Below are 43790 nucleotides of genomic sequence, written 5' to 3'. Positions count from 1 at the left end.
GCCATAAAGCGAGCCATGCCCTCCTGCTCTTTTAGATAATCCCAGGGCAGCACCAGACTCAGGTAGGAGCTACTGTTGTCACCACTTATTTCCCGGGAATCCAGATAATGCATCAGATAGCGGGGGGCTTCATAGATATTTTTTGCGTCACTAATATCCCAAGTAGAAGGCTGATTCTTTTTCTGATTAAGAATACCTTCTTCCACTTTGGCAATATTTTCGGGTGAATACTTTTTTAGCCCTTTCAGTGCATGACGGTGAAAACGCAGGTAAGTGCTGAACTCTTCGCGAAAGCGGCAATAACAGGCCAGAATGCGTTGCTTTTTCTCCGGGGTGTAACCCTGTTTAAAAAACAGGGTTATCGAGATACCCAGACGGGAAACAGTCAGCCCATCGCCATTGAGGAAAGTAAACGCAGCCAGTTGTGATCTTAACTGGGCAAAATAATCCAAAGTTTTCATATTTCTCTCCTTTCATTATGAAGCACTGGCGAATGTCACACTCGCCAATATTGCCAGGACAGCGGCTAATGCGGCGGCGCTGATCGCTGCGGCAGCAGTTAAAATTTCCACCAGTGCAATCAGCGCAGCAGCGACGGCGAGGGTGACGAGAATAACAACGGCAACACCGGCAATAATTACCACGACTTCCAACATGTCTTCACCGACCGCTTTAAATATTTGCATCCAGCTAATACTTTTTAGCTCTTCCAGGGTGATATCCGAACCCTGTTGCACGGTCTGCCATTGGGCTTTTATCTCACTCTCCGTCCAGGTCACAATTTTCCCCGTCTGTTCACTGATCCAGGAAAACGCGTAACTGGCCTGATGGTTTATCGGGTCAATAATTTCTTCACACACCCACTTGCCCGCTTGATTGAACCAGAGACCAAACTGAGCAAGGCGCTCCCGGGTACTGTCGCGGACATAATGCAACCCATTTTCGGCCAGACCAGCCACCTCCTGCCCGAGGACAACCCAGTCTTCATAGCTGGGTAAAAAAGACCAGGGGGAGGTACTGATAAGTGGGAGTTTTTTGGTCAGGGGTTGCGGAATAGTCCCCGGTACGCCTTCTTCGGGAGGTGTGGGGGGAGGTAATGCATTATCGTCAGGCGGCGAACCGGGTGGTAGCGGGGCCAACGGTATCGGATTTTTATAGTGCTGGGAACCGGGTTGGTAATGTTTTCGCCACGCTTCATCATACTGTTTTTGCTCTTCTGTGCGGCTATCGATGACACGCAGCACCCCAAAGCGAGAACGGGTAGCAATCTGGATATAATCTTGTTCTTGATCTCTACTTAGATCATCCCCCGGAAATTTCACCTCAATCAACATTTTTAGATTATCAGGGTGCACAGAACCATCAAAGTAGGTGGCATTTCTGCCCGGCCAGCGGAGATCCTCATCTTTAACCAGAATAATATCGGGGCGGCGAATACCAACAATTCCAAATTTCTCTGCGTCTTCCGCAGAAGGCCGGGCAAACGGATTACTGGATTGCGGTAAGTTATCACCATAACGCTGCTTAGAGTCTTGGCTGGTCGCCAGCATGGGCAGAGGAACATCTTGAGCTCCTCGGATAGCAAACACCACTTCTGCTTTATAAGGCCACAGGAAATCGTGCTTATACTCTTCAACTTTGATTAATCCGCTCATGACAATCTGTTTAAGAAAGCGAATCGCCCCCAGTTTAGTGATAATCATTGCCGGCAGTCGCTGGGCATATTCAGCTTTTTTCGCCAGGTAGCAGGGATCTTCATCGGCGGGAAAAACCCCTATTTCCATGGTGCAGGTGATTGAGGTGACGGCTGGACACATCTTGCCGCTGTTGGGTATAGCCATACTTATTTCTCCTTAAATTCCATAACATACTCTACGAGCGTGTTATCACTGACCTCGTATACGGTTTTCTTCGGCTTGGGTGTTGCTTGCGGTGAATTCAGTTGCAGATTTTCCTCAGCCGCACTCTGCACGGTCAGGGTTCTGCCCAGTGCGTCAGTTTTACCCGGGATGACCTGACCATCGCCAGTGGTGATGATGTAGGGGGCATTCACCAGCGGCTTATCGCTCTGCTCACTGAGCAGGGTATAGCGGGCAGAATAGTCAAACAGGGCACCGGCGGATTTCTTTCCAGTAATATGGTCAGTCATGGTGATGCTGACCCCCTCAAGACGAATATTTCCCATCGGGTCAATCACTATCTGGCCGCCAGCGTTCCCAATAGTGATTTGTCCGCTGTCAGAGTGCACAGTGATATGTTTACCCACGGTAATTTGCTGATTATCGGCGACGTTCAATTGATGGCTTTTACCAATTGAAATGGCTTGCTGACCTTTAATCGTCACCGTTTGGTTTTGACCAACTTCCCGCGTCTGGAAGCCCTGCACGGCTTCGTCATCATCGTGTTTAATTATCGCCGTGCGGTTATGCGCAACGTCTGTTTTCTGGTCATTGCCTATCTGCGTGGTTTTATCCCGGAGGATCTGAGTTTTCATATCCCGTTGAGCATGAATAAACACTTCCTCTCTGTCTTTGGCATCCTCAAAGCGCAGCTCATTAAATCCCTGTCCTCTGTGAGTGCGGGTTTTAAATGTGGTATAGGTTTTCTCTGCCGGTAAATCAAGGGGCGGGCGGTTGAGGCCGTTGTAGGTACAACCTGTGACAATCGGGCGGTCAATATCGCCGTTGAGATAGCTGACTATCACCTCCTGTCCGACGCGAGGTATCGCCATAAATCCGTAACCGCTGCCGCTCCAGCCTTGTGCTACCCGAACCCAACAGGAAGCGAGGTCGTCCGCTTCATCGTAACGGTTCCAATGGAAGTGGATACGTATCTCGCCGTGTTTATTCACATAAATCTCTTCGTTTCCCGCCCCGACCACCGTGGCGATTTCATCACCGTCCGCCAGGGGTTTATAGCGGTAAGGGGGCCGCCAGTCCTGGTGTCCTGGAATAAAGGTGACATCGTTTGTCAGTGTGGTTCCTTCACCCTCGTCGTTTGATGCGATAGGTTGCCGTCCATAATGAGTGACAGACAGCACCTGCCAGTGGGTATTCATCGCTGCTATTGGGTGGGATTGCAGCGTAAAAATTTTGCCCGGATGAAGCCGGATACAGTGGGTTTGGGCCGTGCCGACTTTGCTGTAGTTTTGTAACTGCTCTAGCCGCAATTGGGTAAACGGTTTTCCTTGCTCATCCCACTGGAAACGCCCGTAGCTTTCAAATACCGAACGGTGTCCACTTTTGCCAGCTGTCTTCCGGTGTTCGAGCGGATATTTGGGGTTCATAAAGTTATAGTCTTTCTGGACAGTGCCATTCGGGCACAGGTATTCGCCATAATGCCATTGGTACACAGTGGTATCGGTATCGTCCGGTTCAGGGTGCGTATTGTAAGTCAGATCGATATCCGCCCGCATACCCAGGTGGCAATCACAGAACAACAGATGTTTTTCCTCAAACCAGAAGATAATGCCCTCTTCTGCCGCCAGCCGGCACCAAAAATCATAGGCTGATTCGCGTTTTTGCGTGGTGTATTCCCGTTCCGCATGGCGTTTATAGAGCGTATCGCGGACAAATAAGATACGGTGCTCTTTAAGTAATTGCGCCAGGATCTCCGGAACAGACTGCCGATGGAAGATACGGCTGTCCTGATTCAGCGTCATCAGCCACAGGGTGGGGCGGATAGTGAAGGTATAAAAAGTGCGACGCCCGTCGGTATTACCCTGTTCAGCACCAGCTATCAAACCATGAATGGTGCGTTCGGTGACGCCATTACGGGTAATGGTCAGGGAGGCGAGGTCCCCCAGTTGTTCATTTAAGGGAATATCATCACGTGCGCTAACCACCGTTAACGTCAGGCTATAAAGCTGTGACAACTCTTCCTGCAAGGTAAATTGCGATACCTGAAAAGTTGTTTGAGATAGTGCGCCAATGTGGCAGGTGAAAACTAATCCATCCATATTTGAAACCTTATATCATTGAACCTTAATCGGGAAACCCAGATAACACCGGAGGCCATTAAACGCATCATTCGCTTCTGCCCTTTTAAATAGCGCCGTGCAGCGTTTTTTCATATTACCGAGCCGCTGTTTCAACTTGATGGCCCTGAATACAAAAATAGTTCCGGCCTGTTCCGCAGTAAAAAATGAAAGCGGGAAATATCCGTCACTGAATATGTGGCGTTTGAGAGCACACTAAAACAGTTTCCAGCTGAGTCGCGTGGAAATAAATAACAGGGAATTTCGTCCTCTGAGTTTTATGACCATAAGATTACAATATTTATCCTATGAACATAACAAAAATGTGACATGCGTCACAAAAATAGCCTGTTAATTACTCCCCGTTGTATGGAATGAATAAACATCGTCGGATGTTTTCGCCTAATTCGGGCGGCAAAAAGCGTCAGGATATTAATCCGGTGTGTTAGAGCTGATGATATATAGTTTTGAGTGTTTCTATTTGAATTCGTTGACCATTTTAACGTAAGCCACGTAGAGATTAATAATATTTTATTCAGTTCTCCACAATAGACGATTTCCATAATTTCAGCCCTTAAACTGCCTGGCTCAATAACAGAAAAAGCCGTATTCATTATTTCCTCACTGGGCTATCAATATCAGTTCTTTGTTAATTACCCAGTGAAGAAAAATAGATAACCAATTACAAAGGACAATTATTCATGCTATTTCGGAAAAAACATTTAGCAATGTTATCTCTCACATTATCACCCGCTGCCGCTAATACTGTTAGTTCCACCAATTCCGGCGATCTTTGAACGATAACCCCGTTTTTTTTCAGAAAGAATAGAGCTGTTGTTAAAGCGGTACGTTTATTTCCATCAGCGAAAACACGACCTCTGGCAATGGCGACAAAATAATAGCCAGCTATCTCAAACAAGTCGGTCAACGCTTCATATTCACACAATGCTTGAATACGATACAAAACAGCATCAACTCGACCAATATCCACAACACCACGCAGGCCACCGTATCGATCAATTAACTCTTCTCTGATATAACAAATCTCATCAAGAGAAATATGGAAAATCATAGGTCACTCAATTCCCTAAGTTCAGCATCAAATTCGTCAAATATTGCCGTCACGTCCTGCTTTAATTTATTGGCCGCAAACTCACGATATTCAGCCTCCGAAATGAGTACCGCCTTACCAAATGACTTATGGAGAATGATCACTGGCTCACCGCCAACTGCGGTTTTGTAAACATCGGATAGTTTTGCCCTAGCATCCGTGAAGTTGATAATTTTCATAGAATCACCTGTACAGTTGAAATGTACACACTATAGCACAAGCAACAATAAACTGAATGCACTCAATGCAAACACGACAGTGACCATGAACAGGAAATTCAATAGCATACTCAACAACAACTTATTTCTGTTGTTTCAACAATATGGTTGTTCTTTAAGTATGCTATTTACTTTTACAAAAACTTTTTTACTTACTTATAGCAAATTAATCAGGCAAATTTCCCTTTTCCCATCGTGGTATCTATCCACGCCGTCGTAATGGCGGCTTTGGCTTTACTGTCCAGGCTGTCAATAAAACCATTATCACCCACTGTCGGGGAAAAACCGCTCATGGCCTGAATCAAGGAATCAACCGCGTTGTCTGAAAGTGCAGTAAATTCACGCTCTCCTGTTCCGTCCTTACGCCCCATCTGAGTCACCAATTTGGCGCGATTGCCATTAAAGTAATTATTAAAGGTGACGGAACCCACTGACTCAAATATGCCCTGCTCTGTTCCATCCTGAGTATGACGATTCACTGATAATACCAAATCATATCCGCTACGCTGGAACCACAAGTTTTGCCAGTCAACATCGTTAAAGACAATCATGTCTTCTGCGCTGATATCATTAACCCGACTCTCTATCACTTTACCACTGACCACAAAGCTGTCTACGCCCGCGCCACCCCAGAAATGGTTTTGATACCCCCCCAGCGCCAGCAGATCTTGCCCCTCCCCACCATCAAACTGACTGAATTTCGAAATAGCAGCGGCTATCAGGTGGTCATCACCGTCTCCGCCATTGATCACCGCATGGTAACCCATCAGCTTAATCACATCGTTGCCGGTGTTACCATCAATGCGGTTGTCATTACCAAATACTCTGGCAAAGTCATTACCTTCACCTAACTCTACCCGGTTATTATTGCCGATGGTCACGGCATAATCCTGATCTTCCCCAGTATCCACCCGGTTGTAGTTGCCGGAAGTCACAACGTAGTCCCGGCCTTTACCCGCATCAATAAAACCACCTTCGCCAAAAACAAATGTCTGGTCATTCCCCTCCCCCATAAATACATGGTTAATGCGTCCGGCCACCACTGCGGTGTCATCGCCATGACCGCCAAACATCCAGTTTTCACGTCCCATCAGGACACCCAGATCATTACCTTCACCGCCCGTAAAGATGTTAGATGTGCCAATTGAGTAATAAACGTCATCACCACGGCCTCCCCAGAAGTTATTGTTGTCTCCCAGATAAGCGCCGAGATCTTTACCGTCACCACCCCAGTTGAAGTTATAGTTCCCCAACGAGACATGGACATCGCCATCCCCTTGCAAGTGACCACTATTACGCAGGAAATCAAAGGTTTTCTGCTCCATATTGAGCAGATCTGCGGTCAGATTCTTTTTCAAATTGGTGACTAATGATTTCATCTCTTCTTGTTTATGTTCGCTGAATATCGTCGCAAACAGGTTAGGCAGATTTAACGAATTAAAGCCAAATGCACGCTCTGATTTGTCATCAACCGGTGTCTTCCCGCCGTTAATGGCCACCCGCGATCTTTTTTCCTGATGTTCATTAGGCGCTTTCTCTTTTAGTCCATGACTGACAAAAAAGGCTTCCATACCATCAGCATGCATCTTGATGTTCTGTTTTAAACCATCATTTAATTTATCCGGATCAGTGAAGGCTCGCAGTTGATCACCACTGAATTGCCCAATAGTTGACAACATCTCTTGCAAAATAGCCTTGCCATCAACCAGTTCACCAGTGCGAGAAACAATCCGCCCCTCTGCGGTGTAATCCACACCAAAGATATCCGCTAAGGTGGTGTCCGCTTTAACACTCGCTAATCGGCCAAGCAGTTTGTTCTTAAGCTGACGCGGTAAATCCCGTGGATTATAGGTAAATGTTGTTCGCGCCATACCGGTTGTCGAGTATTGCTGCGTCATTAAACCAAACAGTGAACCCAGGTTGGTATCCAGAATCGATTGTATATGGTCACCAAACATAAAGTTCCAGCTACCGGTTGTGACCTGAATATCCGCCCCCTGACCACCAATCGCAAAATTAAAGGCCAGCTTTTCATTGGCTTGACGGAATTTATCTGCACGGCTCATTTTGCCCGGATCAATATGGTTGCCGTTACCACTTAACCATTGGTTGTATTGTTTGTTCAGTGCAGCTTCCGTGTCACTTTTTAAGCCACGGCTACTGCGTTCATGTTGCGAATTCAGATCAACCAACGTTTGGTAGTCCACACTGCTGGTTTGGTCCAGACCAGACATATCGTGCACAAATTTCTTCGCACCAGATAGCGTCCACTGCCGATTCTGTGCCGCCAACCAATTCCGCTCTTTGCCAGAATGAGCTATAGCTTTCAGTACACCCGTAATACGAGCAGCACCATCAAATGGATTAACCAACGGTGGCGTTGGGATTGATTTGTCCATCATCACTATCAGGTCATTACTGCGGCCCTGATTGAAGCTGACGTTGCGGTTACCAATAAACATCTGAGCCCCTTCAAGTGCTTGATAGCCACCGATATTGACACTGTGCTTACTGTCGCCATCACCGATGTGAACCATCACATTGTTGTCACCGAAGGCCAGTGATTTAAATCCACCGATCCCGATTTTGACACCCACGTTTGATGTTCCCCAGTTGATCGCCGTAAATTCACCGTTACCCACGTTCACCTGAATGTTACCGGAGTAAGTCAGCGATTTATCCGGTCGATGGTTTGAGCTGACTTCAATCCTGTTTTTTCTCTTCCCCGGTGCAGTGAAAATATTAACGTTATCCGCAATTATCCCTCTGCTCACCGCATCAGCCTCTCTGTACCCCACACTAGCAAGGTTGATATCACTCTCTGCTATGCCACGACGCACTTTTTCTGTTCTGGTCGCCGGTTCACCCTGTTCATTCCAGCGTAATACCCGTTTGTTATCGTCCAGTTTGTTAACCCACTGATGATTTTTATCGCGGGTAAATTTACGGCCAGTTGCATCAACCGCAACTTCACTGCGACGCGCAGAAACCTCACTGCGGATACCTTGTTCATTTAAGGCAACAATAAAACGATAGGCAAAACCATCCCGTTTATCATCACTAATCAGTGAGCAACCCACTATACTAATTCGTTCAGGTTCCCCCGCCTGGCGAAAGTTTTGTCTGAACTGTTTCAGTTTTATCGCCAGTTCGTCGGCACTGTAGCCACTCAGACGTGTGTTATTTTGAGCTGATTCTTCCCGGCCATGACCAACAATCTGCCAGCGTAATTTGCCTGATAATTCGTCGGGATCGCCATAAACGACATGATATTTCCCGTCAGGTTCAAGTTTAACGACGACGCTGGATCTCGGGTGTTTCCCCGCCAGGTTGATCGCGGCTTTCGCTACAACTGGATCATTTTCCATTTGAATAATGAGCTGACCATCAAAGCGGGTTCCACGGGCTTCACGCTTTTGCGCAAGGTTCTTTACCACAGCACGATGTTTATTTTGAGCATCAGAGAAAGTCGAGACTATTCTGTCTGCATATTGACTCATCAAGGCGCTACTTTCTTCATGACCGTGGAAGGTTTGTTCACCCGATACGTGGTAACCGGAGGAGATTAGCCTCGCACGTAGCTTTTCCCCCTGATGACCAAGATTTTGATTGTCAGTCAACAACATGATTGGCGTATTGATCGGCAAACCTTTAAGGTTTTTTTCTACTGAAAATTGCCCATTCATCACTTTTGCCAATGCCTCTGTGATGCCGCCAGGGTTTGGTATTTCATGCTCGGTTATGGCTTCAACCATACTCGGCATTGGCCTGTCGAGTAACAAACCGGACACGGCTTGATTATTTTGTGCTGCATAGCGGGCAAGATCAGCCGCAACTGGCCCTCCAATGGAATAACCATGAAGGATGATGTTACCCGGATCAATACCACGATCTTTCACCAAATACCGGAACATTGTCCGGGCATCTTGATAAAGCCCTTTCTCACTTGGCCCACCATCACTGCCACCATATCCACGCATGTTGATGGCAAGCATATCAATACCTTGTTTTTGATAATGACTTTGGATAGCGCTGGCTTGTTCCTCTGCGGATAATCCTGAACCATGAATAAACAGCACCACTTTTTTCGTTGCCGTTGTTGAAGGGCTGCCAGATCCCACGTCCCCCAGATGATAATATCCGGTTAAACGCCCCAGCCCACCTTTTAGGGTGATTTTGCTTGATTTGCCATGATTAACAGCCTCGTTCAAGTCCACCTGAGTCTCATCACTGATATAACGGCGATCTTCTTTAAGACCATAAAGTTCGTTGTTAAAGAATTGAGTCAGCGGATTTAAAGATCCATGATCGCGCGGCGGAGTGTCGTCATTCCTGATTATCACTGACTCTGAAACGTTATTTTTGTCAGATAACGCGTGTAACGTTTCCACAGGAGAACCACCCTGTTTTTTCTCCAAATCATATTGCCGATAGAGGTGCTGAGTTTTCTCAAAAGCACTATTTAATGCCTGACTTATCCATAGCTTCCCTTTATCTCCGGCGATATCCATCAGGTCCATATAACTGGCTGTGTAGTTTTGCAGTACCTGCCTGCGTCCATCGCCCGTCGCTTGTAACGCTTTGTAAACGACCAGACTTTCATTAACGGAATGACCGCCATCAAACACCAGGAACACCAATGTATTCAGATATCCCTGATCCGCCGGGAAAGTGGGATCTTGACTGGCGATATAGTTATTGAGGTGAACCATGATATTGGTCGAGCCAGAGGCCCCCGTCACTACGGAATGCCCTTGCGCCAGCGCGTTACGTTCAAGCGCTGTTTCATGTCCGGGCGTCAGAATTCTGCCGGCGGCAACCTTCCTGCCAGACAGAAAGTCTTCGTACCGCTCACCCGATGGCTGGTAAGGCAGCGCAATACCGTAATCATTGGTTTGCTGCTCCGTTATCTTCACTTTGTGTGTTACATCAGCCCATTTGGCTAACTGACTGCTGGTCGAACGGCTCTTGTAGATTTCTTCCCGATAGAAAGTATCCCCTTGCGCCTTCCATTGAGATGAAATCAACCCCATGCCATCCACGTTCGACATTTTTACCGCCAGAAACGGTATTTTGATCATTTCAAAACCGTTATCCACCTTGGTCATCATGGTTCTAAAGTTATCAAAGGTCGGCTGTTGCAGGAACGTGGTCAGTTCAGGTACCCGGCTGAACCAAGGGCGAATATCCTTCTTAATGGTATTGGCAAAGGCTTGCATTCTGAGGTCAATATCACGCACGGGTGCACTAGAGGTATTCTGCATCCATTGTTCAAACTCCCGCACCAGGAATTGACCTGTCCGCCTGGCTGCTGCTATCGCATCCGGTGACACGGTTTTCACCAACTCATGAGCCAATTCTGAATCAAAACGGCGGCCAAATAAGTTATCAATATATTGGGTGGTTGCCTTTTTTCTGCGAGCATCAGTCTGTAATGAAAGCACCAAAGCGTGCAACTCAGGGTATGCCTGTAACTGAGTGGCGGCGTCATTAAATAACTTGATGGTTTTTTTGGGTGTCACCTGCCCGGTGAGCCAGAGTTCCCTGGCCCGTTCAACCAAAGATGTAGTTTCTGGGATACCCACCTCTTCCAGTCGGCTCATGAAAGCAATGAGGCTTTCACTTTCGGTCCTGGGTACTTCCCGTTCAGTCATTGAGTTTGTTCGGGTCAACGGTGTCATTTGCCATTCAATAAGGCGATCAATGTCGTCTTTGGTTACACCACCACCTTTCAGACCTACAACACGTCCAATTCCATCAAGTATTATTTGCGGATTAAGTTGTTCAGCATGTTGAGGCACCACCGTAATCCCAAGGATCCCAACTGATTCGGCTCTCTGGGCTTGCAAGTGCTCAATCATCCTGCCCGTCTTAAAGCGTACTAAGTCCACTTGACTGCTACGCCGGGCAAATTCCGCTGGGTTATGTTGTTGCCAATGAGAAAGTGCCTGTTCAAATTGCAATACATGCTCTTCATCAAAATGGGGCATCATTTTTTTGTTGAAAATTTCATGTACAGCGTTCAACACCTTACTCAGCTGTTTTTTCTGGCCTAATGTTCCCTCATCGGAATGGATAAACAGCTTGTTTCCTTCTTTCAATAAATTAAATTTTAGCTTGTCAAAAATAACGGAATTATGCTGCTCTCCTTGCGGATCATTCCCCAACGATTGCAAATCAACGCCTGAAATTCGCAGGGATCTTCTGACAAATTCACCGGAGCTGTTTAAGGTTGGAGCCGCCAGGTTGTCAGATTGTGTTTTGGCAAACGTTGATGTATCCAAAACACCTGTCCTTGCTGCGCGAATGCCTGCATTTATCTGTAAACGATTAATCGCTTGTTTAGCGCCCGCCAGCGCCTGTAGCTCTTTTTCGGCCAAGCCCTTGTAGAATTTGCCTTTAACTGCCGGCATAGATTCAGGATCTATATGGCTACCGGTTTCCCCTGCCCCTGTTGATTCGTAGGCTTTACCAGATAAACCACTACCACCAGCCCCAACGCGATCAGGTCTGGCGTCGCTCTGTTTAGCGCCTTTAGCATCTGCTTGTACTTGAGTAACTTTATTTTCAGCCGTAGCCGTATCGCGCTCACCCTGCTTTTTAGCATCCTGATACGCAATATTAGCGTTATTTTTAGCTTTTTCGGCCCGCTGTTGCTGCGATAACGCTTCTTCTTTTCTTAACCCAGCTTTTTTCTTAGCGTCGGCAATATCTTGTTTTGCACTGGCATGATGCTGCTCACTTTTTGCTACACCCGCTTCTGATTTCGCTACCGTTTTTTCTATTTGTTGTTGGTTATCAGTAATATATTGTTGAGCAGCCGCTAATTTTCTCTGTGCAATCAATTTGGTGTAATCCAACTCATACTGAACACTCCCCAAAAACTCGGCAGCAAATTGATCGCGCCACGGGTCACTTGCTTCACCGTCGTAATTGGCATAATCATCCAGCACCTCCAAGCCCTGAGTCATGGAAATCAGTTTGTCAGTCTCCATTTGCGCTTCTGCTTCTATCGCATTGCGCTGCATCAATCCATTTTGGTTAAGGGCTTTGTTATCCGTTAATTCCAATTGGAGTTGCGATTTTTCAATAGCAGCCAGTTGCTTATCTTTTTCCTGCTCCAACAGCAGGCGATCTTTTTCGACTTTTTCTTTATCGTTTAGCGCATTTTGCGCCGCTTTATCCTGTTTCGCATGTTCGGTAACCGCATTGGTTTGTCGTTGATGCTCAGATTGCGCAACGATATTGTCCAAGATATAGCCCAATCCATCATCCTGGCCTGTACCTTTAAATTCAATCCGGTTAGTCCCCGCTTTTGCCATTAAATCAAGTTTTTGGCTGTGCCAGATAGCCCGCTCCCCAGAAGCTGAGAATACTGATTCACCATTCCACAACACCATGATTCCATTGTCACTGAGATCATGACCTATCTCATTTAAACGACTCGCAAAATCAAAAGTCAGCGAAATCACTTCTCCCTCAGACAGATTTTGCAACTCCTGCGAAATCGTCGTGTTTTTATCAACATCAAGTTCACTGACCCGTTTGCCATAACCGGTATTATCAAGACCATAAGCACTCGCTGGGTTATATGCCTCAATATCATTGGTTGATTGCCAACCCAAGCCACCTTGCTCAAAGTTACCATTGACGATCAGGTTTCCATTCTGGTTCGGTATAGATCTTGTTTTTCGATGCAAAGCGCTTTCTATCGAGTCAATATCAGGCCTTTCCACCGCAGTTACAGAACCACTGAGACGACGGCTTAAATCTGAATCTACCGGCGCAATTTCATCCATCTGAAAACCATCAATTGCAGAAACTTCCACTAAGTTAATTGCGCCTCTGCCTTTATGTGTCCCAGACGTGTTAGCTTCATCACCCTGAACCAGATAGTTGATCGCCTGACTGCCTGCCACACCTAACGCAGTTTGTTTGATATTTTCAAAGAGGGAAGAGAGTTTGTTGCTTTCTGCAACAGAAAAACTGTAAAAATCACCGTTGCCAATCTTAATCGCCACGTTATTGCGGGCATAAGAGGCGTTGATAGCCAGACCATCACCAACCTGAATATTGGCGTTGCCTGCGCCTTTCATAACCGCCACATTCAGGCCATTTCCGACTTTGGTATTAGCGTTATATTCACCCCACACCACGTTAACGGAAACACCGTCACCCACTTTGGTATTCACATTAAGGTCACCATGCGTGGCCGTCACATTTAAACCATTCCCCACCGTAGTCGTGATATTGGCTTCGCCTTTCGCAGCGGTCACCTGTATACCATCACCCACTTTGGTGACGATATTGCTTTTACTCCACAACGCATTAAAGCTGTCACCGTGACCAACCTGAGTCACAATGTTTGCATCGGCTTTAGCCAGCACCACATTACGCCCGTCGCCTACCCGGGCGATAACGTTAGCTTTGCCCCAGGCTCCCGTGTAGTCATCACCGTTACCGATATGAGTGATAATATTGGCATCACCCTGAACGACCGTGACTTCCTGCTCATCCCCCACTTTAGCAATGATGTTCGCTTTACCTTTGGCAAAGTTGTAACGATCGCCATCACCCACCTGAGTCAGGACATTGGCCTCACCCCAAACGGCGTTCACCCCGGTACCATTCCCCACTTTAGTGATGATATTGGCTTTACCTTTGGCGAAACCCACGGTTGTACCATCACCAATATGTGTCATAACATTACCCACATCGGAAATAAGCAGACCAACTGTCGTGCCTTCTCCCACTTTAGTCAGAATATTGCCTTTGCCAAGCAGTACCGCCGCAGTTGTCGAATCGCCGACATGCGTGATGACGTTAGCTTTCGCCGCCGCAACCACCCCCATAAAATCATCACCCACTTTGGTGACAATATTGGCCTCACCCAGCGCCAAAACACCGGTTAAACCCTTGCCGGCATGGGTCATGATATTGGCCCGGCCAAACATTGCCGCCAGCGTTGTGCCATCACCGACTTTGGTCATGACATTCAGCTCACCGGCAAACAAGCCAATACTGGTGCCATCACCCACATGCGAGTAGATATTGGCTTTACCCACCATCAAAGCCGCCGTCAGATCGTCACCAACCTTGGTCAACACATTGGCACCACCAATCATGGCAGCAAAGGTATTGCCATCACCAACATGGGTAAAGATATTCGCCTTGCCAATCATTGCCGACAGCGTTATGCCGTTGCCCACTTTGGTCGCGATATTGCCTTTTGCCAGCATCAAGGCAACGCTCATGCCATCACCAACATGGGTAAACACGTTACCGGCGGCTATCATCAATGCTAATGCGTCGCCATCACCCACTTTAGTGAAGATGTTTGCGATGCCACCCATCAGCGCCCACGCGTCACCGTTGCCAACATGAGTAAAAATGTTCCCCGCACCAAGCATAGCCGCAATCGCAGTGCCATCCCCAACTTTAGTGAAGATGTTGCCGGCGGCTCCCATGATACCCAACGTCAGCCCATCACCGACATGGGTAAACACGTTACCCACCCCAAGCATAGTACCGGTCGTATTGCCGTCGCCTACTTTAGTCAGGATATTAGCGCCACCCAGCATGACCCCAGTCGTGTTGCCGTCACCGATGTGAGTCAATACGTTTGTACCGCCACTCATTACCGCCAGTGTATTACCCGGCCCTTTTTTGGTGAGGATATTGGCTCCGCCCAGTGCTATCGCCGTCGTGTCTGATGTTTCAATTTCATCACCGAGATGGGTGATAATGTTGGCACCGCCGAGCATACCGGCAACCAGATCACCGGCACCGAGTTTAGTCAGCACGTTAGCGCCGCCCAAAAGTACCGAGGAGAGATTCCCTTTTCCTGCTTGGGTGATAACATTAAAACCGCCTGCCCCTGACCAGTTCGCACTGCCATCACCTATTTGGGTATGGGTGTTGTAACCACCCAACATCTGTATCTGGCTGTCACCATGGCCTTTGTGGATCGAGATATTGCCATAAGCCAGAAGATGAGCCAGATATCGCCCGTCACCAACCCGCACAAGAACATTTGCCGCACCACCGGCGTAAACATCCATTTCTCCCCTCAGGCTTTGGTGAACAAGGACGTTAGCTAAACCCGCACCACGAAATGTCAGATTGCCCTCTTCACCACTTTTCACAATGACATTGGCGGCACCAGCACCTTCAAAATGCGTATTACCGAATTTCGAACTGTGCAAAATAACGTTAGCCGCCCCCGCACCGTTGAAATTAACATCACCGTCCGTAACGCTGGATCTAATAACGTTTCCACCACCCGCCCCGCTAAAATAAATATCGCCAGAGCTATCACCACTGGTTATTGATGATTTGGTAAGATCTTGCTCAGAATCGCCTTCAAGACGAGCTAAACGATCAGGAATACTGTGATCAACATTTAAATCATAGTGAAGCTGGCTTAACGTATAACCTGCTCCGATTGATTTATAGCCATGAGGATAGGCAAATATTTCATTCGCTAAACGACCAGTATAGTCACCCTTTTTATACCAGGCTTTTGCAATATATTTCAGTTTCCCTGTTTCATAATCATTGGCCAGTTTAACTTCAACCACTTTGGTATAGGGTTCCAAAAAGGTTGCATACACATAAGTATTCGGCAAACTGTTTGATTTAACTGCGGATACATCAATTTTCGAACCATCCGCAGAGATGGCATATCCTCCCATTTTGGCATCACTCAGTGTGACATTTTCCGCTTTAACATGGGTACCGCCAGCATAAGTCACCCACTTACTTGGCAATAACGCTTCCTCGATACCATGTATCGTGGTTGTTTGTCGATATAGAAGATTAATACTGGCAAGATTAATCGCCTCTTCGTTTTCAATCGGAAAAAATCCATTATTCATTGCGATCTTTTCCGCAGCCAAATCTTTAAGATGATGACCTTCCTTATACCAGGCGGTAGCGTAATAACGGAGTTTACCGGTATCAGGATCATTTTGGAGCCGCACGGCAACGACTTTAGTATTAACATTATCGGCAAATGCAAACAAATAAGTGTCAGGCTCTATGGTGGATTTAATCGCGTTAACTAGCTGAGGTTGCTCAATCCAATCCCCTTCCATTGTTGCCGATGTCATAACAATATCTTTGGCTTGAGCAAATTCTATTTCATTCTCCGCACCCGCCCGGGTAATTTCGTTATAAACCCCTGCACCAGAGAAATTGATATTACTATGGGCAATATCGGAATAGAGTTTGTTATAGCCACCGGCACCTTCAAAAGTGATATCACCGCGAGTCTGTTCATACACATCCTCACTGTGGCGTATACGCTCAATGCGGTTTGATGCTCCTGCGCCACGTAAGATAATGCTGCCTTCTCTGCCTTTCCGCACAATATGATTATCCGCGCCGGCACCTTCAAAAGTGATATCACCACTTTCCATCCGCGAATTGATGCTGTTTGCCGCACCCGCGCCATTAAATGTCACATCACCCTGAGTCCCCTGATAACGGTTAAACCAGGTACGGTCAATATCATTAGCTGCCCCTGCGCCGACAAAATACAAATTGCCCCGGTCAGTTTCATGCCATAACTCATTATATCCACCCGCCCCCTTAAAACGGGTGTCACCCGATAAGCCTTTACGAACCAGTTTGTTATAACCGGCAGCCCCCGAATAATACAAATCCCCCTTTTCACCCGTATGATCAATGAAAGCAGCGCCTGCCCCACCCGCAAATGACAGGCCGCCATTTCCCGTTTTACAAATACCTGCGTAACCTGACGCGCCTTTTACCGAAAGTTCACCATTTGTATGGTATACATCGACTTTAAATGAACCAACCGTAACATTGTCATCCCCGCCATAAGCATAAACGTCACCACCAACACCAATAGCAGTAATATTATTACCATCATTATCGTCGTAATACTTTCCAATAAAGAAATACTCTGTACTTCTATTTGATGATTTCCCCATAAATAATCCTTTAATTTATAGCTGAGGTTAAGCAGAAAACCACGGTATTTAATGAATACAGCGGTTGCTTTGAATATTAAATTCCCTACGAAACAGTTAAAGTTTTTTAATCTTTTAACAGAAAAAGCCCCAATAATAAAAATCAATTATATCCCTTATATAAAATACCTAATTCAAAATTATTTCATCCATTAGCCTGTTTCATTCCAGAAAAATTAAAGAAATAAAAAATTCAAAGATATTTAATGTAAATATTTTTTCTACAAGAACACTAAAAATACAGAGAAGATAATAAAGTCATTGCTAAACTAAGATATAATTTATTATTAATTATAATCAATTATTTTATTCCACCAGAGTAAAAACATTAAAAAATTATAACGAGTAAAATCATATAAGTAAATTAGATAATAACATCCTACTTTTTTAGCGGAAAATTCATCAGATAAATAACAATTAGTTAACGAGAAATCTATAATAACCACTCGTTATTCATACGTAAAAGAATGGCTCACCTATTCTGTGAGCCATTTTCATTATTCATTCTACTTTTAGTATAGAGAGTTAACTAAGCAAATTTTCCTTTCGCTATAATGGTATCTGTCCACGCCGTCGTAATAGCAACTTTCGCTTTACCGACTAAATTCTCAATAAAACCATTATCGCCCGCAGTAGGTGCAAAACTACTCATTGCCTGGATCAATGAATCAACCGCGTTATCTGAAAGCGCAGTAAATTCACGCTCTCCAGATGCGTTCTTATCACTCATCTGAGCCACCAATTTGGCACGATTGCCATTAAAGTAATTACTAAAGGTAACTGAACCTAACGATTCAAAGACACCCTGAGCGGTTTTATCCTGAGTATGACGGTTCACTGACAATACTAAATCGTATCCACTGCGCTGGAACCATAGGTTTTGCCAGTTAATATCATTAAAGACGATCATATCTTCCGCACTGATATCATTTACCAGGTTATCAATCACCTTGCCGCTGACCACAAAGCTGTCTACACCTGCGCCGCCTGTAAATTTGTTCTGATAACCGCCTAGCACCAGCAGATCCTGACCATCACCGCCATCAAACTGGCTAAACTTCGAAATGGTTTCCGCTATCAGACGATCATCACCATCACCACCATTGATAACCGCATGGTAGCCCATTAGCTTAATGCTATCATTGCCTGAATTACCGTCGATCCGGTTGTCATTACCAAAGACCCTGGCAAAATCATTCCCTTTACCAAGTTCAACCCGGTTGTTATTACCGATAGTCACGACATAATCCTGATCTTCTCCGGCATCCACCTGGTTGTAGTTCCCTGAGGCCACGACATAATCCCGGCCTTCTCCAGCATCAATCAAACCGCCTTCACCAAAGACAAATGCTTGATCATCACCCTCACCCATAAAGACATGGTTAATACGCCCGGCAACAACTGCGGTATCATCCCCTTGGCCGCCAAACATCGTATTTTCACGCCCCATCAGGACCCCCAGATCCTGACCTTCACCTCCGGTGAAAATATTGGATACCCCTGTCGCGTAGTAAACGTCATCACCACGACCTCCCCAGAAGTTGTTGTTATCGCCCAGATAAGCACCGAGATCTTTTCCGTCGCCGCCCCAGTTTAAGTTGTAGTTACCCAACGATATGTGGATGTCGCCATCCCCTTGCAAATGACCACTATTACGCAGGAAATCGAATGTTTTCTCTTGCATATTGAGCAAATCAGCCGTCAGATTCTCTTTGAGATTGGTCACCAACGATGCCATCTCTTCTTGCTTGTCTTTACTGAATATCGTCGCAAACAGGTTAGGTAGATTCAGTGAATTAAAGCCAAACGCACGCTCCAGTTTAGTGCTGTCAGTAACTGGAGCACTGATTTGTGCTTTTTCAGTATCGACTACTGAAACTTTGCCTGTTTCATTTCCATCAGGCTCTTTCTCTTTCAGGCCATGGCTTTCCGCAAATGATCTGATGCCATCCTTACCCATGTTGAGATGAGATTTCAAGCCATCAAGCAGTTTACTTGGATCAGTGAAGGCTTGCAGTTGTTCACCACTGAATTGCCCAATGACTTCAATCATCTCTTTCAGAATAGCCACGCCATCCACAGGCTCGCCTGTGCGGGAAACAATCCGGCCATCCGCGGTGTAATCCACACCAAAGATATCCGCTAAGGTGGTATCAGCCCCCACTTCCGCCAATCGACCAAGCAGCTTGTTTTTAAGCTGACGCGGCAAATCCTGCGGGTTATAGGTGAAGGTGGTCTTCGCCATACCCGTTGCCGAATATTGCTGAGTCATCAAACCAAGTAAGGAACCTAGGTTAGTATCCAGAATAGAGTGGATATTGTCACCGAACATCAAGTTCCAGTTACCGGTTGTCACCTGAATATCCGCCCCCTGACCACCGACCGCAAAGTTAAAGGCCAGTTTCTCATTGGCTTGACGGAATTTATCTGCACGGCTCATTTTGCCCATATCAGCGTTATTGCTATTACTACTTAACCACTGGTTAAATTTCTTATTCAACGCGGCTTCAGTATCATTTCTCTGGCCACGGCTGCTGCGTTCATGCTGAGAATCCAGATCAACCAAGGTGTTGTAATCCACACTGCTGGTCTGGTCTAAGCCAGACATATCCTGAACAAATTTCTTCGCACCAGACAATGTCCATTGCTGATCTTGTACCGCTAACCAATCTTGTTTCTCACCAGAATCGGCAATGTTTTGCAGTACGCCGGAAATACGTGCGGCACCATCAAATGGATTAACCAGTGGTGGCGTCGGAATTGATTTATCCATCATGATCATCAGATCATTACTGCGGCCCACGTTGAAGCTAACGTTACGGTTACCGATAAACATTTGTGCCCCTTCAAGCGCCTGATAGCCGCCGATATTCACGCTATGTTTACTGTCGCCATGACCAATGTGAACCATCACATTGTTGTCACCGAAGGCTAATGATTTAAAACCGCCATTGCCCGCCTTGATACCCAAGTTCGACGTCCCCCAGTTGAGTAAGGTCGTTTCACCATTCCCCACATGCACCTGGATATTGCCGGAGTAACTGAGCTGGTTATTTGATACGTTACCTGAGTCAATTTCAGTCTTGTTTTTACGCTTCTCTGGCGCAGTGAAAATATCGGCATTATCCGCAATAGCGCCTTTAGCCAGTGTATCTACATCCGCGATACCAACACGGGAGAGGTTGATATCCCCTTCAGCAATACCACAACGAACCCGCTCTGAATGGGTTTCAAGTTCGCCTTTCTCATCCCAGCTCAATACGATTTTGTTATCAGCCAGGTTATTGACCCATTGATTATTTTCATCCCGGGTAAATTTACGTCCGGTGACATCAACAGCAACATCACTACGGCGAGCCGAAACACTCGTGTGGATATCTTGCGCCTTTAAAGCAGTGATAAAGTGACGGGCAAAACCATCCCGTTTATCATCACTAATCAGTGAACAGCCCACAATACTGATGTGATCTGGCTTACCTGCCTGACTAAAGTTCTGACTGAACTGTTTCAAGTTTCTTGCTAGTTCATCCGCACTGTAACCACTTATACGGGTATGATTCTGTGTTGATTCATCACGTCCATGCCCCACAATTTGCCAACGTAATTTGTCTGATGGTCTAAATTTAGAGGCATCACCATAGACGACACGGTGTTGACCATCAGAATCAAGCTGAACAACCACACTGGAATCTGGGTGTTTACCCGCCAAGTCTGCCGCCGCTTTGGCTGCCACAGGATCATCTTCCATCTGGATAATGATCTGACCATCAAAGCGCGTTTCGCTACCATCGGTTTGTTGTGTAACGGCAATGCGATCCCAAGATTCAACATCTTTGTTTTTTAGAACAGTGTCTGACGATAATTTTCCCAGCACAGATACCGTAGCATCACCATTCGCCGAACCTTTCAATGTCAATTTACTGACGGTCGGATCAGCAAATATCTGACCGATATTCAACTGTACGAAACTGGCTGCTTGTTTAAAGTTGTTGCTTTCTACTTCAACAGAAACCTTCCGGCCTTTCTTATCCGTGACTTCCAGAGTGATAACATCTTCACGGTAATCCACGATCCGCCCTTTGACACCTGAATCCAGCGAAAACATTTTTTCCTGCTCTTTCAGTGCACGCAATACATAACTTTGTTCACCCTCACGCGCCTGTTTCCAAGTACTGTCATAACCCGTAACATCACTACCTTCAAATATATTATAGTTAATATTGAAGCTTGGTTTTGAACTGTCCTCAGGGCTGGCAGGAGCATATTGATAACCTATAAGAGATCGGTAACCTGTGACAATGCTCTTATGGAAAGAATCCATAAAACGGCGAAAATCATCATAGTGATCAAACGAGTTAGCGCCAAAGTTAGGATCGAAGAATGACCAGATTGTCCGAGCTTCGCTCTTATGCACAACTACCGACATGGCATGATCTTCAGACATAAATGTCATATAAGTCGATTGCTTCACATTGCACAATCGCTCCATAACAGATTCATAGCCACCAGAATCATGATTCAATGGATCACCGATCCTCGCTCCTGTTAACCCATTTGCTTTTAACCTTGCACTATAGTCAATATTTCCCTTCGCCTTCTCGATCAAACTGCCAGCATCAAGTTGTTGAAAATGTTGTATTGACAACAACTTTTCGATAGCGGGGCCAGCTTTCTGACGGCGATATTGATTAAGCAAAGAAGATTCAACCGAGTTGATGTCGGTTTTCTTATTCACGGCGTTGTCGTTGTAGGCTTTAACCACATCCTTCAACCACGCCATATAAGCTTTTCCGCCTCCCACGCCATTCACACGTTCTTCCATCATATAGCGGGAAGACAGAGCAAAGCATATTCCTTCCAGAAACTCTTTAGACTGAACGTCATTACCATTGGTCAGGCGAACATGACCAATTTCTGGCACAAGCTTCTTAAGCTCGCCCAACAAATCCTCATTCTGACTAAAGTGGAATGAGTAATCAGCCAGTTGTTTTCCACCTGCTTTAATGTCAAAAATGGTATAACCCACTTCTTGGAATAAGTTTTTTTTTGCCACATCATGATTTTCGCTCTGAGAGCCAGAAGGTATCGACACATGCTCAATCGCCTGATGGATCTTTCTTAAACCAGAAATATCAATACCTTTACCATCGTTCGATAAATCACTGGCTTTCAGATTCGAGAAAACGGCATCAGAAACATCCTGACCATATTCTTTAATAACCGCCGCTTTGACTTGCTCAACCGCTTTATCAGCACTTTCCGCTTTCTGATTAATATGAATATTTGCCTTGCCTCGAGTGACAAAATCACCATTTTCATCAATATAAAGGTGTTTTGAATCCTTAAGATTGGCATTGACAAGCTTATCGTACAAGCTACTGAAATCCCTTGGTTCTGAGATCCTCACTGTAGATTCAGTAAATATCATCGATTCTTCAAAGCGTGTGTTAATTTGAGACAACAAGGCCTTCATTGCCGGTACACGATCTGAATCAGGATGACCTAAGAGATAGCCTTCAACCTGTTGGCGCAAATTGGATAATTTTTCAATCATATCCAATCCATCGTCTTTCCTTCCTTGTCGGGTATTCTGATAACTCTCTAATGCATCAATGACTTTTTGGTAACTGTCCCCACGCATTTTACCCAAAACAGATGCAGCTTCCTGGAACTCACTCACCGACATCAATTTTGGCACGGGCCTCCAGATGCCATTCACTTTCTCAGTAAGAATTCGGGTATGTCCTTGATGATGTGATATAATCCGATCTGCCATGAAATATAACTCATCAGGTAACTGTGCATAATTGTCATAATTAGCAAGAATAAAACGTTCAACTGCTTTCAGCAGATTATTACTGGTCGTATTTTTTACAATAATTCTCTTAATCTCATTGCCACTACCAGGCCATGAACGCACCTCAAATCCTTCATCACTCTTTTGTACTAATAAGTTACGTTCTGTACGTAATCCATAAAACGGCAATGCTTGATTCAGCATCGTGTCGACAGCGCTGAGCTTAATATCAAGATCAACAACGGTATCGGCTTTATAACCACCGGGGTTAACTGCCTGCCGTTTTTCTTGCTCTTCAATAGTCAAAGCATCAAACCGTGCCTGCACAGTAATCCCCGCCTCGGTTAATTTGCGGCCAATAGATTCTGTCGGCAACCCTTTATATTCACTTGCCGGTTTATCCAACAATCGAATTTCACCCACTAATCCTTCACGTTGTAGTTTACGCAATACAGGTAATTCAACATTCCAGAAATAGTTACCAAGACGTAAGCCCCCCTCAGAGATCAAATAAACATCACCACGCGATCCTGCGGCATAGACGGAACTCCAGAAACCAGTGTTGCTATACGTAGCAGCATCAATTGCCGCTCTTAGCGCTTTATGCTCACTATTTTCCAGATCGGCAAGGTACATGATTCCCCAACACATGAGTTGCTGATTGAGTTGAATCGCAAAAGCATTTCCCTGCACATCAAGATCGTAAACAATTTTCTTACCATCCGGTTGTGCTGCCTCAAGAACATCTCGATGCTTTCTAAAACTCTTCCCGGACCAGAATGAAACAATACTTTTGTCATCACGAGCAGGTTCAAAGCTATAGCCATAGCTGTCTATTTTGGCAATAAATTCAACTCGTTTATTCCAGTCATAATCCAGAGTCGCGTCAACAAACAGTTTCGCTAAAGATGCAATTTCATTCTCAGGTACATTGTTTTTGGCATTGGGATTCCTGAGATGCTTTTCAACAAAAGTTACTATACGTTGCCTGGTTTTATCAGAAATATCTGCATTAACACGCTTAAATCCGGGAACAGGAATATATCCGTCCGACGCACTATGGTTACCATTATCAAGCCAACGGTAGATGTGAGCGACTTTCTGTGCACGACTGAGTACGGAAGACTCGATCGCCTTCTTTTTGCTTTCCCCCAATCCTTCCAGATTGATACCAGACATTATCGGCGCTTTTCTGATGAGTTCACGCGTCTCATGTAAAGGAGGTATCACAATGTTGTCAGATTGTGTTTCAACAGACCGCGGGGTAAGCGAAACACCGGTATTTTTCGCACGAACTCCCGCGTTGATCTGCAACCGGCTAACAGCCTGTTTAGCATTCTCTAACGCTTGCAATTCTTCTTCAGTCAGCCCTTGATAATATCTGTTTCTCGCTTCTGGCATCGATTCAGGATCAATATGGCTGCCGGTTTCCCCCGCTCCTGTTGACTCATAGGCTTTTTCTCCTGACAAACCGCTGCCACTTGCACCAATGCGAGCAGGTTTGGAATCACTCAATTTCGCCCCTTTAGCATCAGCTTGAGTCTGAGCGGCTTGACTCTCCGCCGCTGCGGTATCACGCTTACCACGGCTTTCTGCATTCTGATACGCAATATTGGCGTTATCCTTCGCCTTTTCTGCCTGCTGCTGCTGTGAAAGTGCGTCTTCTTTTCTCCGATCTGCTTTGAATTGCGCACCTACACCATCAAGAATTGCCTTATCACGATTTTGTTTACCTTTTTCGGCACCAGCTTCTGATAGCACCACGGTATCTTTTACTTTTTGCTGTGTATCAATAGTATCCCGATGTATATCTGCCAGCCGTTTTTCTAATGTCGGTTTGATGTCATCCAGCCGTTTCTGGATCTCCTCAGAGATTCCTCCCGTATAGTCGAGATAATGGCTATCTAACTCACGGCTATTATCAGTCTCATCTTTAAGTTGTTTAAACCTGTCAGCTATTAAAGTCAGCTCTTCAGTCACTGCCTGAGCTTCTTCTTTTATTGCATCACTCTGCACTTGCCCATTCCGGTTAAGCGCTTCCCGATCTGTTGATTCCAATTGAGATTGTGATTTTGCAATGGCCGCCAGTTGATTATTTTTTTCTTGTTCTAAATGCTGACGATCTTTTTCGGCTCTTTCTTTATCACTTAACGCACTTTGAGCAGTTTTATCCTGCTTCGCCTGTTCGGTAACCATATTGACTTGCAATGGACTTTCAGATTTCGCAACAATATTGTCCAGAATATAGCCAATACCATTATCATCACCGATACCTTTAAATTCGATTCGGTTAATACCCGCTTTCGCGATTAATTCCAGTGTCTTATGCTGCCACGCAGCATCACCATTTGTAATGGTAAATTTACTTTCACCATTCCAAATAACTTCCATGCCTTCATTAAACGTAATGCTATTTGCACGTTTTGCAAAATCAAAGCTTAATGAAATGACTTCACCTTCAAACCGGTTTTTCAGATCCTGGTAAATAGTCGTACTGGTATCCACATCAAGTTCACTGACCCGTGAGCCATGACCTGTGTTATCAAGGCCGTAAGCACTTGCCGCATTATAGGCTTCAACGCCATTGGTTGACTGCCAGCTTTGATCACCTCGTTCAAAGTCACCATTCAGAATCAATGACATTTCAGATTTTATAACGACATTATCTAAGATATAGCCTAGCCCATCATTCCAGCCCATACCTTTAAATTCAATTCGGTTAGTACCTTCTTGTGCGGTTAATTGCAGTGTCTTGTTTTGCCATTCAACTTCGTTGCCAGAGGTTGAGAAGATACTTTTACCATTCCATAGCACGTCCATACCTTCGCTTGAAGCAAGACCTGAACGTTTAGCAAAGTCAAAGCTCAGTGAAACCACTTCGCCTTCAGACAGATTTTGCAGCTCCTGCGAAAGCGTGGTGTTAACATTTACATCAAGTTCACTGACTCGTTTTCCATGACCCGCATTATTAAGGCCGTAAGCATTCGCCGGATTATATGCCTCAACACCATGAGTTGACTGCCAACCTTGATTACCTTGTTCAAAGTCACCATTGACGATCAGGTTTTGGTTCCGATCCGATCCCGATCGCGTTTTTCGATTCAGCGAACCAGCTAAAGAACTTTCTATTGAGTCAATATCAGGCACTTCTACCGCTGTTACAGAACAACTCAGACGACCACTTAAGTCCGAACCAACTTGATCAATTTCATCCATCTTAAAACCATCAATGGTAGAAACTTCGGTTAAGTTAATTGCACCTCTGCCCTTGTGAGTGCCTGACGTGTTAGCCTCATCCCCATGCACCAGATAGTTAATCGCCTGACTACCTCCCACACCGAGTACAGTTTGTTTAATATTGTCGAAGAAAGAAGCAAGTTTGTTGCTTTCTGTATTACTCGATGCAACCGCCAAGCTGTAAAAATCACCATCACCAATCTTAATTGCCACGTTGTTATGTGCATAAGAGGCATTAACATTTAAACCATGGCCAACCTGAATATTAGCGTTGCCCTGGCCTTTCATTACCGCAATATTGAGGCCATTGCCAACTTTAGTATTGACGTTATATTTCCCCCACGCCACGTTAACCGAAATACCATCACCCACATGGGTGTTAATATTAGTGTCACCATGAGCAGCAGTTACATTTAAGCCATTGCCTATTGTCGTGGTTAAGTTAGCTTTCCCTTTTGCCACCGTCACCTGCATACCGTCACCCACTTTGGTGACGACATTGCCTTCGCTCCATAAGACGTTAAAACTGTCGCCCTTACCTACCTGAGTAACAATATTAGCCTTGCCTTTAGCAAGCACCACATTGCGTCCATCTCCTACCTTGGTGATAACGTTAGCTTCGCCCCAAGCACCCGTGTAGTCATCTCCGTTACCCACATGAGTAATGATATTGGCATCACCCTGAACCACCGTGACTTCTTGTCCATTCCCCACTTTGGTAATGAGATTGGCTTTACCTTTGGCGAAGTTGTAACGGTCGCCATCACCAACCTGCGTCAGAATATTGACTTCCCCCCAAGCCGCGTTCACCCCGGTGCCATCTCCAATTTTGGTAATAAGATTGGCTTTACCTTTGGCAAAACCCACCGTCGTCCCTTTTCCAACATGAGTCATCACGTTACCCACATCGGAAATAAGCAGGCCGATCGTGGTACCGTCTCCCACTTTGGTCAGAATATTGCCTTTGCCAAACAGGATACCAGCGGTTGTCGCGCCGCCAACATGCGTAACAACATTCGCTTTCGCCGCGGCAACAACCCCCATAAAATCATCACCCACTTTGGTAACGATATTGGCCTCACCTAGTGCTAACACGCCGGTTAAACCACTCCCGACATGGGTCATAATATTGGCTTTACCAAACATTGCCGCCAGCGTTGTACCCTCACCGACTTTGGTCATCACGTTCAGTTCACCGGCAACCAAACCGATACTGGTGCCATCACCCATATGCGAATAGATATTGGTTTTCCCTATCATTAAGGCGGCGGTCAGGTTATTACCGACTTTGGTCAGCACATTGGCGCCACCAATCATGGCGGCAAAAGTATCGCCATCCCCCACATGGGTAAAGATATTGGCCTGACCAATCATTGCTGACAGAGCCATGCCGTTACCCACTTTGGTGGCGATATTGCCTTTTGCCAGCATCAGAGCAACGCTGGTACCGTCGCCAATATGAGTAAACACATTGCCCGCAGCTACCATCAATGCCAGCGCGTTACCGTTACCCACTTTGGTAAAGACGTTCACTGCACCGCCCATTAACGCCCATGCATCCCCTTTGCCGACCTGAGTAAACAGGTTGCCTGCACCAATCATGGCCGCAATCGATGTACCCTCCCCGACTGTGGTGAAGATATTTCCTGCCGCGACCATCACACCCAGTGTCAAACCTTCACCAACATGGGTCAATACGTTACCAATGCCAAACATGATGCCGGTCGTGTCACCCTTTCCAACTTTGGTCAAAACATTAGCGCCCCCGAGCATAACGCCCGTGGTATTACCGTCACCGATATGCGTGAGAACATTGGCGCCACCACCCATTACCGCCAAGGCATTGCCTTTCCCTTTCTTGGTAAAGATGTTGGCTCCACCCAGCGCAATGACGGTGGTGTCAGCAGTTTCGATCTCATCACTGAGATGAGTGATAATATTGGTGCCACCGAACATACCGGAAACCAGATCTCCCGCACCGAGCTTAGTGAGCACGTTAGCGCCCCCCAAAAGTACGGAGGAGATATCCCCTGTTCCCGCCTGGGTGATGACATTAAAACCGCCCACACCGGACCAGTTCCCATTGCCATTACCGATTTGGGTATGAGTGTTGTACCCGCCCAACATCAGCACCCGGCTGTTACCACCGCCTTTGTGGATCGAAATATTGCCATAAGCCAAAAGATGAGCCAGGTATTGTCCATCCCCAACACGCACAAGAACATTTACCGCGCCACCAGCATAAACATCCATTTTCCCGCTCTGGCTTTGGTGAACCAGAACATTGGCTAAACCCGCACCATGAAATGTCAGATCGCCCTTTTCACCACGTTTTACAATGACGTTAGCTGCACCAGCTCCATCAAAACTCGTATCACCGAATTCTGAGCCGTGTAAAATGACGTTCGCCGCCCCTGCACCCTTAAAATTAACATTTCCTCGCGTGACATTAGATTTAATAACGTTTCCACCACCCACACCGCTAAAATTAACGTAACCACTGCTTGTGGATGACTTTACAAAGTCTTGCTGACGATATTCTTCACTATGTACTAATCGATGGGAGGTACGGCGCACCGTATTAACACCATATTGAAGCTGGCTTAACGTGTAACCGGGACCAATAGAGGTATATCCGTTAGCATAGGAAAGCTCTTTATTAGCCAAATTACGCGTATGATCGCCTGCTTTGTACCATGCTAGTGCGTTGTATTTCAATTGCCTTGTATCAGGATCGTTTTTCAACTGAACTTCAACGATTTTGGTATATCGCCCCATGACCTTGGCATATACATAAGTATTGGGCTGCCGGTTCGATTTGACTGGGGAAACATCGACTTTGCGACCATCAGAGAAGATCGCATATCCCCCCATTTTGGCATCACCTAGCAAGATATCCTCTGCTTTAATCACCATGCCATCCGCATAGGTTACCCACTGATCTATCAGCAGGCTTTCCTCGATAGCATGAATCTCGATGGGTTGCTGATGCTCAAAAACCAAACTGGAGAGACGGTAAGCGCCATTAGCGTTTACCGCGACAAATCCATTGCCTGACGAAATTTCTTTCACAGCAAGATCTTTAAGGTGATTACCTGCTTTATACCAAGAAGTGGCATGATAACCGAGTCTACCCGTGGTGGGATTATTTTGAAGCTGGACTTTGCTGATTTTAGTGTACATTTTGTCAGCAAACGCAAAAAGATAGGTATCCGGTTCGACGGTTGATTTAATACCTGTAACGTGCTGAAACTCCTGGCTCCCGTTTCCTCCCATCGTTGCTGTCATCAATACGATTTCTTTAGCTTTAGCAAATTCCAGTGTCTCATCATCGAAATTGCTATTCGCGTCTATTCTGGTGATTTCATTGTAAGCACCCGCACCGGAGAAATTAATATTGCCATGTGCGACATCAGAATAGAGTTTGTTATAACCGCCCGCACCTTCAAAAGTAATATCACCGCCGGTCTGTTCATACCGATCTTCATTTTGGCGTACACGCTCAATGCGATTCGATGCCCCCGCACCACGTAAGATAATGTTACCTTCTTTACCTTTGCGTACGATGTGATTATCAGCACCTGCCCCATGAAATGTAACGTTACCGCTCTCTACTCGTGAATTGATGCTGTTTGCAGCGCCTGCGCCATTAAAAGTCACATTTCCCTGTGAATCTTGATAACGGTTAAACCAGGTATGGTCAATGTCATTGTATGCCCCTGCACCGGCAAAATCTAAATTTCCCCTGTTAGTTTCATGCCATAACTTATTGTATCCACCGACCCCTTTAAAATTTGTATCACCAGACAAACCTTTACGAACCAGTTTGTTGTAGCCGGCGGCACCCGAATAATTTAAATTTCCCGTATCACCCGTGTGATTAATAAAAGCTGCACCGGCTGCACCCGCAAATGACAGACTACCATTTCCTGTTTTACTAATGCCGGTGTAACCTGAAGCTCCCTTTACCGCAAGGTCACCATCTGTATGGTATACATCGACTTTAAATGAACCAACAGTAACATCATCATTTCCGCCATAAGCATAAACTTCACCACCAACACCAATAGCAGTAATACTATTACCATCATTATCGTCGTAGTATTTTCCAGTAAAGAAGTACTCGGTACTTCTATTCGATGATTTCCCCATGAGAAAGCCTTTAAATAATAATATAGAAATTAAACAAAAAACCACTGCACCTGACGAATACAGCGATTGTTTTGGACATCAAGTTTCCCACGGACAGTACAAGCTTTTTGACCTTTCCACGGCAAAAAGACACGGCGGCGTAAATCCCTGGCAACTTCGCGGCCATGTCCAAAAGGCGCAATCATTTCGGGAAAAAAAATATACTGTCCTGAACGCCAGTCCGTATGGATAATCTCTCTTTCTCCGGAAAGAATCTCTTCCCGATTTTGTTCAGATAAAAAAGCCCAATTACAAAAAGCAATTGGGCGCCCTTGTTCATCTGCATAGTAGCAAAACTGATTCAGTTCAAACGCAGGCAAGATACGCTGTTGCCACTCGGACACCAGGTACCTTCGATGCAGAGGAGAATACTGACTCAGCAGCATCACTCCTCCGATCATTGCCTGAATTTCTGCGGTATTCAGTTTCGCTGGTTGATGTATAATCGCCATGCGTTACTTAACCGTCAGGTGTTATTTTGCGTTTTTAGATGGGCGTTTTTTAGAATTAGCAGGTTCTTCCACCATAGATTCTAACGCTGTTTGTTCTTCTGTGACTTGCGGAGCAGGTAAAAACCCGGCCGCGACCAGTTTGTCAAACTCAGCCGCCATACGTGGATCTTCCAACATATTTTTAACCATAGAAACCATATACATAAATCCTGATGCAGGCATATGGATGACTTGCTTTAATTCAAGTTCATTATCATTTTCTGCCATTATTCCATTCGCCATCCGGTTTTGTTCCTGACCAACGAAATAAAGAGAAAAAACGCCCTTGTTATAATTGACACTAGAGATAGTTTGTACGAATTTTTCAGACATATTTTTTATTTACCAAAAATAAACAATTTACCAATAAAATTAAACAACATTTCTAACAAGTAAAATTTAATTCAGAAGTGTCCTGAATTTATATATCCATAATGCTTGAAAGGTGAATGAATCAATAAAATAATATAGAGAAAAAACTCAAAATCAATATTTTACACATAAAAAGTCTCTTTACCCCCCATATATAGTCCTATTTACCCACACTGTTACCGACAACAAATATAAGATAATTAAGTGACATTAAATTACAACACAACAAACAGGTAACATAATAATCTGGTTCTATTAATATATTATGCAAACATTGTTTATACAAATTCTAAAGATATTTATTCATGAATGAGATTGAGAAATTAACCCTATCATCATTAAAGTTAATACTGATGATTTGCAATGGAAAGAACAATATCAGTGATATTGATAACTTAAAAAACTCTAATTGTTACCATACTTATATAAAGGATATAGAGAAAAAATTTAACTTATCTCTTGTAAATAAGCACTCTGTCAGAAAGAAATATCATGACATACCATTACCCGCAATCTTGTTTGATAATAATGGCCTGCCTTTTGTTTTAGCCAAATCGAACAAAGATAATTCACTCATTCAGAAAGTGAACGAAGAAACCCCAAAAGTATGGTCTACAGAAAAACTAATGGAAGAGTGGAATGGGAAATGGATTAAAGTAAAACAAAAACAAACTAAATTTGACATTAGCTGGTTTATTCCAGAATTTCTGGCGCAAAAGAAAAACCTATGTGAAGTATTGTTATTTTCTTTTGTACTGCAAATTCTTGCCCTAATTTCACCATTAGTTATTCAGGTGGTTATGGATAAGGTCTTAATCCATCAGGCACTATCAACCCTTGATGTATTAGTCTTTGGCTTAATTATCGCGGGCATCATAGAGGTGATTTTACGTGGGTTACGTGAATACCAATACGCTCATACCGCCAACCGTATCGATATCAAACTGGGATTAAAACTGGTCAAGCATCTGTTCGGTCTGCCTTTACTCTTCTTTAAATCCCGTCAGGTGGGCGCGATTGTCACGCGGGTTCGTGAACTGGATACCGTCAGGGAGTTTCTGACCGGCTCAATGTTCACTTTATCCGTCGATGTCCTGTTTATGTTTGTTTTTATCTATGTGATGAGCCTGTTATCCAGCACGCTTACCTGGGTTTTTATCGCCACTATCCCTTTTTATGCCATTCTGGCGTGGTGGCTGACTCCCCGTATGGAGAAGGCCGTTGAAGAACAGTTCACTCATGCCGCGATAAATACCTCTTTTCTGACCGAAACCGTTTCCGGTTCTGAAACCCTTAAAAGCCTGGCAGTAGAACCGAGATTCATTCGCCGCTGGGATAGCCAGACAGAGAAAATGGTCGAGACCAGTTATGCAGTACAGCAATTGAGTAATCGCTCAAACCATATTGTCATGCTACTGCAAAAAGTCACCAATGCCGCGATTCTCTGGTTAGGAGCATCAGAGGTTTTATCACTGCAAATGACCATTGGTCAGTTGATCGCTTTCAATATGATGGTCAACCACACTTCCCAACCGTTAGCCCGGCTGGTGGAGTTGTGGGGGCAATTTATCAAAACCCGGGTAGCCGTAGATAAATTAGGCGATATGTTAAATCTACCCACCGAGCAACAATCTGGCCAGCAACAGGTCACGCTGCATGGTGCAGTTTCGTTTAATAACATTGTCTTTCGCTATCAACCAGATATTCCGCCAACCATCAAAGGACTGACCCTTAATATCAGAGCTGGAGAAACCATTGGTATTGTGGGTACTTCCGGTTCCGGGAAAAGCACGCTGGCACGTTTATTACTCCGCCTTTATTCCCCTGAAACAGGCACAATCACCATAGATGGTATTCCATTGCAAAACATAGGTATCGAAACACTCAGACAACAAGTTGGTGTCGTTCTGCAAGAAAATTTCTTATTTAACAAAACAGTATATGAAAATATCGCTCAGTCGAAACCCGATGCCAGCCTGGAATCGGTGATTAAAGTCGCCAAACTGGCAGGTGCTCATGAATTTATTCTTAGGCTGCCGATGGGATATGACACAACCATTGCAGAAGGCGGGCAATCTTTGTCTGGTGGTCAGCGTCAGCGGCTTGCTATTGCCCGGACTCTCCTTGCTGACCCCAAAATCCTCATTCTTGATGAAGCAACCAGCGCGCTTGATGACGAATCACAATCACGCATTCAAGCAAATATGGCAAAAATTGCCCGGGACAGAACCGTTATCACTATCGCCCACCGGCTTTCAACCGTACGTCATTGTGATCGCATCATTGTGCTTAATCAGGGGGAAATTATCGAACAAGGCTCTCACGATCAGTTGCTTAACTACGGCAAACAGTACCGGAAACTCTGGCAATTACAACAGGAATTAAAACAGGAGGTGCCTTGCCATGATTAAAGCGTTTAAGGATAGAATGAAATCACGGTTGCGCTGTCGCCCACAGCACTATGACTTTTTACCGACACACTTAGCGTTATCACAACGCCCACCGTCACCTTTCGCCCGCTACACCGCCATAACACTCAGTATCGGCATGATCATCGCCTTGCTCTGGGCTTATCTGGGTAAGTTGGATGTTCAGGCAACCGCAACCGGCCGCCTGATTGTCTCTGGCCGTTCTCAGATAATTCAGGCATACGAACAGAGCCGGGTGACCGCTATCCATGTTCAAAATGGGCTGCGGGTAGAGAAAGACGCCCCACTTCTGACCCTCAACACACTCGGTGTTAACCAGGATATCACCCGGTTACTCAAGCAGATAGAGTATCAAGCTCACGAAAAAATTCGTTATCAGGCTTTAACCGAAGGGCAGGAACCCGCAGCCCAGACACTATTTCAATCATTACCGGCATCCCAGCAAACACAAGTGGTTGAAAACTATTCCCGTGAGAAAAGAGAATATGAAGCAGGAGTAACCAATCTGAAAGCAGAGATGAACGTGAATCTCTCTTCTCAACAATCACGAAAAAGCGATATTAATTCACTCACTAAGCTCCGGCAAAATATCAATCAGCGCTTAAAAGCACGTCAGACCTTAAGTCAAAAACAGGTGATCAGTAAAGTTGAGTATCTTGAACAGGAAAAAGAGTTTCTGGAAACAGAGCGCCTGATTGCCCAACAAAATGCAGAATTTGATGTTCTGCAATCGCAATATATTAGCCTGGAAGAACGCTTAAACAGCCTGAAAACCCAAAAAGAGCGTGAATGGTTTGATAAAAGAAAACAAGCCGAAGTTCAATTGGTCGTTTTAGAGCAAGAGCTTGCAAAAGCTCAGGTACGGGAGCAACTTGAAGTCATTCGCTCACCCGTCACAGGAACAGTTCAACAACTCAGCGTTCACACATTAGGTGCGGTACTGCAACCGGCTCAAAACTTGATGGTGATCGTTCCTGATGACAATGTGCAGTTGGCGGAAGTGCAAATTTTAAACAAAGACGCCGGATTTATTTATTCGGGGCAACAAGTCACCATTAAAGTCGATGCCTTCCCATATACGCGTTATGGCACTATCGACGGTGAACTGTTGAGCATATCCAGAGACTCAACCACAGATGAACGGCTAGGATTGGTCTTTCCTGCTCAAGTCAGTCTTAAACGTAATAGCATTGCCATAGACGATACCCAGGTTGAAATTACTCCGGGTATGTCCATTGTCGCCGAAATAAAAACTGATCAACGCCGTGTTATCGATTATCTCCTGAGCCCTATCAGAGAGTATCAATCTGAAGCATTGAGGGAGAAATAATCATGAACCTATTATCTTCTTCTACTGATTCTAGTAACTACACTCATAATCAGGCGTTGAATTGCATCGTCTATGTGGGGAAACAATTTCATAAGTCAGCCACTATCGAGCAACTTCAACACAGCCTAGGTTTTGACTCCTTATATCTGAGTGACTTACAGCTGCGTGAAACCGCCAACGCGATTGGGCTGCACAGTAAAATTGATCGGTTAACCGCCAATACAACGCCGACGCTGCCCTTACCGGCATTGATCGAACGGGAACAACAGTGGTGGGTACTTATTGAAGTCGATAATGACAATATTACCGTTCTCGATCCTGCGACTAAACAAACGCGGTCATTCCCTTTACCTGCTGATGATAAAGAAAGTGGCTATAAAATTCTGTTGATCGCAGATCAGGAATTAACCAAGAAACATATCAAATTCGGCTTGAGTTGGTTTTATCCTTCAATTTTCCGGCAGAAAAGTCAGATAAGAGATCTGTTTTTGTTTGCCATCGTTCTCCAGTTATTTGCACTGGTCAGCCCGATACTGTTTGAAAACATCATCGACAAGGTCTTGGTAGGCCGAAGTTTATCCAGCCTGCATATATTAGGTATCGCTATGCTAGCCATCGCCCTTGCCGAGCCTTTGTATAGCTTTATGCGCAATACCATATTTGGGCACATGGCAAGCCAGATAAATTCTGAGCTCTCCGGGCGACTGTATCGTCATCTGGCAGGATTGCCGCTGCAATATTTTAAGCAACGGCAAACAGGGCAGATTATTGCCAGAGTCAGAGAGATGTCTCAAATCCGCCAGTTTCTGACAGGTTCTACCCTGATGCTGTTGCTGGATTTAATTTTCGTCATCATGTTTATTGGCATCATGTTTTATTATGCCTGGATACTAACCTGGATTGTTATTGGCTCACTTTTTGTTTACTTCGCATTCTGGGTAGTCGCCGGGCCGGTTATTCGCCGCAAAGTAGAAGCAGAATATGAAACCGATGCAAATGCAACCAGCTTTCTGACCGAAGCCGTCACCGGGATTGAAACCATTAAAACCACCGCGACTGAAAACCGTTTCTTACATCAGTGGCAACGTATTCTCAGCCAGCAGTTGACTAAAAGCTTCGCGGCACAGAAAAGCGGTTTAATCGCAGGACAAGGAATCGATTTTGTCCAGAAATTTACCGCCGCGATCCTCCTATGGTGGGGAGTGACAGAAGTCTTACGCGGTGAACTGACTCCGGGGCAACTGATCGCCTTCAACATGCTGGCCGGACACGTCACGCAACCTATCCTCCGGCTCGCACAGGTTTGGCAAGATTTTCAGCATACGTTAATCGCCTTGAAACGTGTGGGGGATATTCTTGATGAGCCAATGGAAAACAGTAAACAGGGATTGGCTTCTGTACCTGAGCTGGAAGGCCAGATTGAATTCAAAAATATTCGCTTCCGCTACCATGACGACACGCCGGAAGTTCTGGCGAACTTATCGTTATTGATAAAATCGGGTCAATTTATTGGTATAACTGGACCATCCGGTTCAGGTAAAAGTACTCTCACCCGTTTACTACAAAGGCTGTACGTACCTCAACATGGACAAGTTTTGATTGATGGTATGGATTTAGCTATTGCTGATCCCGTCTCTTTACGCCGCAATATGAGTGTTGTGCTCCAGGAAAGCATCCTGTTTTCTGGCAGCATCACCGATAACATTCGGCTGTGTAAGCCCAACGCAACAGATGCAGAAGTCTATCGTGCCGCTGAGTTAGCCGGGGCCATTGAATTTATTCAATCTCTTCCTCACGGTTTTGCGCATCCCGTTGGGGAAAAAGGAGTAAATCTTTCAGGTGGTCAAAGGCAGAGAATCGCATTAGCGAGAGCGCTCCTGGTCAACCCAACTATTCTGATCCTTGATGAAGCCACCTCAGCATTGGACTATGAATCCGAAGCGGCAATCATGGCAAATATGGACGAAATATGCCGTAACAGAACAGTTATCAGCATTGCTCACAGGCTCAATACAATTCGCCACGCGGATAAAATCTGTGTGTTAGATCAGGGGCAAATTATCGAATTTGGCTCGCATGACCAATTGCTCCAGCAAGGCGGCTTATACGCGCATCTGTGGCATCAACAAGTTGGTGAAAACTAAATGACAATTTAGCCAACGCTTAATAAAGATGGAATAAGTTTTGGCTGAAATTATTTCTTATTTTACTTGTTTGTTTAAAAAAATATCTCAATGTAATTAACTTACTTAAATTGTTACAATAAGTTATTAAAATGTTAGACAATGAAATATCTTGATACATCTTAATTTTTAAGTTGGAGAATTCTTATGGACAGGAATCCAGTTTCTTTAAGCGTGTTAGTATTTTCAGGCGGATCTCTGACTTCTATTACTGGCCCAATAGAAGCTTTAACCATTGCCGCTCGTTTAGCCGGAGCGCCGGATCCAGAAATCAATATTGTCACACAGGATAATCAGGACGCTGTCGGGATGGGTGGTGTTCGGCTAAAACCCAATAAACTCATAGGAGAAATAAAACAAACAGATATTGTCTTGGTGGGTTCAATTGGGGCCCCTTATTGCGATTTCGATCTTTGTACTCAAGAAACCTTAGATTGGCTCCAGATGATGGAAGAAAAAAATATTCCTATCGTTTCCGTTTGTACAGGTTCTTTTATACTGGCTAAAGCTAATTTACTCAATAACCGCAAAGCCACCACACACTGGCTATTTACCAACCTATTCAAGGACATGTTTCCGCAAGTACAGTTACATTCAGAAATAAAAGTCACCCGTGATAACAATATTTTTTGTACTTCCGGCACCTATGAATACAATAATGTGATGATGCATATTATTGAACAGATATATGGTCAAAATACCAGAGAAGCCTGTAGCCAACTGATATTTGGTAATATAGAAGGCGTCTCCCCACATACTCTGGCAAGTTTTGTACCATACCGCCAGCACTCAGACACATTAATCCACAAACTACAGGATTGGATGCATTCTACCCCATCAGACATATTATCGGTCAGCGATTTGGCAGATAAAATTCATTTGTGTGAAAGGCAGATGAAGCGGCGCTTTAAAACAGCGACCGGCCAGACACCGATTCAATATATCCAGCAAATTCGGTTATCCCTGGCAAAATACTGCTTAGAAAAATCGAATAAGACCATAGAAGAAATCAGCCATGAAGTTGGCTATGAAGATACTCGCTACTTCAGAGAGTTATTTAAGAAATTGAATGGGTTAACACCAATCGAGTATCGCAAAAAATACCAGTACCGTTAAAATCGGAACGCAATGGACATCCTTTACGAATAAACAGTGACACGGCTTTTTATCTTTGTCAGGCAGTAGCGATACACGGGAAGCTGGGGTATCATGGCGTGCTATATTTTATGGTATACGCCCTTTAGTAATTGAATTTATGGCAAAAGAACAAATGGATCGCACTACTCTGGATTTGTTCGCAAATGAACGCAGACCGGGGCGCCCAAAAACCAACCCACTTTCCAGGGATGAACAGCTCAGAGTCAATAAACGTAACCAGCTTCGCCGTGATAAGGTGCGTGGTCTGCGTCGTGTGGAATTGAAAATAAATGCTGACGCAGTCGATGCGCTGAACTTTCTTGCGCAGCAACGCAATATCAGCCGCAGTGAACTCATTGAGCAAATTTTGCTGGCCCAGTTAGCAGAAAGTGACAACACTGCTTGATAGCATTGAAGGCACGAAATCACACAAATTTGACAGAATTGTCCTTGCTGTTTAGTCAGAATAGGATTTTGTTTTTTTATTAATACAATCAGAATTTTTCTGCTGATTTTGACATTTTATACGTATATCCCAAACAGAAATACACAAATAAAACAAGAGGTTATATCATTTTATGGCAATTATAGGTATATTCTTTGGCAGCGATACCGGCAACACAGAAAATATTGCCAAAAAAATCCAGAAAATTCTGGGTTCCGATGTTGCTGAAGTCCACGATATTGCCAAGAGCAGTAAAGAAGATATCGAACAGTTCGATATTCTGCTGCTCGGCATCCCCACCTGGTACTACGGAGAAGCTCAGTGTGACTGGGATGATTTCTTTCCTACTCTGGAGGAGATCGATTTTGACGGGAAGCTGGTTGCTCTTTTCGGTTGCGGCGATCAGGAAGATTACGCGGAATATTTCTGTGATGCGATGGGAACTATCCGTGACATTATTGAACCCCGTGGAGCAATTATTGTTGGTCACTGGCCAACAGCGGGTTATCACTTTGAAGAATCAAAAGGTCTGGCTGATGATAACCATTTCATCGGGCTGGCTATTGATGAAGATCGCCAACCAGAATTAACCGAAGAACGGGTTAATTCCTGGACTAAACAGATCTACGAAGAGATGAGTTTGGCGGAAATTATTGCCGGATAGGAATTTACCTCAATAGACGTATATTGGTGCAGGCCATTTCTTACCAATAGTGAATACGCGGTAGGTGAAGAGCCATTCGCTCTGCTCACCCAATGGGGTCGCGTTCAAAAGCTATCGCTTTTGTCAACACACTGCTCATATCCGCTCTTTTATTATGAAGAATGGCAAAAAAATAACCTAAACATTATAAATAGTAAGGTTATTCCTGCGTTTTACAAATGATTATTCTGGCAAAATGTGTAATGATAGTTAAGGTTAACGTGGTTTTCATTTTCACTAGCCATGCCTATAATCATAATCTGATAACTAACTGGTACTTTTTGAAGTATCGCTAAGTTCACTTTACTGAGTAACAGGACTGAATCCGCATGACCGACAACAATAAGGCATTAAAAGATGCTGGGCTTAAAGTTACACTTCCTCGACTGAAAATACTGGAAGTGTTACAGGATCCTGAATACCACCACGTCAGTGCGGAAGATCTCTACAAAAAACTGATTGATAACGGTGAAGAGATTGGCCTCGCTACTGTCTACCGCGTGTTGAATCAGTTTGATGACGCCGGCATTGTTACCCGTCATAATTTTGAAGGTGGCAAATCGGTTTTTGAACTCACTCAACAGCACCACCACGACCATTTAATCTGTCTGGACTGCGGTAAAGTCATTGAATTCAGAGATAAACAGATCGAAAAACGCCAGAAGAATATCGCTGAACGTTATGGGATCAAACTCTCAAACCACAGTCTTTATTTATATGGTCATTGCTCCGCAGGTAATTGTCGCGAAAACAGTAGTGCACATGACGAGAAGTAATTCATTCCTGAGCCAATAATTTTTTATCTATAGAAAGGAACCCATCAGGGTTCCTTCAGATTGATGATGTTGCTGGGCTATTTATTTGGGGGTGCCCAGTAAACACCGTCTGGTACAGGAAATCCAGGTCAATGTTGCTTACCGCTGGCTCCTGTACCTTGGGCTGACCGAGGATGATGCGTGCGGCAGTAAGCTATTTGCGTAGCAAGCCTGCTGGCTAATTCGACAAGACCATAACCTGCTTTTTCTTCGAGGGATATCGGTCGTATTGTCGTAGTTTTGAGACTACGGGATAACTAAATGACAAGTTTAAAGCTACAACAAGATCCTTCCAATTAAATATACTTTCGGTAGCTTGAAGGACAGCTAGGCACTGAAAATATGTCCTCTAATCTTGCTTGAACAGAACCGATATAGAGTAAAGTCATATTTGGTATTCTGGCGTGATCAGGTGCCACGCCATGACTGACAAAAATACACCCTAAATCTAAACGCGCCAAGTGTTCAAGTGCTCTGAACGAGCTGTGGCCTTTCATGACCCCATAAAGCAGGAGTCCCATCATTGAACAGTGCCCTGCCTGTTGAAGCATAATGGCGTTCGAAAGGTACCCAGTTTCGTTCATCCAGAACCTCCAATACAGGTAAATGCTGCGCTTTGACAAACTGACGTTTGGTGTGAGCAGGCGATCCCAGCTTTCGAGTGAATAAGGTCATAAAAGATCTGCGTTTATAAGGAAGAACGCAGATCTTAATGGATATAAAACACAATTATCATGACAAGAAAATTATTTTGCATTGCCTTGCAATCCAGAATAAATCTTAATAGAAATTAAGAGCGCATATCTCGCCCCCCAAAAAGACAGAATGCAAAGAACTATATCAGGGATATTATTCTCACCATGATGCAAAACATTAATTGATGATAAGTTAATCAATACTAGAGCAATACAAAGACTAATAATATTCAATATGGCCGATTTCATATTTTTACTCCATATAATAATCATTTAGTTATATCCTGATGCATTGTATTGATATATATTGGATTAAAGTCGTCTTATATGTTATTAATGATGCTTTGTTCCAATAACTTATAAATAAAGGAAAAAAATAGTAAAAATGAGGAGCACATAAAATGAGTGAGAAATACTTACCATATTTCTATATAAGCAAGAAACCAAGGTATAAGCAAATATAATCATTACATAAAGATACAATTTACATTGACAATTTAATAAATCACCCTAACATGCTACATTTATTTTTCATATTAATCAAGCCAACTCCATATAAAAAGTGGATTAGGCACACCGGTTCTCGAATTCTGCCATTAACACGGTATTAGCAGCGCCTATTTTTATAAATGACGTGCCAAATATGGCGGAATGGATATTTCCCTGATAGCTCACCTCAAACATCCTATTTTATTAATAGAAAAGCAATTAAAAACAAATGAAAAATTAGGGAGATATCGATATAATTGAACCTTATTCACCTTTTCAAAGAGGTTGCATTTGATTACATTCCCCCATATTATAAAAATTACCATTCTATATAACACGTAAACGACAATAGCATTTTATGTAAAGATAATTAGAGCCAAAGTAATAACGCATGGGATTTTTATATGGTTATTCCTACTGGATATTAGTGTGTGAAAATGAAAGTTGATTATTAAAAATAACCCACTATTTCTACTCATGTTATTTTTTAGATTAAATTGCAATCGAATCTAGAGATTATCTCTAGAATATGGATTTTATATGGGATTTATTTCGGAAAGAAGCTGCTGAACATCAACGCGTCAAATGGGTAGAAAAAGCATTGCTAATATCTGGAATGCCAACTTGGATAATTAGCGTACTGCCTACTCTCTTTGTACTGATATTTTTAGCATTCCTTGTTTTCAGCAGCTATACACGGCGAATCAATGTTTATGGTGAAAACACAACACAATTTACAGGATATTTAGTTAACCCATATTGAAGCGCTGGCCTACCGTGGCTATGCACCTCGATAGATCATGAATAAAGCCGGAAGATCGCGGAGATCTTCCGACCTGTTTTTAATTTTATTCTTTAGTAACAAATATATTAATATCGTCTATCGCATCTTCTACTCGACCAGTGAAACGAGTATCCATAGCTTTTTTCCTCAGCGCTGGGATTACCTTATCTCGATCAATATTAGAGTAAATGCGAGCTATATGTCCCACACAAGTAATAGCTAAACCAATAACATCTTCGTTACTACTATCAAGTAGTTGTAAACATTTTTCTTGCACCCAGTTATAGTCATTAACGTTGAATGTCAAATATAAAAGAGCATCAGTTACTATTTTGACATCGCCAGAATGTAATAAACTTTCTAACTCAGATTTAGAATATTCCTTCATATTTAGCACCCTTTGATTTTCCCTTTTTTATTCACTTTTCCAGCCTTTTTCAAAGCAGATTGCTGATCATTATGTAGCGCATCCCATTCTCTAACGTGTCCATGGAATAATTCATCACCACTCGATAATGTACGAGTTTTATCCATAACAACAATTTCGTTATTTTTTAGATCAACACCAACTCGACGAGGTGAGGTAGGTTTCACTTGAGCTGAATTATCTAATGCTGCCTGACCATTTACTGGGGCTTTACTTTTTACTGCATTATCAGTTTTACCGTGGTAAGGAGCATCTTCATAGATTCTCGATAATCCCAGCGGGTCTTAGGGACTGCCCCGACACGACCATACTTTTTGACCGGGATTTTTTCTTTAATAACAATCTGTTAAAGAGCCACTTCGTCCCACCGCACTCACCGCCGCGAACCCAAAACCCCGATGTGCACTTTGCCGATTTTAGCTCGCTTTTTCCCCGATGTCAGTGCCGGGTTTTGCCCCGCTTTTTCTGCCCGAACTGGGTTTTCTCGATAACCCGTGGCGGCGGGGCAGCTTGCCTGCGCCGCTGACGCGGGTTGGCCGGGTGCGGGCTGGCGAAGCCCGCAGGTGACGCTGTTCAGCAGGGAAGCCCCTGGGGGCTGCACGGGGCGGAGATGGCGAGCACGGGGACGAGCAACGCAGCGCAGCGTAGTGCGAGCCGCGCGCAGCCAGTGCAGCGGGGGTGGGGCAGGGGGAATAAACTGCGGCCAGCCTGCTGGCCTGCTTTCAGGGCTGTTGACCTTGGCGGACTCACCGACGACGATTTAAGGTAGATTTGGGCACCGGAGCCGCCACGGATGGCGGCGACTGCGGCGGTGGGCGCTAGCATTGAGGCTGACAGCAGCGGGCGCAGCCCAGTGCGCCTCTCGGGCTAAGAAGCCCAACCCGGCGGCCAGCCGCGCACCGGGGCCAAGGTGACCGCGCAGCGCCCTTCGGTGGGCGGCGCCGACATAATGTTTGTTACGCGT

At 44.6% G+C, this 43790-nt stretch carries 19 protein-coding genes and 1 pseudogene; 8 read left to right on the top strand and 12 right to left on the bottom strand.

Going from position 1 to position 43790, the window contains the following annotated elements; translation table 11 throughout:
* The 9 genes from ACGF7G_RS16640 to ACGF7G_RS16600 all read right to left on the bottom strand — a co-directional run.
* A partial coding sequence (locus tag ACGF7G_RS16640) for a type VI immunity family protein (RefSeq protein ID WP_387466923.1) occupies nucleotides 1-461 on the bottom strand: 461 nt, incomplete at its 3' end.
* Between the two features lie 15 nt (nucleotides 462-476).
* Nucleotides 477-1841 (bottom strand): VRR-NUC domain-containing protein, encoded by a 1365-nt coding sequence (locus ACGF7G_RS16635; RefSeq protein ID WP_387466921.1) that lies wholly within the window; start codon nucleotides 1839-1841, stop codon nucleotides 477-479.
* A 2-nt stretch (nucleotides 1842-1843) separates the two neighbouring features.
* Nucleotides 1844-3958, bottom strand: coding sequence for a type VI secretion system tip protein TssI/VgrG (gene tssI, locus ACGF7G_RS16630; protein ID WP_387466920.1), 2115 nt, complete (start codon nucleotides 3956-3958; stop codon nucleotides 1844-1846).
* A 700-nt stretch (nucleotides 3959-4658) separates the two neighbouring features.
* Nucleotides 4659-5048: a type II toxin-antitoxin system death-on-curing family toxin gene (locus tag ACGF7G_RS16625; protein ID WP_387466918.1), complete on the bottom strand. Its 390-nt coding sequence runs from the start codon at nucleotides 5046-5048 to the stop codon at nucleotides 4659-4661.
* Nucleotides 5045-5266 (bottom strand): type II toxin-antitoxin system Phd/YefM family antitoxin, encoded by a 222-nt coding sequence (locus ACGF7G_RS16620; protein ID WP_387466917.1) that lies wholly within the window; start codon nucleotides 5264-5266, stop codon nucleotides 5045-5047. The genes ACGF7G_RS16625 and ACGF7G_RS16620 overlap by 4 nt, the downstream gene beginning before the upstream one ends.
* Before the next feature lie 209 nt (nucleotides 5267-5475).
* Nucleotides 5476-17262 carry an MARTX multifunctional-autoprocessing repeats-in-toxin holotoxin RtxA gene (gene rtxA, locus ACGF7G_RS16615; RefSeq protein ID WP_387466915.1) on the bottom strand — a complete coding sequence of 3929 codons (11787 nt, stop codon included), beginning with the start codon at nucleotides 17260-17262 and terminating at the stop codon, nucleotides 5476-5478.
* Nucleotides 17263-17830: 568 nt separating this feature from the next.
* On the bottom strand, nucleotides 17831-30487 hold the full coding sequence (gene rtxA, locus ACGF7G_RS16610) for an MARTX multifunctional-autoprocessing repeats-in-toxin holotoxin RtxA (RefSeq protein WP_387466914.1): 12657 nt from the start codon (nucleotides 30485-30487) through the stop codon (nucleotides 17831-17833).
* A 29-nt stretch (nucleotides 30488-30516) separates the two neighbouring features.
* On the bottom strand, nucleotides 30517-30978 hold the full coding sequence (gene rtxC, locus ACGF7G_RS16605) for an RTX toxin-activating lysine-acyltransferase RtxC (protein WP_387466913.1): 462 nt from the start codon (nucleotides 30976-30978) through the stop codon (nucleotides 30517-30519).
* Between the two features lie 21 nt (nucleotides 30979-30999).
* Nucleotides 31000-31350, bottom strand: a complete 351-nt coding sequence (locus ACGF7G_RS16600) for a peptide chain release factor 1 (RefSeq protein WP_133814724.1) — start codon at nucleotides 31348-31350, stop codon at nucleotides 31000-31002.
* Between the two features lie 344 nt (nucleotides 31351-31694).
* Here ACGF7G_RS16600 and ACGF7G_RS16595 point away from each other — a divergent pair, with 344 nt between their 5' ends.
* The 8 genes and pseudogenes from ACGF7G_RS16595 to ACGF7G_RS16560 all read left to right on the top strand — a co-directional run.
* A complete protein-coding gene (locus tag ACGF7G_RS16595; protein WP_387466912.1) occupies nucleotides 31695-33800 on the top strand; it encodes a peptidase domain-containing ABC transporter in 2106 nt (701 codons plus the stop codon).
* Nucleotides 33793-35148, top strand: a complete 1356-nt coding sequence (locus tag ACGF7G_RS16590; protein ID WP_387466911.1) for an HlyD family type I secretion periplasmic adaptor subunit — start codon at nucleotides 33793-33795, stop codon at nucleotides 35146-35148. Before ACGF7G_RS16595 ends, ACGF7G_RS16590 begins: the two co-directional genes overlap by 8 nt.
* A gap of 2 nt (nucleotides 35149-35150) precedes the next feature.
* Entirely contained in the window at nucleotides 35151-37292 is a 2142-nt protein-coding gene (locus ACGF7G_RS16585; protein WP_387466909.1) for a type I secretion system permease/ATPase, read from the top strand.
* A gap of 186 nt (nucleotides 37293-37478) precedes the next feature.
* Nucleotides 37479-38447: a GlxA family transcriptional regulator gene (locus ACGF7G_RS16580; protein WP_387466908.1), complete on the top strand. Its 969-nt coding sequence runs from the start codon at nucleotides 37479-37481 to the stop codon at nucleotides 38445-38447.
* Between the two features lie 139 nt (nucleotides 38448-38586).
* Nucleotides 38587-38874 carry a LexA regulated protein gene (ybfE, locus tag ACGF7G_RS16575; RefSeq protein WP_387466906.1) on the top strand — a complete coding sequence of 96 codons (288 nt, stop codon included), beginning with the start codon at nucleotides 38587-38589 and terminating at the stop codon, nucleotides 38872-38874.
* 172 nt (nucleotides 38875-39046) lie between these two features.
* On the top strand, nucleotides 39047-39577 hold the full coding sequence (gene fldA, locus ACGF7G_RS16570) for a flavodoxin FldA (protein WP_133814718.1): 531 nt from the start codon (nucleotides 39047-39049) through the stop codon (nucleotides 39575-39577).
* Between the two features lie 368 nt (nucleotides 39578-39945).
* On the top strand, nucleotides 39946-40392 hold the full coding sequence (gene fur / locus ACGF7G_RS16565; RefSeq protein ID WP_133814717.1) for a ferric iron uptake transcriptional regulator: 447 nt from the start codon (nucleotides 39946-39948) through the stop codon (nucleotides 40390-40392).
* 63 nt (nucleotides 40393-40455) lie between these two features.
* A pseudogene (locus ACGF7G_RS16560) lies at nucleotides 40456-40564 on the top strand (transposase); the annotation flags it as partial.
* A 332-nt stretch (nucleotides 40565-40896) separates the two neighbouring features.
* On the opposite strand, the gene ACGF7G_RS16555 reads toward ACGF7G_RS16560, so the two are convergent.
* The 3 genes from ACGF7G_RS16555 to ACGF7G_RS16545 all read right to left on the bottom strand — a co-directional run bounded on the left by ACGF7G_RS16555 (nucleotide 40897) and on the right by ACGF7G_RS16545 (nucleotide 42933).
* A complete protein-coding gene (locus ACGF7G_RS16555) occupies nucleotides 40897-41106 on the bottom strand; it encodes a hypothetical protein (protein WP_387466904.1) in 210 nt (69 codons plus the stop codon).
* A 1357-nt stretch (nucleotides 41107-42463) separates the two neighbouring features.
* Nucleotides 42464-42787: a hypothetical protein gene (locus ACGF7G_RS16550; protein WP_387466902.1), complete on the bottom strand. Its 324-nt coding sequence runs from the start codon at nucleotides 42785-42787 to the stop codon at nucleotides 42464-42466.
* Nucleotides 42788-42789: 2 nt separating this feature from the next.
* A complete protein-coding gene (locus tag ACGF7G_RS16545) occupies nucleotides 42790-42933 on the bottom strand; it encodes a hypothetical protein (RefSeq protein WP_387466900.1) in 144 nt (47 codons plus the stop codon).
* Nucleotides 42934-43790 lie beyond the last annotated feature (857 nt).

Origin of the sequence: Photorhabdus sp. RM323S (genome assembly GCF_042879375.1) — a bacterium.
GTDB classification, from domain to species: domain Bacteria; phylum Pseudomonadota; class Gammaproteobacteria; order Enterobacterales; family Enterobacteriaceae; genus Photorhabdus; species Photorhabdus tasmaniensis.
The sequence above is the reverse complement of the archived record's forward strand: the minus strand, read 5'-3'. Positions and strand labels throughout refer to the sequence as shown.

Coding starts and splice junctions, on each gene's coding strand:
- ybfE (WP_387466906.1), top strand. CDS start 38,587: ATGGCAAAAGAACAAATGGATCGCACTACTCTGGATTTGTTCGCAAAT.
- ACGF7G_RS16585 (WP_387466909.1), top strand. CDS start 35,151: ATGAACCTATTATCTTCTTCTACTGATTCTAGTAACTACACTCATAAT.
- ACGF7G_RS16625 (WP_387466918.1), bottom strand. CDS start 5,048: ATGATTTTCCATATTTCTCTTGATGAGATTTGTTATATCAGAGAAGAG.
- rtxA (WP_387466914.1), bottom strand. CDS start 30,487: ATGGGGAAATCATCGAATAGAAGTACCGAGTACTTCTTTACTGGAAAA.
- ACGF7G_RS16550 (WP_387466902.1), bottom strand. CDS start 42,787: ATGAAGGAATATTCTAAATCTGAGTTAGAAAGTTTATTACATTCTGGC.
- rtxC (WP_387466913.1), bottom strand. CDS start 30,978: ATGGCGATTATACATCAACCAGCGAAACTGAATACCGCAGAAATTCAG.
- ACGF7G_RS16545 (WP_387466900.1), bottom strand. CDS start 42,933: ATGGATAAAACTCGTACATTATCGAGTGGTGATGAATTATTCCATGGA.
- ACGF7G_RS16580 (WP_387466908.1), top strand. CDS start 37,479: ATGGACAGGAATCCAGTTTCTTTAAGCGTGTTAGTATTTTCAGGCGGA.
- ACGF7G_RS16635 (WP_387466921.1), bottom strand. CDS start 1,841: ATGGCTATACCCAACAGCGGCAAGATGTGTCCAGCCGTCACCTCAATC.
- rtxA (WP_387466915.1), bottom strand. CDS start 17,262: ATGGGGAAATCATCAAATAGAAGTACAGAGTATTTCTTTATTGGAAAG.
- ACGF7G_RS16600 (WP_133814724.1), bottom strand. CDS start 31,350: ATGTCTGAAAAATTCGTACAAACTATCTCTAGTGTCAATTATAACAAG.
- ACGF7G_RS16590 (WP_387466911.1), top strand. CDS start 33,793: ATGATTAAAGCGTTTAAGGATAGAATGAAATCACGGTTGCGCTGTCGC.
- ACGF7G_RS16555 (WP_387466904.1), bottom strand. CDS start 41,106: ATGACCTTATTCACTCGAAAGCTGGGATCGCCTGCTCACACCAAACGT.
- tssI (WP_387466920.1), bottom strand. CDS start 3,958: ATGGATGGATTAGTTTTCACCTGCCACATTGGCGCACTATCTCAAACA.
- fur (WP_133814717.1), top strand. CDS start 39,946: ATGACCGACAACAATAAGGCATTAAAAGATGCTGGGCTTAAAGTTACA.
- fldA (WP_133814718.1), top strand. CDS start 39,047: ATGGCAATTATAGGTATATTCTTTGGCAGCGATACCGGCAACACAGAA.
- ACGF7G_RS16595 (WP_387466912.1), top strand. CDS start 31,695: ATGAATGAGATTGAGAAATTAACCCTATCATCATTAAAGTTAATACTG.
- ACGF7G_RS16620 (WP_387466917.1), bottom strand. CDS start 5,266: ATGAAAATTATCAACTTCACGGATGCTAGGGCAAAACTATCCGATGTT.